53 protein-coding genes, 2 riboswitches and 1 other annotated feature are annotated in these 49,986 nt (G+C 40.6%); of the genes, 14 read left to right on the forward strand and 39 right to left on the reverse strand.

Annotated features, from left to right (window positions below):
- Positions 1-1,082: hypothetical protein (locus H9631_RS13020; RefSeq protein WP_191813463.1), on the reverse strand; the 1,082-nt coding region annotated here is incomplete at its 3' end.
- A gap of 128 nt (positions 1,083-1,210) precedes the next feature.
- Between H9631_RS13020 and H9631_RS13025 the strand changes: the two genes are divergently transcribed.
- Positions 1,211-1,789 (forward strand): YhcN/YlaJ family sporulation lipoprotein, encoded by a 579-nt coding sequence (locus H9631_RS13025; RefSeq protein WP_191813548.1) that lies wholly within the window; start codon positions 1,211-1,213, stop codon positions 1,787-1,789.
- 297 nt (positions 1,790-2,086) lie between these two features.
- Here H9631_RS13025 and H9631_RS13030 read toward each other — a convergent pair whose 3' ends face one another.
- Both H9631_RS13030 and H9631_RS13035 read right to left on the reverse strand, forming a co-directional pair.
- Entirely contained in the window at positions 2,087-2,353 is a 267-nt protein-coding gene (locus H9631_RS13030; RefSeq protein WP_160707950.1) for a YciI family protein, read from the reverse strand.
- Positions 2,354-2,428: 75 nt separating this feature from the next.
- A complete protein-coding gene (locus H9631_RS13035; protein WP_191813465.1) occupies positions 2,429-3,391 on the reverse strand; it encodes a 2-hydroxyacid dehydrogenase in 963 nt (320 codons plus the stop codon).
- Positions 3,392-3,515: 124 nt separating this feature from the next.
- Here H9631_RS13035 and H9631_RS22605 point away from each other — a divergent pair, with 124 nt between their 5' ends.
- Complete coding sequence (locus H9631_RS22605; protein WP_263600717.1) at positions 3,516-3,650, forward strand: hypothetical protein; 135 nt, start codon at positions 3,516-3,518, stop codon at positions 3,648-3,650.
- 236 nt (positions 3,651-3,886) lie between these two features.
- On the opposite strand, the gene H9631_RS13040 is transcribed toward H9631_RS22605, so the two are convergent.
- The 7 genes from H9631_RS13040 to fosM form a co-directional block, all read right to left on the reverse strand.
- Positions 3,887-4,663, reverse strand: coding sequence for an ABC transporter permease (locus H9631_RS13040; RefSeq protein WP_191813467.1), 777 nt, complete (start codon positions 4,661-4,663; stop codon positions 3,887-3,889).
- A complete protein-coding gene (locus H9631_RS13045; protein ID WP_191813469.1) occupies positions 4,660-5,550 on the reverse strand; it encodes an ABC transporter ATP-binding protein in 891 nt (296 codons plus the stop codon). Before H9631_RS13045 ends, H9631_RS13040 begins: the two co-directional genes overlap by 4 nt.
- A 16-nt stretch (positions 5,551-5,566) precedes the next feature.
- Positions 5,567-5,755, reverse strand: a complete 189-nt coding sequence (locus H9631_RS13050) for a PLDc N-terminal domain-containing protein (protein ID WP_191813471.1) — start codon at positions 5,753-5,755, stop codon at positions 5,567-5,569.
- Positions 5,756-5,772: 17 nt separating this feature from the next.
- Positions 5,773-5,976: a transcriptional regulator gene (locus tag H9631_RS13055; RefSeq protein WP_404801742.1), complete on the reverse strand. Its 204-nt coding sequence runs from the start codon at positions 5,974-5,976 to the stop codon at positions 5,773-5,775.
- Positions 5,963-6,298 (reverse strand): YxlC family protein, encoded by a 336-nt coding sequence (locus tag H9631_RS13060; RefSeq protein WP_191813473.1) that lies wholly within the window; start codon positions 6,296-6,298, stop codon positions 5,963-5,965. The genes H9631_RS13055 and H9631_RS13060 overlap by 14 nt, the downstream gene beginning before the upstream one ends.
- Positions 6,295-6,822, reverse strand: coding sequence for an RNA polymerase sigma factor SigY (sigY, locus tag H9631_RS13065; RefSeq protein ID WP_191813475.1), 528 nt, complete (start codon positions 6,820-6,822; stop codon positions 6,295-6,297). The genes H9631_RS13060 and sigY overlap by 4 nt, the downstream gene beginning before the upstream one ends.
- Before the next feature lie 247 nt (positions 6,823-7,069).
- Positions 7,070-7,492, reverse strand: coding sequence for a FosM family fosfomycin resistance protein (fosM, locus tag H9631_RS13070; RefSeq protein ID WP_191813477.1), 423 nt, complete (start codon positions 7,490-7,492; stop codon positions 7,070-7,072).
- A gap of 104 nt (positions 7,493-7,596) precedes the next feature.
- On the opposite strand from fosM, the gene H9631_RS13075 reads away from it, so the two are divergent.
- Positions 7,597-8,055: a DinB family protein gene (locus H9631_RS13075; protein ID WP_191813479.1), complete on the forward strand. Its 459-nt coding sequence runs from the start codon at positions 7,597-7,599 to the stop codon at positions 8,053-8,055.
- A gap of 35 nt (positions 8,056-8,090) precedes the next feature.
- On the opposite strand, the gene H9631_RS13080 is transcribed toward H9631_RS13075, so the two are convergent.
- The 9 genes from H9631_RS13080 to H9631_RS13120 form a co-directional block, all read right to left on the reverse strand.
- Positions 8,091-9,404, reverse strand: a complete 1,314-nt coding sequence (locus H9631_RS13080; RefSeq protein ID WP_191813480.1) for an arsenic transporter — start codon at positions 9,402-9,404, stop codon at positions 8,091-8,093.
- A 182-nt stretch (positions 9,405-9,586) separates the two neighbouring features.
- Positions 9,587-10,006, reverse strand: a complete 420-nt coding sequence (locus H9631_RS13085; RefSeq protein ID WP_191813482.1) for a universal stress protein — start codon at positions 10,004-10,006, stop codon at positions 9,587-9,589.
- 330 nt (positions 10,007-10,336) lie between these two features.
- Positions 10,337-10,945 (reverse strand): YtpR family tRNA-binding protein, encoded by a 609-nt coding sequence (gene ytpR, locus H9631_RS13090; protein ID WP_191813484.1) that lies wholly within the window; start codon positions 10,943-10,945, stop codon positions 10,337-10,339.
- A 5-nt stretch (positions 10,946-10,950) separates the two neighbouring features.
- Positions 10,951-11,766 (reverse strand): DUF1444 domain-containing protein, encoded by an 816-nt coding sequence (locus tag H9631_RS13095; protein ID WP_191813485.1) that lies wholly within the window; start codon positions 11,764-11,766, stop codon positions 10,951-10,953.
- Positions 11,767-12,159: 393 nt separating this feature from the next.
- Positions 12,160-12,477 (reverse strand): thioredoxin family protein, encoded by a 318-nt coding sequence (locus tag H9631_RS13100; protein ID WP_191813487.1) that lies wholly within the window; start codon positions 12,475-12,477, stop codon positions 12,160-12,162.
- Between the two features lies 1 nt (position 12,478).
- Positions 12,479-13,495, reverse strand: coding sequence for a PTS transporter subunit IIC (locus tag H9631_RS13105; RefSeq protein ID WP_191813489.1), 1,017 nt, complete (start codon positions 13,493-13,495; stop codon positions 12,479-12,481).
- A 286-nt stretch (positions 13,496-13,781) separates the two neighbouring features.
- Positions 13,782-14,792, reverse strand: a complete 1,011-nt coding sequence (locus H9631_RS13110; RefSeq protein WP_191813490.1) for an ABC transporter substrate-binding protein — start codon at positions 14,790-14,792, stop codon at positions 13,782-13,784.
- On the reverse strand, positions 14,789-15,541 hold the full coding sequence (locus H9631_RS13115) for an ABC transporter permease (protein WP_191813492.1): 753 nt from the start codon (positions 15,539-15,541) through the stop codon (positions 14,789-14,791). Before H9631_RS13115 ends, H9631_RS13110 begins: the two co-directional genes overlap by 4 nt.
- Positions 15,538-16,308: an ABC transporter ATP-binding protein gene (locus H9631_RS13120; protein WP_191813494.1), complete on the reverse strand. Its 771-nt coding sequence runs from the start codon at positions 16,306-16,308 to the stop codon at positions 15,538-15,540. Before H9631_RS13120 ends, H9631_RS13115 begins: the two co-directional genes overlap by 4 nt.
- 114 nt (positions 16,309-16,422) lie before the next feature.
- A riboswitch (TPP riboswitch) is annotated at positions 16,423-16,521 on the reverse strand.
- A gap of 161 nt (positions 16,522-16,682) precedes the next feature.
- Here H9631_RS13120 and H9631_RS13125 point away from each other — a divergent pair.
- Positions 16,683-17,123 (forward strand): YtoQ family protein, encoded by a 441-nt coding sequence (locus tag H9631_RS13125; RefSeq protein ID WP_191813496.1) that lies wholly within the window; start codon positions 16,683-16,685, stop codon positions 17,121-17,123.
- Between the two features lie 446 nt (positions 17,124-17,569).
- On the opposite strand, the gene H9631_RS13130 is transcribed toward H9631_RS13125, so the two are convergent.
- A complete protein-coding gene (locus H9631_RS13130; RefSeq protein WP_191813498.1) occupies positions 17,570-17,884 on the reverse strand; it encodes a CotD family spore coat protein in 315 nt (104 codons plus the stop codon).
- A gap of 379 nt (positions 17,885-18,263) precedes the next feature.
- Here H9631_RS13130 and H9631_RS13135 point away from each other — a divergent pair, with 379 nt between their 5' ends.
- The gene (locus H9631_RS13135) at positions 18,264-18,878 is read left to right on the forward strand and encodes a cupin domain-containing protein (RefSeq protein ID WP_191813551.1); all 615 of its coding nucleotides are present in this window, start codon (positions 18,264-18,266) and stop codon (positions 18,876-18,878) included.
- Positions 18,879-19,259: 381 nt separating this feature from the next.
- Here H9631_RS13135 and H9631_RS13140 read toward each other — a convergent pair whose 3' ends face one another.
- The gene (locus H9631_RS13140; RefSeq protein WP_191813501.1) at positions 19,260-20,324 is read right to left on the reverse strand and encodes a M42 family metallopeptidase; all 1,065 of its coding nucleotides are present in this window, start codon (positions 20,322-20,324) and stop codon (positions 19,260-19,262) included.
- A gap of 278 nt (positions 20,325-20,602) precedes the next feature.
- Here H9631_RS13140 and H9631_RS13145 point away from each other — a divergent pair, with 278 nt between their 5' ends.
- Positions 20,603-20,923 carry a PepSY domain-containing protein gene (locus H9631_RS13145; protein WP_191813503.1) on the forward strand — a complete coding sequence of 107 codons (321 nt, stop codon included), beginning with the start codon at positions 20,603-20,605 and terminating at the stop codon, positions 20,921-20,923.
- 83 nt (positions 20,924-21,006) lie between these two features.
- Here H9631_RS13145 and H9631_RS13150 read toward each other — a convergent pair whose 3' ends face one another.
- Positions 21,007-21,846 carry a YtnP family quorum-quenching lactonase gene (locus H9631_RS13150; RefSeq protein ID WP_191813505.1) on the reverse strand — a complete coding sequence of 280 codons (840 nt, stop codon included), beginning with the start codon at positions 21,844-21,846 and terminating at the stop codon, positions 21,007-21,009.
- Between the two features lie 114 nt (positions 21,847-21,960).
- Here H9631_RS13150 and H9631_RS13155 point away from each other — a divergent pair, with 114 nt between their 5' ends.
- Complete coding sequence (locus tag H9631_RS13155; protein ID WP_191813507.1) at positions 21,961-22,239, forward strand: YtzH-like family protein; 279 nt, start codon at positions 21,961-21,963, stop codon at positions 22,237-22,239.
- A gap of 145 nt (positions 22,240-22,384) precedes the next feature.
- Here the strand turns inward: H9631_RS13155 and H9631_RS13160 are convergent, their stop codons facing one another.
- The 7 genes from H9631_RS13160 to H9631_RS13190 form a co-directional block, all read right to left on the reverse strand.
- Positions 22,385-23,158 carry a phosphotransferase gene (locus H9631_RS13160; RefSeq protein ID WP_191813509.1) on the reverse strand — a complete coding sequence of 258 codons (774 nt, stop codon included), beginning with the start codon at positions 23,156-23,158 and terminating at the stop codon, positions 22,385-22,387.
- 222 nt (positions 23,159-23,380) lie between these two features.
- Positions 23,381-24,190, reverse strand: coding sequence for a hypothetical protein (locus tag H9631_RS13165; protein WP_191813511.1), 810 nt, complete (start codon positions 24,188-24,190; stop codon positions 23,381-23,383).
- Positions 24,191-24,281: 91 nt separating this feature from the next.
- Positions 24,282-24,845 carry an RNA 2',3'-cyclic phosphodiesterase gene (gene thpR / locus H9631_RS13170; RefSeq protein WP_191813513.1) on the reverse strand — a complete coding sequence of 188 codons (564 nt, stop codon included), beginning with the start codon at positions 24,843-24,845 and terminating at the stop codon, positions 24,282-24,284.
- A 177-nt stretch (positions 24,846-25,022) separates the two neighbouring features.
- Positions 25,023-25,886, reverse strand: a complete 864-nt coding sequence (gene dat / locus H9631_RS13175) for a D-amino-acid transaminase (protein ID WP_191813515.1) — start codon at positions 25,884-25,886, stop codon at positions 25,023-25,025.
- Positions 25,887-25,907: 21 nt separating this feature from the next.
- A complete protein-coding gene (pepV, locus tag H9631_RS13180) occupies positions 25,908-27,326 on the reverse strand; it encodes a dipeptidase PepV (RefSeq protein ID WP_191813517.1) in 1,419 nt (472 codons plus the stop codon).
- 56 nt (positions 27,327-27,382) lie between these two features.
- Positions 27,383-28,561: an ABC transporter permease gene (locus tag H9631_RS13185; protein WP_191813519.1), complete on the reverse strand. Its 1,179-nt coding sequence runs from the start codon at positions 28,559-28,561 to the stop codon at positions 27,383-27,385.
- Complete coding sequence (locus H9631_RS13190; RefSeq protein WP_191813521.1) at positions 28,554-29,258, reverse strand: ATP-binding cassette domain-containing protein; 705 nt, start codon at positions 29,256-29,258, stop codon at positions 28,554-28,556. Before H9631_RS13190 ends, H9631_RS13185 begins: the two co-directional genes overlap by 8 nt.
- A gap of 339 nt (positions 29,259-29,597) precedes the next feature.
- Between H9631_RS13190 and H9631_RS13195 the strand changes: the two genes are divergently transcribed.
- Complete coding sequence (locus H9631_RS13195) at positions 29,598-29,819, forward strand: DeoR family transcriptional regulator (RefSeq protein ID WP_120119179.1); 222 nt, start codon at positions 29,598-29,600, stop codon at positions 29,817-29,819.
- Positions 29,820-30,173: 354 nt separating this feature from the next.
- Here H9631_RS13195 and H9631_RS13200 read toward each other — a convergent pair whose 3' ends face one another.
- Positions 30,174-30,899 (reverse strand): pseudouridine synthase, encoded by a 726-nt coding sequence (locus H9631_RS13200; protein ID WP_191813523.1) that lies wholly within the window; start codon positions 30,897-30,899, stop codon positions 30,174-30,176.
- Between the two features lie 118 nt (positions 30,900-31,017).
- Between H9631_RS13200 and H9631_RS13205 the strand changes: the two genes are divergently transcribed.
- Positions 31,018-31,344, forward strand: coding sequence for a hypothetical protein (locus H9631_RS13205; protein ID WP_225221028.1), 327 nt, complete (start codon positions 31,018-31,020; stop codon positions 31,342-31,344).
- Positions 31,345-31,835: 491 nt separating this feature from the next.
- Here the strand turns inward: H9631_RS13205 and H9631_RS13210 are convergent, their stop codons facing one another.
- Positions 31,836-33,458 (reverse strand): putative polysaccharide biosynthesis protein, encoded by a 1,623-nt coding sequence (locus H9631_RS13210; RefSeq protein WP_191813525.1) that lies wholly within the window; start codon positions 33,456-33,458, stop codon positions 31,836-31,838.
- A 371-nt stretch (positions 33,459-33,829) separates the two neighbouring features.
- On the opposite strand from H9631_RS13210, the gene H9631_RS13215 reads away from it, so the two are divergent.
- Positions 33,830-35,110 carry a BaiN/RdsA family NAD(P)/FAD-dependent oxidoreductase gene (locus tag H9631_RS13215; RefSeq protein WP_191813526.1) on the forward strand — a complete coding sequence of 427 codons (1,281 nt, stop codon included), beginning with the start codon at positions 33,830-33,832 and terminating at the stop codon, positions 35,108-35,110.
- A 130-nt stretch (positions 35,111-35,240) separates the two neighbouring features.
- On the opposite strand, the gene H9631_RS13220 is transcribed toward H9631_RS13215, so the two are convergent.
- From H9631_RS13220 to H9631_RS13235, 4 genes are all read right to left on the reverse strand, one after another.
- Positions 35,241-35,423 carry a sporulation protein Cse60 gene (locus H9631_RS13220; RefSeq protein ID WP_160707495.1) on the reverse strand — a complete coding sequence of 61 codons (183 nt, stop codon included), beginning with the start codon at positions 35,421-35,423 and terminating at the stop codon, positions 35,241-35,243.
- Between the two features lie 78 nt (positions 35,424-35,501).
- Positions 35,502-35,822: a rhodanese-like domain-containing protein gene (locus tag H9631_RS13225; RefSeq protein WP_191813555.1), complete on the reverse strand. Its 321-nt coding sequence runs from the start codon at positions 35,820-35,822 to the stop codon at positions 35,502-35,504.
- 311 nt (positions 35,823-36,133) lie between these two features.
- Positions 36,134-38,548 carry a leucine--tRNA ligase gene (gene leuS / locus H9631_RS13230; protein WP_191813528.1) on the reverse strand — a complete coding sequence of 805 codons (2,415 nt, stop codon included), beginning with the start codon at positions 38,546-38,548 and terminating at the stop codon, positions 36,134-36,136.
- Positions 38,549-38,599: 51 nt separating this feature from the next.
- Positions 38,600-38,840: a binding site (T-box leader), on the reverse strand.
- Between the two features lie 136 nt (positions 38,841-38,976).
- Entirely contained in the window at positions 38,977-39,267 is a 291-nt protein-coding gene (locus tag H9631_RS13235) for a YtzC family protein (protein ID WP_191813530.1), read from the reverse strand.
- A gap of 114 nt (positions 39,268-39,381) precedes the next feature.
- Here H9631_RS13235 and H9631_RS13240 point away from each other — a divergent pair, with 114 nt between their 5' ends.
- Entirely contained in the window at positions 39,382-39,954 is a 573-nt protein-coding gene (locus tag H9631_RS13240) for a class I SAM-dependent methyltransferase (protein ID WP_191813532.1), read from the forward strand.
- 319 nt (positions 39,955-40,273) lie between these two features.
- On the opposite strand, the gene H9631_RS13245 is transcribed toward H9631_RS13240, so the two are convergent.
- Both H9631_RS13245 and H9631_RS13250 read right to left on the reverse strand, forming a co-directional pair.
- Entirely contained in the window at positions 40,274-41,374 is a 1,101-nt protein-coding gene (locus tag H9631_RS13245; protein ID WP_191813534.1) for a tetraprenyl-beta-curcumene synthase family protein, read from the reverse strand.
- 20 nt (positions 41,375-41,394) lie between these two features.
- A complete protein-coding gene (locus H9631_RS13250; protein WP_191813536.1) occupies positions 41,395-42,198 on the reverse strand; it encodes an alpha/beta hydrolase in 804 nt (267 codons plus the stop codon).
- Between the two features lie 129 nt (positions 42,199-42,327).
- Between H9631_RS13250 and H9631_RS13255 the strand changes: the two genes are divergently transcribed.
- On the forward strand, positions 42,328-42,849 hold the full coding sequence (locus H9631_RS13255) for a gamma carbonic anhydrase (protein WP_191813557.1): 522 nt from the start codon (positions 42,328-42,330) through the stop codon (positions 42,847-42,849).
- Between the two features lie 257 nt (positions 42,850-43,106).
- Positions 43,107-43,931 (forward strand): C39 family peptidase, encoded by an 825-nt coding sequence (locus H9631_RS13260; RefSeq protein WP_191813538.1) that lies wholly within the window; start codon positions 43,107-43,109, stop codon positions 43,929-43,931.
- Here H9631_RS13260 and asnB read toward each other — a convergent pair.
- Both asnB and metK read right to left on the reverse strand, forming a co-directional pair.
- Positions 43,916-45,808: an asparagine synthase (glutamine-hydrolyzing) gene (gene asnB / locus H9631_RS13265; RefSeq protein WP_191813540.1), complete on the reverse strand. Its 1,893-nt coding sequence runs from the start codon at positions 45,806-45,808 to the stop codon at positions 43,916-43,918. The genes H9631_RS13260 and asnB overlap by 16 nt on opposite strands.
- A 183-nt stretch (positions 45,809-45,991) precedes the next feature.
- Entirely contained in the window at positions 45,992-47,191 is a 1,200-nt protein-coding gene (metK, locus tag H9631_RS13270; protein ID WP_191813542.1) for a methionine adenosyltransferase, read from the reverse strand.
- Between the two features lie 317 nt (positions 47,192-47,508).
- Positions 47,509-47,640, reverse strand: a riboswitch (SAM riboswitch).
- A 287-nt stretch (positions 47,641-47,927) separates the two neighbouring features.
- Here metK and pckA point away from each other — a divergent pair.
- Positions 47,928-49,517, forward strand: coding sequence for a phosphoenolpyruvate carboxykinase (ATP) (gene pckA, locus H9631_RS13275; protein ID WP_191813544.1), 1,590 nt, complete (start codon positions 47,928-47,930; stop codon positions 49,515-49,517).
- The last annotated feature ends 469 nt before the right edge of the window (positions 49,518-49,986 follow it).

The following is a 49,986-nucleotide window of genomic DNA, read 5'->3' on the forward strand; positions in this document are numbered from 1 at the left end:
GGAGCTTCGATAAGAACCGGGGCATCTGTTTTCTCACTGTCTTCAGAGGAAAGCGAGTTTTCCGGCTCAACGATTTCCTCAGTCGAAGCCAAGTTTGCCGATACTGCTGGTTCTTCGGTATAGACCGATTCTAATGTTTTTTCACTTTCTTTAGATAAGAGCTGATTTTCTGGTTCACTGATTGCCTCTGCCGAAGCTGAGTTTGCTTGTTCGGTTGGAGCTTCGATAAGAACCGGGGCATCTGTTTTCTCACTGTCTTCAGAGGAAAGCGAGTTTTCCGGCTCAACGATTTCTCTGGTTAAACCCGGAGTTGCCGTCTCATCAATTTCTTCGATTGAAGCTGGGGTTGTATCCAGTTCTGTCCGCGTTTGAACAATCAAATTGTCCTCATCATGTGCCCCATCTTGTTCTTGAGAACCCTTTTGCAATATCTCTGATGTTTTTTCTTCAAATTCCTCGCTTGTCTCGCGATGTTGCCCCCATGTTTTTATTACTAAGTCATTATGTTGTGATCCAAGTTTGTTTTTTTCAATTTCATCTGTTTCGGTCTTCCAAGGTTGGTCTTTCAAAATAGCTTTTTCAGTAACGTTCTCAATTTTTTCTATTTCTTGTTCAGCCTTACCACCCCGTAATTTCGATTGGATATCGTTTAATTCAAATTCAGGAATATGTGGTTTTGGACTTACTTTTCTTTCGATTGGCCGATTAAATCCATAAATGGGAGAAGGAATGTGTGTCGGCTCAAATGGCTGACTATTTTTGGGCTCGACCTTCCTTCTTGTTTGTTCCGTAGGTCTTCTGTCAGCTTGCCTGTTCTGTTTCTTTTCGACGGTTCTTCTTTCTTCTTTTGGCTGCCTTTTAATCGTCTGCTTCTGTTTGCCTGAAATTGAATTGTCAGGCTGATCCTTAATTAAAGGAAAGCGAAACTCTCCTTTGGGATATTGGTAAATCATCCGTGTTTTCATCTCATGCTGTTCATTTTTATGATTATTTTTTTGGTTATTTTCTATATTCCATTCAGTTTGTTCATCAATTGTTTTATCTGAAAAAAAATTTGAAAGAAATTTTTTCCACCAGTGCATTATTTAATCACTCTTTCTTTCATTAAAGGTAATAACTGTCATCCATTTATTATAACAAAAAACGAATAATAAATAATCCGTTTGGAACATTAAAAAAGATTTTAGAAAAAAAGGAGGTTACTTAATTGATGAAATTTATAAAACCGTTTATTTATGCAGGTTTGGTATCTGTGGTATTGGCAGGCTGCGGCACTTCGAATAATAATGACCGCTTTACAAACGATGATAATCGTCCTCTTGGAGTCCGTTATAACCCTACGGATAACCGCGATGGGACTAATAACGTGAACAATGACCGCACTGTCAACGACAACAGAATGGATGGTTTTGGAACAAATGTCAACAATGATACAGCCAACAACAATAATGATCGCAATATTGATCTTGCAGATGATGTTGCAGATGATGTTGTCAGCCTGAAAGAAGTTGATGATGCGAGCGTACTTGTAACGAATCGAAACGCATACGTTGCAGTAAAGCTCAGCGGACAAGGTAATAAAGAGATGTCCAAAGATGTGCAGAAAAAGATTGCAGATAAAGTACGGGACACTAATCATAACTTTGACAATGTTTACATTTCAGAGAACCCGGACTTCTACGATCGAATGAGAGGATATGGCAACGATATTCGCAATGGCCGTCCGGTCGGCGGTTTCTTTGATGAATTCACAGATACCGTACAGCGCGTATTTCCTAATGCCAGGTAAATAAGAAAAGCACAAGACGATCCGATGAGGAAGTTTTTTAGTGCAGGGAAGCGGCTTAATCCTTGCTGGGCTAGTGGGACCGGCTGGATCAGGGCCGCTTCGCCTACACTAGCACGTCTATGCGTCGTAAGCTGGACAAAGATACATTTGATATATAAGGAAAAATGCATTGACGTCAAAGGTGCCGATACCTTGTAGCACTTTTGACACTCTAGGAGACTTCATTCCCTTTGGCTGAAAAACAAACCTTAAAAAGCCGAAATTCCAATGAGAAATTTCGGCTTTTCTTTTGTTGTATTATGAGTCAGATACCATGTCCCACTCATGGAGTTCATAAGTTCTTGCATCGTTTACTACATAAGGATCTTGCTTAACCCAAGATTCAACTTGTTCCAGATTCTCGCCCTGATAAATGACAAGACCACCTGCTCCATCCGTGAAACGGCCAAACATAGCCACTTTCTTTTCTTTTTTCATCCTTGCCAAAAATTCTAAGTGAGCCGGGCGGTGCTGCTGGCTTTTTTCTTCATCTTTCATTGGCAAAAAAACAGCAAAGTATTTCATTTTGTTCCCTCCATCTTTCCTTTTCTTGACGTATTATATCACGCTCACCAGTTGTAACAACAGCCGATGAATTTTTTAGTTTACTCTTTTTATACTGCCCACACCAAGAAGTGCATTATATAGATTATCTACAGCCAATTCGGCCATTTTCATTCTTGTTGCTATACTAGCACTCCCAATATGTGGCAAAGTAACAACATTCGGCAATGTTAATAATGGATGCTGTGGATGGATAGGCTCTTTCTCAAATACATCCAGTCCTGCCGCCCATATCACTTCATTTTTCAGTGCATCATACAGTGCGGCTTCATCTATGATTCCTCCACGCGCTGTATTGATCAGAATAGCAGTATTTTTCATAAGGCGGAGTTCTTTCTCTGAAATCAGGTGGTGAATCTCCTCACTATATGGCAGCAAAATGCTGATAAAATCTGATTTTCTTAAAACATCGTCAAGCGCTGTGTATTGCGCAGCCGTTTCCTTTTCAGCCTCAGGCTTCTGTGAGCGATTGTAATAGAGAATATTCATTCCGAACCCTGCCGCTCGTTTAGCCAACGCCTGTCCAATTCGTCCAAAACCAATGATCCCCAGAGTTGCCCCATGAATATCCATTCCCGTCAATTGCATAGGTGACCAGGTTTCCCATTTTCCAGTGCGAAGATAATCAGAAGCTTCGACTAATCTCCTTGCCGTAGCCATCATCAAGGCAAACGTCAAATCTGCTGTCGTTTCCGTTAAAACCCCTGGCGTATTCGTAACAATAATTTCTCTCTTAGTTGCGGCTTCCACATCAATATTGTTGTAACCAACAGCCATGTTGCTGATTATTTTTAAGTCAGGAGCGGCATCCAGTACCTCTTCATCAATCGTTTCAGTCAACATGCAAAGCACCGCTCGTGCATCTTTTACTTTTTCAAGCAACACTTCCCTTGGAACAGCTTCCTCTTCTTGATCCCACATTTCAATATGAAATTCACCCTCCAGCTTCTTTACAACACTAGCGGGAAGTTTACGAGTTATGTAGATCTTTTCTTTCAACATTCTTTCCCCTTTCTCCAAGCCTTTATATCCTCTTACAGTATTATTTCGACCACTTGCCGCAAATCTCCTTTTCAGCAGTATTCTGTAATAGCTATACTCAAATTTGAAAGGAGTTGAGGTAGTGAGGATCAATCTGAATATCAATCCTGCCACAAAAGAAGACGAAATCACTATAGCAATCAAAGAAATGAACGAAAAAGTGGAAAGGATATTATCCATCATAAATGAAAATGGTGCAAGTGGCGTTATCCCTTAGCAACAAGAAGATCGGATATTTCAGAAGATGATAAATGCTTTGCTTTTAGGAACAAGCAGAAATATCCTCGTGATAAATAATCATTTGGTTCTCAATCTTTTTTTACAAAAAGATTGGCTGACGAGCTGAATAAAAGGGATTAGATAGAGAGTTGGAGCGGTTATATGAGAGTTGGAGCGGTTATATGAGAGTTGGAGCGCACCATCGCCCAAAAAGGCTCGGCGCGCTACAACCGCTCAATAGCTTTCATATTTTTTAAAGGCAAATGAGGATAATATGACCAATCCTACTATTACAGCTATGCTTACGAATATCATTAAAGCAAAGGAGTCTTCCCACTTACCCGTCATGAGTATACTGACTGCCTGATTTTGAGCATTGGATGGGCTCCACTCCATAAATTTTGGAAAAAACGAGCCAATAACGGAAAATGCAGCCACAGTTATAATGCTCATACCAGCAATCCCGCCATTTTTCTTCATTATTGTCCCTAGAAGCAAAGTGATGGATAGTATAAATAAAATCCAAATACTGTAAATCCCCAAGCTTGAGATGAATCGATGAAATTCCACCTGATTGAACAAGAGGTTAGTATAATAATAGGAGAGTCCATAGCTGAGTGCAAACGAAATCAGAAAAATCAATGCCTGCGCTGTCCATTTGCTAGAAATATATTCAAAAGAGGAAACTGGTCGCGCCATTAGCAGCGATAGTGAACCACTGTTCCGTTCATTTGATACGACTCCCATTGCACTCAGTACAAAAATGACAGTGCCTACCATGCCAATTTGTGACAGCGTTCCCGCCAGGACTTCCTCGCCGGATGGAACCGGAAGCTCAATGACAGCCCCTTCTGGAAGATTACCTGCCATTTCCAAAATCTCTGGCATAAAATATGTACTGATTGGCTGGGAAATAGCTAATAAGCACAAAACGACAGGAAGCCAAATCAGTTTTTTATCACGCCATGCCTCTAGCCATTCTTTTCTAAAAAGAGTGAAAAATGTACTCATTGTTCCATCAACTCCAGATAAGCTTCTTCCAACGAACGTCCTTTTTCAGAAAAATGGGTAATCGTCAAGTCTTTTTCCATACAATCACTTAGCAATTGATTCCGGCTTTCCGCATTCTGCAATCTGAGTTCAACTGCTCTGGATGATGAAAAAGAACATTCGGCCACATAGCTTTTTTCTCCTAACCATTTTCCAATTTCTTCTTTCACCTCTAATATCACACGGTTTTCTCCTTGTCTCTTTCTCAAGTCCTTTAGATTCCCGAACCATTTCACTTTTCCGCTTCTTAGCATGACAATTTCATCACAGACTTGCTCAGCGTCATGTAGCACATGTGTTGAAAATAATATGGTCATCTTCTTTTTCAACTCATTCATCATTTTCAGTACATCCCTTCTTCCGGAAGGATCCAAAGCAGAAACTGGTTCATCAAGAATCAATAATTTCGGCTCATGAATCATTGCCTGTGCCAACCCAAGCCTTTGTTTCATCCCTCCCGAAAAACCGCCAATCCTTTTGTTTTTTGCATCTTCCAGTCCTGCAAAAGAAAGCATGTCTTCAATTTTTTCCTGCAATTCTTTTTTGGTGACTCCAGAAACCCTCCCTGAAAACTGCAAATACTCTTTTGCACTCATCCAAGGGAAAAAAGCAGGATATTGCGGTAAATATCCGATAAATCGCCGATCGATATTGTCTTTCCCCAAAAAACTAATTTTGCCCGAAGTTGGAGTTAATAACCCTGCCAGCATTTGCAGCGTCGTTGTTTTTCCCGCTCCATTCGGTCCCAACAAAGCAATACATTCATTATCTTTTATAGTTAAATCGAGCTGGTTGACTGCTGTATACATACCGAACTTTTTAGTTAAATTTTCTGCTGTTAATAACATGTAGCGTCTTCTCCCATCACTGTTTTTGCCGGCCGATGACAAAATATAGAACTGGTCCAATTAGATTAAGGAAAAGGATAATAAGAATCCACATCCATTTGGGTCCGTTTGTATTTTCTTCTTTTATGCAGCTGACAAGCGCCGCAATCACCAATATGAAATCTAAAATGACGATAGGGGCAATTAATCCCCAAGGAATATCCATTATCATCCCTCCAACACCTAAAGTTTCATTTTTTTCCTGTACGATCTAATAATGATGAAGTAGTAAAATATGGATGGACACGGAAGCTGTATCAATCCCCATAATCCCCAAAACCAAGCATATGCCCCTTTCTTCTTGGCATCTATAAAAAGCAGGATACTTTGTGTCAACAGAATCGGCGATAATAAAACAAGCGCAAGCAGGGTTTCAGAATCCATCATCCGACACCTCATTCAAGCCCTTGCGGCGCTTCCTTTCAGCAACATAAATAAATGGAGTCGTAATAATAGCCAATATTTGTACCCACAAGAAGACTGCCGGCATTTTTAGTGAGACAACGAAATATGTGGCCAAGATGGTCAGTGCTGTCAAAATAAAGATTGTCAACTCGCGTTTCCATGCTTTTTTACGCTGGTTTTTAAATTCAGTCAAAACATTCATCAGCTCGTGTTGATGGGGGACTTTGGTTTGATGAGCATTTTCTAGCTTTTTCATATCATTCAATAACCGCTTAACCCATTCCTTTTCATTGCCTTCCTTCAATCTGACCACTCCTTTCGTATTTTGTTCAGCCCGTTATGCACGCGTGACTTTACAGTCCCCTCCTTAATACGGAGCATTTTGGCAATCTCCGGATAAGAATACCCATAATAATGCCTAAGCAGGATTGGAGCTTTCAATTCCGGATCAAGACCTGCGAACAGTTCCAAGTCTTCTGTCCAATCCTCCCCCTTCCATGAGAGCTGCCACTTCATTTTTCGAACCGTTTCATTTCTTGCCTTTTCAAAAATCCGCCTATGTCTGATTTCTTTTCGTTGTTGATCTATATACAGCCTTGAAGCGATCGAAATCAGCCAAGTCGAAAACTTTGATTCCCCTTTGAAACTGCGCAAATGAGTGTATGCTTTGATCATCGTCTCTTGAATGAGATCTTCGGTAACATCCGGGTGAAGGCTCAGCTTAATTAAATATTTATATAAAAACGCATAATTATCTTGGAAAAGCCTTGTAAATGCTTCGTCTTTTCCCTTTATTGCTTCCTTGATAAGATCTCTTTCACTTTCCAACCAACGCCAGGCCCCCTTTCTTTTACCTTCAATGATAAGACGTAAGTTTTATAGTAACCGTTCATTTAATTTCAACATTTTTTATTCTTTTTGTTTATATTGGTGGGAACTCAAAAAAGCATGATGGAAAAAATTAAGTTTAATGATCCAAAAAAGATATTCCCCGGGCAATGAAGTATATACCTTGTTCCCAATAAATCATCTATCCTGCACACGCAAAAATAATCTCAAAATTCCAATAACAATTTCATTCAAAGAACTCCATGTGTGTTTTTTCCTTTTTGTAATAATTCATCCTGTCCTGTAGAAAACCTGTATGGAATTCGAACTTATGTCCATCTGGATCCGTAAAATATATAGACTTCTTATCCCTGACATTTCGGGAACGTCCCGGTAATATATGAACACCCACATTTTTTAACTTATCGAGTACTTTTTCATAATCCTCCTCATCAATTGAAAAAGCAATATGGGTATATGAATGGCTGATCTCGTTACGCGGAATATTTTTTTCCTCATTTAGCGCAAGCCACATTCCATTCAAATCAAAGTAGGCAGAACTCCTCCCCTTAACAAGTAATTTGGCATTAAATACCTTTTGATAAAACCGAATGGATTCTTCTAAATTTGAAACTGAAAAAAGAAAATGATTCAAACCCTTAATTGTCAAAGTGGATCACCTCATAGAGTAATATAATCAAGATGGAACAGTTCTTACCTATAGCGCTTTCTGATAGAATAGCAATATTAAAGACAATTTGAGGAGTGATTGATTTGAGTTCATTGAAACAATTTCAGCTTTTCCGCAGTTTAACCTTACACACTCTTGCTGAAGTAAACGATGAGAACTTGGATATTCAACCCAAAGGGCATCCTAATACAATTCGCTGGAATGCTGGTCATTTATACATAACTGCAGAATTCCTCCTAAAAAAAGCTGACAGCGACTATGAAATCAAACGACCGGAATGGGCAGCTTTTTTTGCACCGGGAACAAGACCTTCCGAATGGAAAACGGATCCTCCTGCTATCCAAGACATCCGTTCGGCATTGGAGGAACAAATTGACCGTATTCCTCAACATTTTTCTGAGAAACTCTCGAATCCAGCACCCGAAACCTTTGTCATCCAATCTTACGAAATGGACACGGTGGACTCTCTTTTGAATCTTGTCCTGTACCATGAAGGGGTCCATTCTGGCACTATAAAAACATTGAATAATATCATTAAATAAGAAACAGCAGGCTGAATTTATCACAGCCTGCTATCTTAATAAATCAAAAGGAGCCATATATAAAGGCCTGTCAAAGTAACGAGAAGCGTTGGAACCGTCAAGATAATGCCAACTTTAAAATAAAATCCCCATGAAATATGAACCCCTTTTCCTTTCAACACATGCAGCCATAGCAATGTAGCCAATGAACCAATCGGTGTAATCTTTGGCCCTAGATCTGTTCCAATAACATTGGCATAGATAAGCGCCTCCCTCACAACTCCTGTTGTATTCGTATCGGCAATCGCCAGAGCATCAATCATAACAGTTGGTAAATTATTCATGACGGAAGATAAAATCGCCGCAATAATGCCGGTTCCTATCGTCGCTGAAAAAAGCCCTTGATCAGCCGTTGTCTGAATCAAGCCGGCCAATACTTTAGTCAATCCCACATTTTTCAATCCATACACGACTACATACATGCCAATGGAAAAAAACACAATAGCCCATGGGGCACTTTTAACAACTGATTGAATATGAATCGCCGGGCTTCCTTTCGCAGCTATTAAAAATAGAATAGCTACTCCCCCCGCAATGAAAGATACAGGAATTTGAATTATTTCGCTTCCAAAATACCCAAGGAGCAATACTACTAAAACTCCCCATGAAATACGAAACAACTGTTTATCCCTAATCGCTTCCGAAGGCTTCTTTAGCTGATTCAAATGATAAGCGGCGGGAATGCTCTTCCGAAAATATATGTAAAGGACCACGATGCTTGCCGTAAGGCTAAACAGATTGGGAATAATCATGCGAATGGCATATTCGGCAAAACCAATGCCAAAAAAGTCAGCAGTAATAATATTCGTGAGATTACTTATGATGAAAGGGAGAGAAGTGGTATCCGCTATGAACCCCGAGGCCATGATAAATGGAAGGATCATCTTTTCTTGAAAGTCCAGAGCCCTGACCATAGCTAAAACAATAGGAGTCAAAATCAATGCAGCTCCATCGTTTGCAAACAAAGCAGATACAACTGCGCCCAATAAAGTAACGAGCAAAAACATTTTAACCCCATTTCCATTGGCAAAACGGGCCATGTGCAAAGCAGCCCATTCAAAAAATCCGAGCTCATCCAAAATCAAACTAATAATGATCAATGCAACAAATGTGAGTGTCGCATTCCAAACAATGGCAGTCACGTCTGCAACATCATGCCATGAAACAACTCCTGCAACAAGTGCCAGCAGTGCACCGGTACAGGCTGACCATCCGATAGACAATCCTTTTGGCTGCCAGATCACAAAAAACAAAGTAATAACGAAAATCGATACAGCTAAAAATACAGACACGGACTCGTCACGCTCCATTCTATGTATCTCCCCATAATTATAACGACTATTCTTCTTAAAGAGCGCATAACAAAAAAGATTCCCCGGCGATTGGGAAACCTTTTTTTGTTATGCATGTTCAAAAAGGTCTAGGCAACTTGTTATCTGCTACCAATGAAGAGACTTAAATTTGGCAATTATTTTGAACATCTTTTTATACACTATTTAACAATTAAAACCGGGCTGTCAACCCTTTTAGCCACTTTATGACTCACGCTTCCAAGCACCATTTCCTGAAGGGTATTTAATCCCCTGCTTCCAATAAGCAGCATATCACAAGAGCTCTTATTCACGTATTCCACAATAGCAGGACCAGGATCTCCATACAGTATCGTTACTTTGTAAGGAACCTCACTTTTAACGAAGACATCCTCAACAGGAACCAATTTTTTCCTACGCTCAGCTTCCAGCATTTCGCCGTCACGGCTTTGTAAAACCTCACCTTTGGATTTTGAATAATCCATAACATAAATGACTTCGACAACCGCACCTTCTGCCAACCGGGCAAGCTTTGCTGCCTCTTCTGCTGCTCGGACCGAGTTTTTTGAACCGTCAGCAGCAACTAACAATCGCTTGTACATTTCTTATCCCTGCCTTTTTGTTAAAATCCTAATCTTGCTTTCCCTAACCTTATATATTTTCTTGACGTTACACATAATAACATAATCTGTAAAAATTTACAGCAAGAAACAAGCATAAGCGACTGCTGCTTACAGGTATAGATTTGCTTATAGTAATTTTTCTAATTGCTTTAGTTATGAAAACAGAGGCACTCTATATAGAATTAAATTAGCTTACTTCTAACCTCTACAATTTTTCTGAGTACTTCTGCTCATATTTACTTCGGAATGATTGCTTGAAAACTAGTTCAAAATAAAAAACCCACCCTTTCAGATGAGTTTTCTACATAATCATAAAGGAAAAGCTTGTCCTGTTTCGTATTTTTCATCTTCCAACACAAGGATTCCTTTTTTCTCTGGAGTATTCGGCAATCCAAGTTCTTTTGCAGAACAGATCATTCCACTTGATGCTACCCCTCTTAATTCCGCATTCTTAATTACCATGCCGCTCGGCATAACGGCTCCCACTTTTGCCACAACCACTTTTTGCCCGGCGTCTACATTTGGTGCACCACAGACGATTTGCAACTCTTCAGTACCTACATCTACCTTGCATATGCTGAGTTTATCAGCATTCGGGTGCTTTTCCTTTTCTTTTACATATCCCACAACAAACTTCGGTGACAGATCTGCTTCAATTCCCTCATCGAAGCCATTTTTGGCAAGTGCCTCATTTATTTTTCCAACCAATGCTTCACTTAGTTCAACCTGTCCCTTCGCTGTAACATTAATGTAGTTCGAAGCATTAAAAAGATTAAAGCCGCCAGTCACATTCGACTTTTTATCAAAAATGCGAACCGCGTCACCTTTTCTTTCAAACGTGCGGTTGTTTTCATCAAATTCATCCAGAGAAATGATTAATACATCCCCAATACCATTAAGATTATAAAAAACATTCATTACCATTACTCCTTCCCCTCATCCACTCGTTGATTTTTTCCTAATATAAAGATAGGCTCCAACTTACCGTCTTCATAAATGAATGAAAGAGCCGTAATTGGAACAAGGCCTTTTGTAAAAAAGCTCATGGTCATCTGCGCCAATATATCATAACCTGTTTTATTGCGGATATCCGCAATAATTAATACATCCTGATGTGGTACTGCGACAGCCATGTCTCCCTTGATTACCTCTGCTTTATCCTCAAGAAACTTTTCATTTAAAATCCGGCTTGCATCGTAGCCATCATTCGTATTTAAAAAGTAAAAGTCATTATCCGCAACCGTATCCTTTTTCATGGCAGTAGAAAGAGAGCGGACATTAAATCGCGCAATTTCACGGATTTCCTTCGGATCCAGCCCTTCCTTTTCGATGAAGCGCTCGTCAATCAGGCGATACGTTTTTCCAAGATCAAGTGCGTAAAAGATCCTTGTTTCCGCCGTATGATCATCCGTTAAAAATTTATTCCCATCCTCGGATTCCACAGGAAAGGAAGTCGAGCGAATTACAGGATAAATTTTCTTCTCGCTTCCTGCAATAGTTTGCTCTTTGCCCATAACACCCAATGCTTCTTCCACATAATAAATGACTTCATCAATAGCCTTTTCCTTATGCTCATGCCACTTGGAAACAATACCAGATAAAGCAACGTCAATGCCTTTTCCTGTATTTTCGTTTTCAATACGCAGGCTTTCTTTTTCTCGGTCATATGTAAAAATCCGGCCTTCTTTTTGAAGACGGTTTTCCAGCTCTTTGCTCATCTTCCGCTCATTCATTTTCATGTTTAACCCTCCTTCGCAACATGGGCTATATCTCATATTACACGAAAACTCCAAATGCCAAAAGGAAGAGGCTTATTCTATCAAATGCGCCTTGGAGTATTTGCTCCCCTGAAAATCTGTGGCCATTCGTCAAAGGCTTTAACTTTACTTAGCCGGGGATTGCCCCCCATAGAATGGAATACCAATATGCTTCATCTCACCATATACAGAAGTAGGGGACTTTTGCAGAATAAAGCTAACAAGAATGTCCTGAGCACAAAGACCAAAAGACTGGGACAATCCTAACTCCTACATCAAGATAGATTTTGTGCAAAATCAGACATTTGACGCGACAATAAAATTTTTGCTTAAAAAAGAGCTGTTACAGGAAATCATTCCTGACAGCTCCATTCATTAGTTTGACAAACCATTAATGAAATCCTCAATTTCTTCAAGTGTTTTACGGTCTTTGCTGACAAACCTTCCGGCTTCTACACCGTCATGATAAACGATAAAGCTTGGAATGCCGAAAATATCAAGCTCCTGGCATAACTCTAAAAATTCATCACGGTCTACATGAATGAAATTATATTCTGGATAATCCGCTTCTAATCGTGGCAATACTGGTTCAAGCACTGTACAATCCGGGCACCAGTCCGCTGAAAACATAAAGATTGTCCGCTCTTCTTGTTTTAATTGTTCAAATTGTTCTTTTGACTGTAACTTTTCCATATCATTTACCTCCAGTGTTGATGAGCATTTGACCCGGCTTAATCCAGCCGCGCTTCCTCATATATTCTGATATGATTAAGCTTATCACAGCAGGACCAATAAAATGGAGTACAATGACTTGGATTAAGACACTTGCTGAGAAACCCATCGTCGTGAACGTCATAATTTGTCCAACAAATCCACTTGTTCCCATGCCCGCTCCAGCAGCATTACTCGTCATCCTCCAAACAGTTGCCCCAAATGGGGCTAATATTATTCCTGCAACAGTCGGGGGAATTAATATGAGCGGGTAGCGAATAATATTCGGGACCTGTAACATGGAAGTTCCGAGTCCGATAGCCAGCAAACCGCCAACTTTGTTTTCCCTGTAGCTTGCGACGGCAAAACCGATCATCTGCGCACTGCAGCCAATCGTAGCAACACCTGCAGCAAGACCATTTAAATCAAGCATCATAGCAATAGCTGCACTCGAAATAGGCGCCGTCAATGCCAGTCCCATTAATGTCGCCACTACAATTCCCATGACGATAGGCCGCTGATCGGTTGCCCACATGATCCAGCTTCCAAATACTGACATAAACTTTGAAATAGGTGCTCCAACAAACTTCCCAACAGCAAATCCAATCAAAATAGTGACAAATGGAGTCACAATAATGTCCACTTTCGTTTCTTTACTGACCATTTTCCCTATTTCCGTAGATATCAAAGCAGCCACATAGCTTCCAGCAGGACCACCGAAAGCTGCACCTGCCGCCCCAGTTGCGACTGCCGCAAAAATGACAAGTGGAGGAGCTCCAAGGCCAAATGCAATTGCGGCTCCGATAGCAGGCCCCATTAGCCCCATTGCCAGATCGCCCATCTCTACGAAGAATGACCAGCTTAGCTGCTGCCCGAGCGTTTTTATAATCAATCCGATAATTAATGATGAAAATAGTCCAAGCGCCATATAACTTAAAGCATCTATAAGATAGGCTTTAGCCGTAATATGGACCCCTTTGCGGTCTAAAAACTGTTTCATTCAAAATCCCCCAATAAATTTTCATATCCTTAACTAGTGTAAAGACATCTGTAATTTTTGTCCATCTCTTTTTTTATTATTTGAAATTCAAATAATTCAATGCAGACGAATAGGCTGTAGTGTCAGAAAATAAAGCATCCGTTCTTTATTGCTTCAATCAAATATGCCTTAGCATATTTGCGCCCATCCATGAAAGTAGCTGCTCAAAATGCAAAATCAGCTGAAGGAAAAAACGAACAAATCGTTTTTCCTTCAACTGATTTATTTTGGGGTTTCGCTACCCTATTCACTCAACAATATTAACAAATAGCTCTTTCTTATCAGGATCATTTTGGATATATTTAGTTTCTGCCAGCCACTGGATTACTTCTTCCCATAAAGTCTCAGACTGGCTACCAAACGCCTCATCCTCTGCTTCCATTCTCGGAAGTAGCTCAGCCAAGCTTTCCTTTTCCACTTCTTCATTTAATGGAAAATTCTCTTCATCCTGATTTTTCAATAGTATATTAAGTGCCTCATCCGGATTCTCCTTCATGAATTCATAGCCCTTTGAAGCAGCACGCCAAAATGCGCGAATCTCATCTTCCTTACTAGTCCATGTTTCATCATTGGTGACGAAAAGTAGTTCATAATAACTGGGAACTCCATAGTCGACTGGATTAAAATGATTTGTCTCAATGCCCTCGGAGGCAAGAACAGGCACTTCATGATTGATAAAAGCTCCACTTACTGCATCTACACGCTTACTGGCAATCGCTGTGTTGAGTTCAAAACCAATATCGGTCATTTTGACTTTACTCATGTCTCCACCGTCAGATTCCACTATCGTCTTAACAAGTGGTTCATTTACTGGAATTCCCGGCCAGCCTACAGTTTTTCCTTCAAGGTCTTTTGGACGTTTAATATCACTGTCTTTTAAGAAAACAATATGATTTAACGGATTTCTGACAATAGCGGCTACCGATTTGACTGGGACGCCTTCTGCTCTAGCGGAAATAACATCAGGTTGATAACTGATGCCTAAATCTATATCTCCGGTTGCAGCCAGGTTGATCGGATCAGTCGTATTAGCTGGAAAGCGGATATTTACCTTCAACCCTTCTTCTTCAAAATATCCTTTTTCAATAGCGGTGTACAAATAGCTATGTACGGCATTAGGATACCAATCAAGCATAATATCAAATGTCTGAAGATCATTGTCTGGTTTATTCGAATTAACTTCTTCTTTGTTTTTCCCACATGCCGCTAAGATCAAGCAAGTTAAAACAACGGCAATAAATACTATCTTTTTCTTCAATTCTCATTTCTCCATTTCATTGTAATTTTTTCTAGCAATCCTACCAGTAAGAATAGAGCAATTCCTAACAATGATAGAAGAACAATTGGTGCAAAAACACCTGCTCCGTCAAATTGTGTCATCATTCTCCTACTGAAATATCCAAGACCCGAATCAGCCCCGAGCCATTCGCCGATTGCTGCACCAATAACACTTAAAGTAACAGCGACCTTTAACCCCGAATAAAAGTGCGGCAATGCAGACGGCAATTCAACTTTGAGGAATATTTGTCGTTTGGTCGCTCCCATTGTCTGTAGCACTTCTTTTAAATGGGGATCAGTCGCTCGTAATCCATCAAACGTATTAACTGTAATCGGAAAAAATGTAATCAAAACAGTAACAACCACTTTACTCCAAATAGAATACCCGAACCAAAGGACGAAAATTGGAGCGAGTGCAATCACCGGAATAGTCTGTGAGGCGATAAGCAATGGAAAAAATGCCTTCCTTACAATTTCACTTTCATGCATCCATATTGAAAGTCCAATTCCCAATACAAGTGACATCAACAGGCCGATTAAAATTACAGCCAATGTTGCTGGCAAATGATTAATGAATAATACAGATCTCAATTCCCATAGTCTGGCAAAAATATTTATTGGCGATGGTAAAATAAACGGTTTTCCATACAGACGGGCTCCAATTTCCCACACAATCAATAAAAGGAGAACTAGCCCAATAGACAATCCGTATCTTCTAAAAATCTTCATATACTCACCATTTTTTTCAAATCCATTAGCAGCCTTTCTTTTAACTCTGTAAATGCTGGAGCTTTTAAATCCGCGACAGTCCGCGGACGAGTCAGCGGGACTACTATTTCTTCTAGATGGTTCACTGGACTTTCGCTGAAAACAAGAATGCGATCTGATAAAAACAGTGCTTCTTCCACATCATGAGTAATAAAAAGAATTGTTTTTTTCATTGCTGCCCATTGCTCCAAAAGCCATTCCTGCATGACCATTCTAGTTACTGCATCCAAAGCGCTGAACGGCTCATCCAGCAGCAGCAGCTCCGACCCACTTAACAGCGCCCTTAAAAAAGACACCCGCTGGCGCATCCCTCCCGAAAGCTCATGAGGGTAGCTCCTTTCAAAACCTTTTAATCCAAACCTTTCCAGTTGTTCTAAAACGCCCTTTTGTGCTTTTTTTCCATACAAACGTTTTAATGTAAGCGGCAATGCAGCATTTTCCAAGACTGTGAGCCAAGGAAGTAAACCATCCTTTTGGGACATGTAGCCAATATGTCCCAGCCTGTTCTGAACAACCTCGCCATTCATAAAAATTTTTCCTTCATCTTGCGTTTCCAGTCCTGAAATAAGCCGAAATAATGTACTCTTTCCAGATCCGCTCGGACCGATCACGCTGACAAATTCACCGTCCTTAATCGCAAAACTTAATTGACTTAATATCTCTGCTTTTTTTCCTCCACTTCCCCTGTATGCAAAAGTAACATCTTTAAATACAAGATTGTCTGTCATCTTCCATCCCCTTTCCCTGCGAGAGTACCAGGTGCCTTTGTCCTCAATAAAAAAGAGCCGCTTCATACTAGAAGTGGCCCTGAATCATAGACATACGTATACAATTTTCTGTTCAATTGCATACAACCACTTCCCTGCGCTGGCATTATCCAGATCAGGTTCAAGGGTTGAGGATCAATCCTCTCTCAGCTTTTGGCACCCCTAGTGTTTCTCAAATATTTAATTTTTGCTTACATTTAACTTATAACCTATTAATCAAGTAAAATCAAATGAATGATATGTACTAATTCTTTCATTTAACAGATCCTTACGAGATTATTCTGACTATTAATGTTAAAATAGATGAAGTTGAATCATTTTTAGGAGGAATTTTGATGAGATTAACTGTCTATCTTGCCGGAGAAATTCACAGCAGTTGGCGGGAGGAAATCAAAGAGAAAGCCCAAGCGCTTCAGCTTCCGGTTGATTTTGTTGGTCCAATGGAAAACCATGACCGCTCCGATGCCATAGGAGAAGAAATTTTAGGAGAGCAGCCCGATGCAATTTTCAGAGATGAAGCCGCTTCAAGCTTCAACAATTTGAGAACTCAAGTTTTGATGCAAAAAGCTGATTTGGTCATCGCTTTGTTTGGCGAAAAATACCGACAATGGAATACAGCCATGGATGCCAGCGCTGCTCTTTCATTAGGTAAGCCGCTCATTTTGATTCGCCCCAAAGAACTTCATCATCCATTGAAAGAACTCTCCAGTAAAGCAAATGCCACCGTGGAAACGGTCAACCAGGCAATAAAGGCTTTGGCGTACATTTTTGAATAGGAAGTACTAAGGCTGAAACTGCAGCACCTCGTTCCAGAATTTCCTTTGCGCGGACGCCGCAAAAGGGGCAGAATCCTAGTTGGATTCGCCCCTCATATTCACCTACTGCTCCATGACTGTCAAACTTTTTATCAAATGTGCCTTGACGTATTTACGCCCAGATTTTACCGAACTCCGCTCGATAACTTTCTTTTAAAAACCTGTGGCATCTGCTAATGACTTTAAGTCGGGGGTTGAACCTAAAATACGTGTTCAAAAAGGTGCCAACTCAAAAACAACAGGAGCAAGGGCGGAGAAGTGACGAGCAGCTTTTTGACACTTGAGCATTCAGGGGCAAGCCTACAAAGAGATTGACCACTTATTGATTTACTGAGTTTTTAAGCTCACCTCGAAAAGAAACGCGCCATCCCCAGCAATAGATGACGCAAAAGTATATCAACTTTTAACTACCAGCAGTCTGAGCCAGAGCCTGAAATTGGTTTACAATTTGGTTTGTTAACATATGCTCCGCAATTGTAATTTTCTTCAACTGTTTCATTAACGTTTTTTTGAGATACTGGAAAATAGTATTCGTTTCTTATAACGGTTCTATTGACATTAGTAACTTCAGTAGGTTGAATGTGTTTTCTAACTCGTCTTGTAGTGTTTGTATTTACAACCCTTCTCGTTGGACTAGTGATGACTTCAGGACTGGTATATATTTGGCCTTGGCTTAAGTTTTGATTAATGTATATATCTTCTTGTCTTCCCTTTGATCCCATTAAGCTCACCTCCTTTTCTCTTTGTTAATACAATCTATGAAAAAAGGAGAGTCTTGTACAGGACGACAATACTAAAATTCTACATTATTCTATAAATAGACATGCTGATCATGTCAATTGACATAGTCTTCATCTATTACGCTCCTCAGACGCAAAAACCATTTCAAGTAGATGATTCGATGCTATAATATTGTCTTTCTAATAACTCCCTCAATGAGTTCAATACTTGTTTTCGCTTTTAACTAGTTCCTTTTTCTCTTACAGCTTGTCTTTCGTCATTCACCTAAAAGTTATTCAGTCCTTTTGTTCAATAGGAAGCTACGTCCATAAACACAGATTGATTTCTATCGCATAACATGCCCATGAGGTGAAGTATATGATGGCTTCGTACATGGACTACACGTCACCATCAACGCAATACACTTTTGACGTAAATAAAAGTCCCTTGTTCAAAAAAGATAACCAAAACCTTATTAACGTGTTGGGTGTTCAACAATTAAATACACTTGAAAATGTATCTCTCTTAGATATTTTTCTAAGTGCTAATAATGTCATTGAGCCCCATTATCATCAAAATGCTGCCCAACTAGTTTATTGTATTTCCGGTGCTGCTACTGTTTCGATATTTAACCCGTTTACAAAACAGCTACTCGATTTCTCCATCACACCCGGGCAAGTTGCAAATGTTCCACAAGGATGGTGGCATTACGAAGTAGCAACGGTTGATCATACTCATCTTTTAGCCATATTCGATGCTCCAACACCTGAAGTAATTTTGGGATCTGATCTATTAACATTCACTCCTGCGAATATCATGGCTCATACTTATTGCCTTAATGAAAACCAATGGAAAAAGGTAACAGCTCCTGTTAAACCCTCAACCTATATTGGTCCCTATAAGGACTGCAACAGACAAAAAATAACAAATCATTATAATCAGTTAAATCCATTACCCCAATACCATTCGTCCCCTTATACTTCCTGGTATCGATAATATTTGTTTTGCCATGGAGCGTTTCACATTTTGAAGCAGCTCTACATTTAAAATAGAGATTCCTTATTTTTCAAGAAAAACAAGATTCTTTCACCGATAAATAAATAATTATTAAGATCAAATGTACCCTTCACATATTTGTGCTCAGATTTTATCGAGTTCCGCTCGTAAATTTCCTCTAAAAATCTGCAGCATCCCCGAAGCTTTAACTTTATTCAGCCTGGATTTGAACCATCGCTGAATGAAGTTAAATTTTCACATAAAAAGGCACGAGAAATCAGCATTTCTAAAATTGCTTTCTCGCGCTTTTTAAGGTTATAACCAATTTTATCCCAGTCTCACAATCCCTTTACAGCTTAGTAACTAGTGTCATAGCTCCTATTATTGGTTTCGAATCGAATCCACTGTCGTCTGATCCGTCGCTTTCACTAGCTTCACAAGTAGTTCTTTAGCTGCAGCATAATCATCTACATGTACAATAGACGCATGTGTATGAATATATCGGGAGCAAATTCCGATTACTGCACTCGGAACCCCTTCGTTAGATATATGTACCCGTCCGGCATCAGTTCCGCCCATTGATACAAAATATTGATAAGGAATATCATTGGATTCAGCTGTATCAAGGACAAATTCCTTCATTCCTTTTAGCGTCACCATGGAACGATCGAGGATCCTTAAAAGAACGCCTTTTCCAAGCTGGCCAAATTCTTTTTTATCACCGGTCATATCATTCGCTGGGCTGGCATCCAGTGCATAGAAGATATCAGGCTTAATCATATTCGCAGCAGACGCAGCTCCTCTTAAACCAACCTCCTCCTGTACTGTTGCTCCTGAATAAAGAATATTAGGCAACTTTTCTCCCTGCAGCTCCTTCATCAATTCAATGGCAAGACCACACCCGTAACGATTATCCCATGCTTTTGCCATGATTTTTTTCGGATTTGCAAGCGGAGTGAATGGACAAATTGGAACAATTTGCTGGCCAGGCTTAATTCCTATTTTCTCAGCATCCTCCCGATCATCAGCTCCAATGTCTATCAGCATATTTTTTTCTTCCATCGGCTTCTTCCTCTGCTCCGGACTAAGCAGATGAGGAGGTATTGAACCAATTACTCCTATAACTGGTCCGTTATCTGTAATGATCTGCACCCGTTGAGCCAGTAGCACCTGATTCCACCATCCACCCAACGTTTGAAATCGCAGCATCCCATTTTCCGTAATTTGCGTCACCATGAATCCTACTTCGTCCATATGACCGGCTGCTAAGACTTTCGGCCCCTGTCCATGCTTCACACCAAAAACACTGCCTAGGCGGTCTTGTACGATTTCATCTGAGTACTTTTCCAGCTCACTTTTCATAAACCTGCGTACTTGATGTTCAAACCCTGGTGCTCCAGGAAGTTCCGTTAAATTTTGAAACAAGTCCTTTGTTTCTTTTTCCATTGAAATTGCCCCTTTTCATGATTTATTTGAATAACTTATTACTAATTATATTGGCCAGATTCCACGGACAGAAAGTGCTAGTGTAGCCTGACCAGAGATATGTCAATTGAGCATTCTTCGCCGCTGGGCTTGCCCTTTTGATGTATGTTTCCATTTTATTTTTCTTTTATATATTTTACCAACTTTAATCTTTCATAATTTGGTAGCATTTAATATTCGAACTGCCCCTGAAATTACGATATACTAGAAGAGATGATTTGACTATGGAGGTGTTCATTGTGAATTGGAAAAATTTTATACTTGGCGCTGGCGCTGGTGTGATTGCCGGCTATTTTGCAAATGAAGCATTAAAGAAAAACTCTTTGGCATCTGGTGAAAAGGTTCTTCAAACTGTAAAAGAAGCATTTAAAGATTCCGGTAGCATTGAAGGATCCTGGATTAAATTCAGACCTGAAGAATATGAAAAATATGCGGTGAAAACAAAAGTGTACCGAGGCGGCATTACTACTAAGGAAGATGGCGAAACAAAACAATATGAGTTTCTCGCCGATGCCAACACTGGTACTGTCATTGACGTATACCCAGTCACTTACGCGTAAATCTTATAATTCGGCTGCTCCTGAACTACTCATGCGGCTACATACGAAAAAACAGGTGGAATTTGAATTTCACCTGTTTTTTGCTATTTTCTTATAACTGCATCAGTAATATTTCCTTCTGCTCCCCACTTTAACGCTCTATAAATAGCATCATGATAAAAGATAAACCAACTTCCCGCCTCAATTTCCGCAGAAATCCATCTTTGTTTGGCATGGATTGAGTCCATCGGATAATCATCATACGCCAATACCCATAAAACATTGGAGTGGGCATGTGTCGGCATTATATCTGCCATGTGAACAGCCTTTTGCCCATCGCTTTCAATCGTAATGATACTATGCCCGGCACTATGTCCGCCAGTATGGAACATTTTAATACCGTCTTCAACAATCAACTCTCCTGTAAACGTTTCCACTTGATGAGCAATTGATTCCCAATTTTCCTTCCAATATGTATTTCTTGAGCGAATATTTGGATGTCTCATTTCATCCCACTCAATTTGAGAAGTATAAATGACAGCATTTGGAAAAACAGAGGAATATCTATCTCCATCACGCTTGGTAAGTCCTCCAGCATGATCAAAATGCATATGGGTCATACAAATTACATCGATATCGGCAGGCGATAATCCTAATTCAGCCAGTGATGCTTCAATTTTGGATTCTTCCGTTACACCGAAGTTACGGATTTGTTTATCTGATAATTTTCCGCTTCCAAGCCCGGCTTCTATTAAAATATTCTTTCCGTTTTTTCGCAGGAAAATGGGATCTGATCGCAGCTCAACAAGGTTCTTCTCATTAACAGGGTATCTCTTTGACCAAAGTGCTTTTGGTACAACACCAAACATCGCCCCTCCGTCAAGATGAGTGACTCCCCCATTCAACCAAGTCAACTGCAAATTTCCTATCTGCATCGTCTCCAATATTCTCATCTCCCAGCTTTTCGAATCATTGTACCATACAATTTTAGATTATAAAGGATAGGAAAAGTATTTTTCCATACAATAAAATACTACTTAGCGAAAGGGTGATTCCTATTGTCTCTATCTTATCAGCATCAAATTGGACTTTTAAAAGATATCATGGTGAACCATTTGGAAGATTCACGAGGTTCCATTTCAGAGTGCGGTCAAATCGGAAGACTTGTCAAATCATTGCTTGACAATCCCCAAATCGATCATCAATTAACTCCTGTGCTTGAGGAAATATATTTATACTGCCAGAAAGGCTTCCAAACGAATGACTTGGAAAGTCATATTGGTGATCATCAGGAGCATCTCTCACAATGGATTGGCAATATCAATCAATATTCGTAAATATGTTGCGAATGAGAAATACGAAGATCCTAGCAGCAATGTTGCTTTCACTTGAGATGAAACCTTCCGTTTTCCCTACAATATTTAGACAAACGGAAGTTTTCTCCTAAGAAATTCAGCGCTTATGATTGGTTATTGGCAGTCTTTAATAGATTGTTTCCAGATAGTTTTCCCAAAAATTCATCTCCTGATAGCGTTGTTGACTCTTGTGCCATCCAATGGAGAGCATCGTTTGTGCAATAACATACCATTTCATTCGCAGCTGAAGATGTTCTGTATATTCCAAGCCATACAAGCCAAGCCAATGCTTCCAGTCATCTCTTGGAATATACCAATATAAAAGCGGCCCGATATCCAAAGCAGGATCTGCAATGGTAGCACCGTCCCAGTCAATCAGAAAAATTTCATTGTTATCTGAAAGAAGCCAGTTATTATGATTTATATCTCCATGGCAGACTGTAAATTTATCACTGCTTACATGAGTCAGCTCAGTTTGCAGGAACTGAAGCGATTTATGGACCGAAGGATCCAACAACAGTTCTTCATCCAGCGCTGAAATCACTTCTTCCAGCATCATCTCCGGTTTATAAGGTGTCTTTCCGAGACGTCCAAGCATGGATAAAAGCGGGCTGGACTCATGTATTTTCTTTAAAAGCTTTGCCACGCCATCCTGGGCCATTTCTTCCGGCTTGAATTCCCGGCCATTCAAACATTCCTGTGCTGTGATTACATCACCATTTTCCATCCTTTTTGTCCATATTAGCTTAGGAACGATGCCCTCCGCCGATAATACAGCCAAAAAAGGTGAGGAATTACGTTTCAAAAAAAGCTTTTCGTTATTTTTAGACGCAAAAAAAGCCTTTCCTGTCGCACCGCCGGCAGGAATGATTTCCCAGTCATGCTCTAATAAGTGTTTCACCGTCATTCACCTTCAATTAAAATACCGGAGGCGACACTCCGTTCATCTCATCAGAAAGAAAAAAGACGGCTATTGGATTTATGAAAATACAACAATAGCCATCCCTTCCTTAAAGTTTAACGCGAACCGACTTTTTTCGTCAAGACCCAATCAATGGGATTCATTATTTTCACAAAGTTTTTTTACTGTTTAATCCTAACATACTATCTAATTTGGTACTGTTTAATGAAATTGCCCTTCAGTCTCCGAAAGAGCTCCCCCGTTAGCCCGCCTCACTTTTATTTTTGCACACCTGTCAAGTAGTGCTTTGGTCGCGCGAAACTGCATCATTTTCATAGGTGAGATAAAGGTTTTCAGCTCATTTAACCAAGTCTCATAGTCCTGCTTATCGATGAACAGAACATCATCAGGAGGATTTGAATGAGTAATATATCCCTTTTCAGCAACAACCACTTTTTCAATCGGCAGGTTTGTATCAGTTGTCTGAAATATTTGTCTCGCCACATGATTCATCCGTCGGACAGATAGAACCGGGCTCAAAACTTTCATTTCCTTGTCTTTATTTTTTTTCTGCCAAAAATGTCCATTCGAGCCGATATACAGTGCGTCTTCTTCTCCATCCAAAAAGGACATGCACATTAATTTAGATGGAGTGACCATTAACACCTCCATCTGCACCTTCGCCTTTTTCAACTGAAATACTGGATTGTACATCAAAAAAAAGGTATCAGGAAAACGCTGAACAAGACAGCGCAGCCGAGAATCAGTAAATAATGATGCAAGGGGGTTTGACTTTTCCTTGATTGTGGAACTGGCCCATTTGATCTGTGAAGAAAAAAGCTGATCAAGATATGCCTGCTTTAGTTCCTCTACTTTTTCACTCTCCAAGTGTGTAACACCAAGTCTATTGCTTTCCTCCTCAAGGATTGCCTTCCACCTTCTCATTTTCAACCGAACAAACAGAGAATTATACCTGGATAAATCAGATTCATAACGAGATATATAATCATGTAATTTTATAAGCTGAGCCATTTAACTTCATGCTTCCCCTCTTCTACATCAAACGTGTTCAATTGGATGCCCATAGTCATTTGGAACGCTATCTCCTTGCTTTTGGATCATCCTATCTAAACTTAAAAGACTCGACTATTTCGTATTTCGGTATTTGATCAAGATGGGTACGGTACAATACTGCTTCTTCCATTGAAAAAACAGGACCAGGAAGCGAGGTTCCCAAGCTTTTTTCAGCTGCTGCCATTTGAAACTCCCCCTGCCCCATCCACTTTCTAGCAAGGGTGATATGGGGCTTGAAGGGCCTTGTCTCAAGCTCGAAGCCGGCTTCTATACATGATGTATAGACATTGTTCCTAACCTCTGCTAACGAAGGGCTTTCAGTCGTATTAACCCATAATATTCTTGGAAGATTCGGACGCCCAAACGTCCCCACCTGATTCAACCCCACCTGAAAGGAATGAACATTTGTCAAAGCTTCCTTCACATTTAGGACACTTTCAGCAAGCCGGCGTTGATCAGCATTTCCCAGAAAAGCCAAAGTAATATGGTAATCCTCAGGATGTACCCAGCTTTTAAAAGGAAAGCTCATCTTCAACTGTTCGCTGATTTTAGATAAATGAACTTTCACTTTATCTGGTAATGTCAATGCAAAGAAATAGTGGGTTGAATGCATGTTTTTGCTCCTCTTAATTAAATGTACCTTGGCCTATTCGCGCCCAGAATGTATCGAATTCCGCTCGACAAATCCCTCTGAAATCTGTGGTTTAACTTTTTGCCACGCATTGAAATGAATACACATATGCTTTCATCTCACCACTTACAGAAGTGGGAGTCTTCTGCTGAAATGATGTTAAATTTCCACCTTTGTATCTTGGTTGATTCTAGCTTCAAACAGCGCCTGCAATTTACGTGTGATTTTTCCAGGTGTACCGTCACCAACTGTTTCCACGTCCAGCTTGATCACCGGCATAACCTCCGACGTCGTACTTGAAATAAATACCTCATCCGCATCCTTCAAGTCTCTCAAATCAAATTCCTTTTCAACGAACGGAATGCCATTTGCTTTACATAATTCTACAAGCACCTGTCTCGTAATACCATTGAGTATCAAACGATCTGCTGGATGAGTAATCACTTCTCCATTTTTTACAATATAGGCATTTGAGGATGACCCTTCAGTCACGATACCGTTTCGGTGCAAAATCGCTTCAAAACAATCGTAATCCGTTGCTTCCTGTTTCGCAAGGACATTCGGAAGAAGATTTAGGCTTTTAATATCACAACGGAGCCACCGGATATCCTCCGTCGTAATGGCTGCCACTCCTTTTTCAAACAAGCTGACAGGTCTTGGTACTTCATTCGTATAAGCCGTAAAAACAGCTTTTGTATTGCTTTCTGGTTTAGGAAACATATGGGTTCTCGGTGCTGCTCCCCTCGTTATCTGCATATAAATGGAGCCAAAGTCCACTCTATTTTCTTTCACAAGCTCCTCGGTCAGCTCTTGAATTTTTTCAGGACTCATGGAAATATCCAACTTGATTTTTTGGGCGCTTTGAAAAAGCCGCTCGATATGCTCCTTCATGGTGAAAAGTTTTCCACTATATACTCGAATAACTTCATACACTCCATCGCCAAACTGGTAACCCCGGTCCTCCAAATCAATATGTACATCAGACCGTTCAAGAATTTGATCGCCAAAAATAATTTTCCCCATTATTACTTCCTCCCATCTTCCTTAACCTTGTGCAAGTTCATAAAATGCCTGAGCATATAAGGCTGTCGCTCTTAAAAGATCTTCAATTTCCATATATTCATCCTTCTGGTGTGCAACATCAGGTCTTCCCGGAAACAAAGCACCAAAGGCTACCCCATTTTTCAATGAACGTGCATACGTCCCACCACTAATGGAAAGCATTTCTGCCTTCTCATTTGTTTGCTCCTCATACACTTTTATGAGCTTTTGAATCAAAATATCATCTGATGGAACATAATGCGGCTCTAGATTGGATATATTAACAACTTCAAAATTGGATTTTTCCGCTTCTTTCATGATTTTCTGCATTCCTTCTTCCATTGAGAAAGAAGCAGGATACCGCATATTTAGGCCAAAGCGTCCGCCATCCTCATCATTGAAGGTCATTTTTCCGACATTAATCGTTAAATCTCCCATCATTTCATCGGTATGCTGCACGCCAAACGCCCTGCCGCGAGAATCCTCAAAGAAGAAATGAACAGCTGCATTGACAAAATCCATCCCTTTCCTATCGAGCTTGACGGTAGAAAGAAAATGAGCTAAATGCAGCCCCGCATTTTTCCCGTTATCAGGCTCCATTCCGTGAGCTGAAATGCCTTTCAGCTCCAGGACAAGATATCCACTCTCTACATAATAGCTGCCATTCAAACCTTGTCTGTACTTAAAATCATTAAATAATTGGAGAAACTCAGTTTGATCCCACTGTATATCAAGAACAGCTCGTGCATGATCCGGAACCATATTGTATCGTCTTCCCGAAAAAAATGAAATGAGCGTGATTTTGGCTCCATGTTCTTTTGGAGAGTTCCGTTTTTGTTTCAAATCAAAATCGGCAATCCCTTTTTCAGCATTGATAATTGGAAAATCGGCATCTGGCGCAAATCCCATTTCCGGCATTTCTTCATACTTAAAGTAGTGATCAACACAGCGCCACCTACTTTCTTCATCTGTCCCAATAATGAGGCGAATCCTTTTATTAATGGACAGGCCCAGCTCATTTACAATCTTCATTCCATAATATGCTGCCATTGTCGGTCCTTTGTCATCAATAGCACCTCTGGCAAAAATTTTTCCATCTTGCACTTCACCGCCAAACGGATCTACAGACCAGCCATCCCCTTCTGGAACAACATCTACATGGCATAAAGCTGCAATAAGCCCATCTCCTGCTCCCATTTCCAAGTGACCGGCAAGGTTTCCTACATTCTTTGATGTAAAACCATCTCTTTTTCCCATCTCGAGCATATACTCTAATGCTTGCTTAACTTCCATGCCAAGGGGAGCGTCTACGGTGCTTTTAGATTCATTCAACACGCTTTTTATCCGAAGCAGCCCTTGCAAATCCCGGATCAGCTCATCCTTTCGTTTTTCCACTTCGTCCTTCCAGTCAATGTTTGCCATGTACATAACTCCTTTGGTCTATTGTCTCTTCTTCCATTGTACAACTTTTTGTCCGATCAGAAAAAGGGTAAGAAGCTGTGAATCCATGGGAGAATCCATACATTTAATAAACATATGATGACAAAAGGAATCAGAAGCACTGCTGTAACAATCTGTTTTCCTTTTATATATCCCTCGTCTCCAGAATATTTCTTAGTGAACGGATGACTGCCAATCAATTTATGCCAAACGCTGCCAATCCAAACAGTCAGGAAAAGAACACCAACTGCTGCAAGCGTGATTTTTAACCATAAGGGAGGTAAAAAAATAATTGCTGCAACAGTAATTCCAAGGACCTGAAAATATCCCCGGACATATTCCATATCGCGCGTTGTGGCTTTAATAAACAACTCTAGGAAGCCGTTTCTTGGAGATCGGGTTTTAAATATCCTGTTTGACTTCGAATAAAGCCTTGGACTTTTACGGACTGGTTTTGGCTTCGGCAATTTTTCTATATCCATGGACAACCCGAAAATCATTTCTGTATATTTGCTTTTATCTTTCTCATCAATTGACAGATCTTGCTCAAAAGTATGTATGGTGGTGAAACGCTTTTTCAAAAGGAGCATAGATGCAATTCCATTTAATATAATAATCATGAAAACCAAAAGCAGACCGCCCGATTGAAGAGCCTTATAACTAAGCCACCATATACTCCCTGCACCAACTACAACAGGAATGCTTCTGATAAGGTTTCTCCACCCCTTTAAATGCACATTCAACTGGCCGTTCACGGCCATAACGAGCCATCTTAAGGAAACCCATATTCCGAAAAATAAAACAAGCTCTTTCAAACTCAGCTCATAATGAATGATCCAAAGTGGAGAAATAAGCACGGCAAGGAAAACAGCCGAAAGAACCTCGGTCAAATACGAAATAATAATGCCGCCACGCTTCATTCCAAGCATCAGCTTTTCATTTTTTCTTAAAAATATAATGTCTGCCTCTCTGATATACGTTTTAAAATTTCCTCCCCATAACAAGAAGAAAAAAACGGCGAATAAAAGCGAGAAAGGCACAGAAGCAATCCAGAAGGGAGGAGCGATCCACCAAGAACGATATACAAAAATGGTAATGACAGCAGCTGGAACAACAATGTAGATGAGAATCGTCCAATCAATAATGGTTTTAATAATCTTATATTTATACTTCCAATTTTCCCTAATTCTATGAAAAAGAAGCTGGTTGCTATTCATCTTCAGCATCCGCCATGTCTATACAGGAATACAAGCTTCCGTCATCAGCTCCACACATAGCAAGCACCTCATTGAGCGTACCACAAGCCTTTACAGTCCCTTGTTCAATGACAATAAACGAATCACACATCCGCTGAGCTGTATCAAGAATATGAGTACACATCAGTATCCCGCTTCCTTTCTTTTTCTCTTCATCAAGCATTTCAAGCAACATTTTAGTTGAACCTGGATCAAGTCCCATAAATGGTTCATCAATAATCAAAAGATCAGGCTTTGTAAATAAAGCTAGTGAAATCATCCCTTTTTGTTGCATCCCTTTTGAAAAAGTCGATGGAAACTCGTGAATTCTATCTGCTAGGCGGAATTTTTTCAATAAAGATCTAGCATATGAGAAATGTTCTTCACCCAACTGTTCAACTGCAGCAACAAATTCGAAATGCTCCCAAAGCGTCAGTTCATCGTAGAAGACAGGTCTTTCGGGTATATATGAATAAGAGGTTCCATCCTTTCTAGAGACATTTCCTTCTACGTAAGGCAGCTCCTGAAGAATCGCTTTAATAGTCGTGCTTTTTCCAGCTCCATTCGCCCCAATCATTCCTATAAGAGACGAAAGCTCCAATTTAAACCGCACTTTAGAAATCACTGGCTCCTGCACTTTATAACCAGCTTTCTCAATATCCACTGTCAATATTGGCAAAACAGCTTCATTCCTTTCTATCTCACTATTTCTGCATACGATTTAACTGCCCAGAAGTTTCAAACTTGCTTCGAAAGGGAATAATATAAAGACATTTGAACTTATACATTCGACATGGTTTAACCTTTTTCTTCCAAGTTAGATATTATGCTTTAAAAACATAAACTAATGAGTTAAAATAAAAGTGTCTGACATTTCAGTCTCGAAATGCAGAAAATTTAAAACTAGTTTTGAAAAGGAGTTGTCCTCTGGAATTGCGCTATCAACAGCCTAATATCATAAAGGCATAAAGCAGTCCGCATCCTCTGCCAAGGAATTTTAAGATGAGGGAGTGGTTTTTTGAAGCCGTCAACGAACAGAATGCTCACCAGAATCAAAGATGTATACTTATACATCAAAGAGAACGGTACAGTTTCAACAAAGGAACTCGCAGATGCATTCGGAAGTACACCTCGCACCATTCAAAGGGATTTGAATGTGTTAGAATACAATGACCTGATCAGTAGCCCGCGTCGCGGGAAGTGGACAACAACAGAGAAAAAAGTCAAAATAACATCTTGAATAGAAAAGCGGAGGGTGACGTTTAGCGACGTATAGACTGGACGAATCCTGACGAGATAAAGGAAACACGGCGAGCCATGGGCAAGCCGAATGTTGACTTATCGTAGGAAGGAGGAGGAAGTCTACTAGTCGATGGAGCCCGGAGCTGGACAATAGAAAAGCGGAGGGCGACGTTTAGCGATGTATAGACTGGACGAATCCTGACGAGATAAAGGCTAGCGCCGAAGCTATTGAAGCTGTTTTGAGGAGACAGGCCGAAAGTGCCCTCTTCGACAATAGACAAGTCTATAACAAGATTTTTTAAAGCCGCCTGTTTTCCTATTTAGGAAAACAAGCGGCTTTTTCTACATCTCATTATTTCTGTTCTTCCAGATAATTCCTTATCATGCTGACTTCATCATCCGTCAATTCTCGATATTCTCCAAGCTCCAAATGTTCGTCTAATTTAAGCGGCCCCATAGACAAGCGTTTTAAATAAATCACTTTTTTCCCGACCGCTTCAAACATCCTTTTTACTTGATGAAATTTCCCTTCCGTAATCGTCAGCTCAATATCTGAATACGTTCCGGATTTGATAATTTTCAGCTTTCCTGGCTTCGTCTTATAACCGTCATCTAAGGTAACCCCTTTTATGAAAGCTTCCACATCTTCAGGAGTTACAGCTGAATTAATGACAGCAAAATACGTTTTGGGCACATCCTTTTTAGGCGATAATAACTGATGAGCCAATTGGCCGTTATTTGTCAGAAGTAGAAGCCCCTCTGTATCCTTATCCAATCGCCCTACTGGAAAAGGATCAAAAATAGTATCTTCCTCATTCAGCAAATCAATCACAGTCTGATCTCGTAGATCTTCCGTGGCAGAAATGGTTCCTGGAGGTTTGTTCATCATAAGATAGATAAATTCCTTGTAATGTATTTCTTCACCGAGGACTTCAATTGTATCTTCTTCAGGACTTACATGAAGTTTTCCATCTTTTATAGACTCACCATTCACAGTGACTTTACCGCTTTTGAGAAATTTCTTGACATCCTTACGGCTTCCATAGCCCATATTGGCCAGTAATTTATCAATTCTCATTTCTTTACCTCCACTTGGATTCAAATTTTAAGGAAATATTCAATAGGCGTTTGTCTACACGCTTTTGCCACAATGACATAGGCTATTGTGCAGGAATGAAAAGATTGGAGTGAAAAAGATGTTTATTGATTATCGGCAGCAGCCTCCGATGGGAATGCGGCAAATGCCTATGCCAATGGGGACCTTGCAGCAGCCAATGGAGTTTCATCCCCAGCTTGCCGAACAACAAGGTGGAATACCTCAACAATTTGCTCCCGGATATCAAGGTTTTCCCGGAGGTGGAGGTGGCATAGACCGAAGAATTAGCCAACTTGAAAGACAAATGGATCAGCTCAACAAACAAATGGAAAGATTAGACCGGCGTGTCTCAAGAATTGAAAGACAATTAGGATACAACCGGCCGGATTACTATGATCTTCCCGATCACTCCGAGTACAATGCTTAAATAAGTAAAGCGAAAGACGCCGTTTAGCGATGTACACCAACAGGATGTTGGTGCGTTGACGTTGCCACAGGAAGTGGCGAACTTAGTCGACGATCCTTTCTACAGGAAAACGAAATGCGAGAGTCCCTGCCCATCAGTGACCAACCATAAGCCAATCCACACAGAGCGAAGGCAACCTCAAGCTGCCACATCCTGTCGCTTCGCTTGCATTAGTACTCCCTGTACATCAGAGCGATATTGACTTACGTAGGAAAGCAGCTTACTGGAGTACTCGTGAGAGACATCTTGAGTGAACTTCATACAGCTTTGCGACGAGGTGAGATATACGTCCTCGAATACTCTGGTATATTGGGCTCGAAGTTTGCTAATCGCTGGGCGCCTGAAGCTAGATATAGAAAAGCCTAATTCAAATTAAATATTTCATCTGATTCTATATTTTCTTACTCTAATATAAAAAAGAGGCGCTCCCCGCAGCCTCTTTCTTTTATTTGTTAAGAGATTCGCAGCTTTTGCTTGATCTTTTGAAGCCTCGTTCCAAACAGTCTGTCCGCCAGCCCTGATTTTAAGCCTAGAAAAGCATAAATGATTCCACCAGCCCCGGCACAAACAAGAATAATAACTATAGATTGGAAAGTAGATTCTGGCGTCAAGAACAACAATAAACCTTTATAAATAGCATATACCAGAATTGCCATCATTACATTAAAAATAACGATGAGCAACGTTCTTCTATAAACGAGCTTGAATGGATAGTAAGCGAATTTTTTAATGACAATAATATTAATTACAATGGCTACACCGTACCCAAGTGCAGTTGCATAAATAGCTCCCTCTGTAGCAAAAAGCTTGATTAATGGGATATTAAATGTCAATTTGACAAGGATTCCGGTCAACAAGCTCAAAACTGTAAACCGCTGTTCATTAATCCCCTGCAAGATCGCCGCAGTTACGGAGTACAACGCAAATAGGATAGCCACCGGCGCATATATACGAAGTACCTGGGCTCCAAATTCATCGAATTCATAAAACATGGTGTACATCGGTTCCGCTAAAAGGGCAAGTCCGATTGCTGCCGGCATTGTAATGAACAACAATACTTGGAACGTCTGATCCAATTGGCGAAACATCAATGCTTTATCATTTTTTACATAAGACTCTGTTACAAGTGGTACGATTGTCAATGCAAAGGCGGTTGCCAATGAAACTGGGATGATGACAAGCTTATGTGTCGTCATATTCAATATGCCTAATGCATCTAAAGCTCCTGCAGCCTTTCCTGCTTCCGCCATCGCCCTTGTAAAAGTGATTTGGTCAATAAATTGAAAAAGCGGATTGGCGATACCAACCATTACGAAAGGAAATGCATATACAATAATTTCCTTATACATGTCGGGCAAGGAGACATCCATTGTACCCTTATCTTTTTTTAGAAGTTCGTCAAGTCCCGGCTTCCGCTTATACCAATACCATAATAGAACAAGCAGGCTCGCCAGACCTCCGATAAATGCCGCAAAAGTCGCTACACTGATGGCGGTGACAATATTACCTTTTAATACATACAGAACAATAAATGCACCCGCTAAAAGAAAGACAATCCTAGCCAACTGCTCCAAAACGGTTGACACAGCTGATGGCCCCATAGATTGATGGCCTTGAAAAAAACCTCTGATCAAACTCATAACAGGGATAATTAATAGAGCAAAGCTGACAGCTCTGATGACAGTTGCAACATCAGCAGCAGTGTAGCTGTGTTTTGTGTCTACACCTTTTAACACAAGTTCTGCTAGCCATGGAGCAAGCCCGTACATGGCTAGAAAAGACACAACCCCTGTAGCAAGCATGACATAGATGCCAGAACGAAAAAGCTTTCGTCCCACCGCATATTCTTCAAGCGTATTATATTTTGAGATATATTTCGAAACGGCAAGCGGGATTCCTGCTGTCGCAATACTGATAAAAATTGTATACGGTACATATCCGAACTGATACAAAGCAGCTTGTTCTGCCCCGCCAATGATTCTATAAAATGGGATAACATATAAAAGCCCCAAAACTTTGGATAAGATAGTGCCAAGCGTTAATATAAAGGTTCCTCGAATTAATTTAGATGACATTCAATCTCTGACTCTCCGTTGTTTATTTTTAAAGGAATATCCGATTTAGTATGTATTCGGAAATACACTCGATAAAACTCCCCTGTACTAGTTTACAGTTAACGACTGCTTTTGACAATGCACCGGTTTGTTCTACAATTCTCAATCAACCCAATTCCCATGTACGGTTATGCTCTATTTTCGTACAAATTGTCCAATTGTGATCATTCTATGATTATTCTCAAGTGAGAAAAATGGCTCTCTCTATTTTAAAAAAACAGTAATAATGGACACTTTTTTCAGATAATCCATCCCTCGATTTCAGTTCGCATTTGCTTTTACATAAACAGCATTTTAAAATGAAGTGATTAAAAACTAAGGTGTTGATTGAAATGATTTATGATGTCATTGTCATCGGCGGAGGCCCCTCCGGGTTGATGGCTGCAATTGCCGCGGCTGAGAAAAAAGCAAATGTCCTGCTAATTGATAAGGGAAATAAATTAGGGAGAAAACTTGCAATCTCTGGGGGTGGGAGATGCAATGTAACGAACCGGCTCCCGATAGATGAAATCATCCGTCATATCCCAGGAAATGGACGTTTTTTATATGGTGCATTTTCTGTCTTTAACAATGAGGATATTATCCGTTTCTTTGAAAATCTTGGAATTGAGCTCAAGGAAGAAGATCACGGGCGGATGTTTCCAGTTTCAAACCAGGCGCAATCTGTTGTTGATGCCCTTTTGTCATATATGAATGACCTTGGGGTCAAAGTCTGGACAAGCTGTCCTGTTCAAGACGTTCTTTTTGATCAAGACAGAACAAGAGGTGTCTTGCTTAAAAATGGCGAAACAATAGAAGGCCGCACCGTCGTCATCGCTGTTGGAGGAAAATCCGTTCCACAGACTGGCTCTACAGGTGACGGCTTTCCATGGGCACAAAAGGCTGGACATACAATTACAGAGCTGTTTCCAACCGAAGTTCCGCTTACTTCCAAAGAATCTTTTATCAAGGAAAAAACCCTTCAGGGGCTCTCTTTAAGAGATAGCGCACTCAGTGTCCTGAATCCAAAAGGGAAACCGATCATCACACATCAAATGGATATGATTTTTACACATTTGGGCATTTCTGGCCCTGCAGTATTGCGCTGCAGCCAATTTGTTGTAAAAGCAATGAAAAAGTGGAATTTAAAAGAAGTTTTAATGAATCTTGATGCCTTGCCGAAAATAGGACAGGAGGAGCTTTTTCAAAAAATACAGGGAGACATGAAAAAGGAGCCAAAGAAAGCAATCAAAAATTCGCTGAAAGGGCTACTGCCTGAACGCTATTTGCTTTTTCTGCTTGAACGAAGTGATATAGACCCTTCCTCTCCTTGTTCAACTGTCTCAACTGAAAAACTAAGGAGTTTTTCAATATTATGCAAGCAATTCCGCTTCACTGTTAATGGGACACTGCCACTGGATAAAGCATTTGTGACCGGAGGGGGCGTCTCCGTTAAGGAAATCGAGCCTAAAACGTTGGCATCCAAAAAGATGCCTGGACTTTATTTCTGCGGGGAAGTACTAGATATTTATGGCTACACTGGCGGATATAATATCACCTCGGCCCTCGTCACCGGACGACTGGCTGGAAGTAATAGTGCGGAATACTGTAAAACAATAAGAGGATATGCCTAACTTCGGACAGTATTTTTATATGCTGTATCATTTTGACAGAAAAACTTTATAGCAAAAGACTTATCTGGATAAAATTTTCCATTACTTGCTTTACTCTAAATAAAGAGGGGCTTCCAAAATCGGAAGTCCCTTATCTAATATACAAAACCATGGCACTAAAACAGTATATTTGTTCATCTTCCGCTTCCCTCAGGACGGCAATGTTATATTTAATGTCAACCACCTGTTTATGTTCTAAGTCGCTTAAAAACTGGTTGATTTCCTCCTCCAAGTCCTGTTCATGCTCGCAATCGAACAACTTGACCTGCACCATGGGCCACACCTCTCCGTTTTTACCATTAGTATGGCCCGTTCGCCTCATTGTTATACAATTTAAAACTTTCAACAAACTTCATGAGTGTTTAGGCTTGGTTTCCCCTGTCCAGGCAAGCATGCCACCGGTCATGTTCACAACATTGTTATAACCGTTAGCCATTAGATATTTGCATACTTTATAGCTGCGGCCACCAGCTTTGCATATAATAATATATTCATTTTCTTTGTCAAAGAAATCCAGGTACTCCGGAATTTCGCCCATTCTAATATGTACCGCTTCTGGAATCTTCCCTTCGGCTACTTCTTCATCTTCACGTACGTCTACCAAATATAAAGTTTCGTCATTTTCCAGCTTTGATTTGACCTCATCAGGTGTTATTGTTTTAATTTCCATGATTATCACCTTTCGTTGAAATTACCATTTTCATTATAACAAAGCATCTCCTATCTCTATAGGAAAAACTTTCAAAAGTTGGCTTTGGGAAAGCCGTGTAAATAAACTGCAATTTTATGACAGCAAAATAGCAAACCAGAGCATTACTCTTATATACGACATTAACAGTATGCGCAGCTTACTGCTTTCTTAAAGCTCTCGCCACTTCATAACCATACGTTCTGGTCTGACTGAAGCGGGAGTCTCCTATAGGGAAATAAAACATAGCAAATCAGCCGCCAAATCAATGATAGGCGACTGATTTCACTCTCTTATTAATTTGCCACAACATTCACAAGTTTGCTTGGAACTGCAATGACTTTTCGGATTGTTTTTCCTTCGATAGCTGATTTGATTTTATCATCATTTAAAGCAATTTCTTCCAGCTCTTCTTTGCTTGCTTCACGAGAAACCAGAAGTTTGGTACGAACTTTGCCGTTAACCTGAACTACAATCTCTACTTCATCCGATACGAGCTTGGTTTTGTCATATTGAGGCCAAGCTTCATACGTCACTGATCCCTCATAACCAAGTTTAGCCCACAGCTCTTCGGCAATGTGTGGAGCAATAGGAGAAAGCATTTTGACAAAGCCTTCAATATATTGCTTTGGAAGAACTTCCGCTTTATACGCTTCATTGATAAAGACCATGAGTTGTGAAATAGCTGTATTAAAATGCATTGCCTCAGAGTCTTCTGTTACTTTCTTAACTGTTTGATGATACACTCTTTCAAGCTCTCCGCCTGTGACCTCTTGTACTTTATCACTCAAGCTGTCATTATCGGTGACTAACAAACGCCAAATTCGATCCAAGAAGCGACGTGCTCCGTCCAATCCAGTCGTTGACCAGGCTGCTGAAGCTTCTGGCGGCCCCATGAACATTTCATAGAGACGCAATGTATCCGCACCATGACTTTCAATGATATCATCCGGGTTAACTACATTCCCCTTGGATTTACTCATTTTTTCATGATTTTCACCAAGGATCATCCCTTGGTTAAAGAGCTTTTGGAATGGTTCTTTTGTCGGTACAACCCCAATATCATATAGAAACTTATGCCAGAAACGAGCGTAAAGTAAATGAAGAACCGCATGCTCTGCCCCACCGATATAAATATCAACTGGAAGCCATTCCTTCAATAATTCTTTATCTGCAAGTTCCTTAGAATTATGAGGGTCGATAAATCTTAAGAAATACCAGCAACTTCCAGCCCATTGCGGCATCGTGTTTGTTTCCCGACGGCCTTTTTTGCCTGTTTCGGGGTCCTCTACATGCAGCCAGTCTGTAATATTGGCAAGTGGTGATTCACCAGTGCCTGAAGGCTTCACTTCGTCTGTTTCAGGCAAAATCAGCGGCAGTTGGTCTTCCGGCACTGCTGTCATTGTACCGTCTTCCCAATGAATAATCGGAATCGGCTCTCCCCAATAACGTTGACGACTGAACAACCAGTCTCTCAAGCGGTATGTAACCTTTTTCGTGCCGCAGCCTTCTTTTTCAAGCCAGTCGATCATCTTTGTAATAGCTTCGTCCTTATCCATTCCATCCAAAAATTCTGAGTTCACATGCGGACCATCGCCAACATACGCTTCTTCCTCGATATTTCCTCCAGCCACAACTTCTTTAATCTCTAAGCCAAACTTTTTCGCAAATTCATAATCCCGCTCATCATGTGCAGGTACAGCCATAATGGCTCCAGTTCCATAGCTCATTAATACGTAATCGGCAATCCAGATCGGGATTTTATCACCGTTAACCGGGTTAATGGCATATGCGCCTGTAAATACACCTGTTTTATCTTTCGCAAGATCTGTTCTTTCTAAATCGCTTTTTGACTTAACTAGGTCAATATAAGCATTCACATTAGTCTGTTGCTCAGACGTTGTGATTTTCGCCACAAATGGATGCTCAGGAGCAAGGACAGCATAGGTTGCTCCAAACAGCGTATCAGGCCTTGTCGTAAATACAGTAAAAGTTTCAGGATGCCCGTCAATGGCAAAAGTGACTTCCGCGCCTTCGGAACGGCCAATCCAGTTTCTTTGCATGTCTTTTATGCTTTCAGGCCAATCCAAATCTTCCAAGTCCTCAAGAAGCCGGTCTGCATATTTCGTAATCCTTAAAATCCATTGCTTCATTGGACGGCGTTCAACAGGATGCCCACCGCGTTCACTTTTTCCATCAATAACTTCTTCATTGGCAAGAACAGTTCCTAAAGCTGGGCACCAGTTAACCGGCACTTCGTCCACATAAGCGAGACCATGCTCAAACAACTTGACAAAAATCCATTGTGTCCATTTGTAATAGTCCGGATCTGTAGTATTGACCTCCCTGTCCCAGTCATAAGAAAATCCGAGAGATTTAATCTGGCGGCGGAATGTATCGATATTATGCTGAGTGAACTCTGCCGGATCATTTCCTGTATCGATAGCATACTGCTCTGCCGGAAGACCGAAAGCATCCCATCCCATAGGGTGAAGTACGTTGTAACCCTGCATTCGTTTCATTCTCGCAAGAATATCAGATGCTGTATATCCTTTTGGATGCCCAACATGAAGTCCGGATCCCGAAGGATACGGAAACATATCAAGTGCATAAAATTTTTCTTTAGCTTCATCCATATTTGTTTTGAATGTTTTATTTTCTTCCCAAAATTGTTGCCATTTTTGTTCCAATTCCTTATGGCTATAACCCATGAAGAAACCTCCTGACTTTTTCAATTAAAAAACCTTCCATCCCGAGAAAACTCCTGGGACGGAAGGTTGCTTTCTCCCGCGGTACCACCCAATTTAGTGCATAGGCCACTCACTTCATTATTCCTTAACGCAGAATACGGCAAGTATTACAAGATTGATCGTTGCTTTCAGATCTATTCCTTCACACCTGCAGAATGAAAGGGGAGTTCATGATGGTCCTGGCCGGCTTCCACCTCCCGCCGACTCTCTGAAACAGGATGGCACCATTACTGGTCCTTTTTAACCGTTTTATATATTAAGTCCTTTATTCCCCATTGTAGACAATTTTAGACATATTTTCAAGTCTATATTGAAGCCCTGACCCGCGAACCATCAGTATCTAGAGGTCACTGATCATAAAATAAGAGACAGGGAAAACCTGTCTCTTATCAATGCCATGTGCTATATAGCGGCCTATCGTGATTCAAGAGAATCATTTTATTTTGGAGCTGCTGTATCTTTAGACGTACCCGGTGGAGCTGCTCGCGCTGCTGTGCATTCGCACTTGCGGTCATTTTATGGAGCTGCTGAAGCACCATTTCCAGATCATTCATCGCTTCGCTATAATCCATATCATGATAATGCTCCTGCCTGTTGCCTTCCTCGTACTGTTCCTCTGCAAAAAGAATCACTGATTCACAGCGATTAATGAAATTGTCAATGGATTGCCGAGTAGTCACGTCATCCTCCCCTTCTCCAATGGCTCAGCTTTGTAGCCTGGCAATCATAGTTTGTACTCATTTCAGGACAGTTATGATACAATTTTTCGTATGATTATGAGGAGGTATTTTGGGATGAATATTGAGGGCATTCTTTCATATTCCCGTTCCCTTATGCAAAGAGTAGTCAGACCCGGCGGTATGGCAATTGACGGGACTATCGGCAACGGGCATGACACTTTATATCTAGCCGATCTTGTCGGTGAAAAAGGACATGTTTTTGGTTTCGACATCCAGCACCAGGCCATTATACAGACAGAAGAGCTTTTAATAAAAAATAATGTGGCAGAAAGGGTAACGCTATTCCAAAAGGGACATGAGGAGCTTAAGGAATCGATACCTGCCAAATATCATGGGAACATCCAGGGAGCCATGTTCAACCTCGGATATTTGCCAGGTGGGGATAAATCGATTGTAACGAAGCCGAATACGACGATTGCTGCTATCGACCAAATGATCGAAATCCTCGCTAAAGGAGGCATTCTGGGACTTGTCATTTACCCTGGGCATGACGAAGGAGCCTATGAACGTGATCAGCTTATGGAGTATGCCGAAAATTTGGATCAATCAAAGGTGAACGTACTTCAATACGGTTTTATCAATCAGAAAAACAACCCGCCTTTTCTGCTGGCGTTTGAGAAAAAATGACGGATACTAAATACCTTAGTAGGCTAATCGTGCCCACAAAATTTTCACACGGCTTTCAATTCAAAAACAGCCCGAGTTTTCCTCGGCTGTTTTTGTATATTGGCAACTATCTATCGCCCAGCGTGACAGTTTTCATTTAAAATCTTTATAAGGGAATCTTTCTGAAAACTGCTTAAGATGGGCTCCTCATTTCCAATATCATCCTGGTAAGATAGTTTCTCTCACTTTTCTCCGATTGTCTAAAATTTCAACACAAAACGCCCCTCCACTAGGAAGAGCGTTTTAGAATAGCCTACTGTAGGGCCCTTTTATTTCATTACTATGGCTTTACTGCAGTCGAGGTAAATTTACTTGTTCCAGTAAACTTCTTCTGGAATGCCCTGTACACTCTGCCATTCCAATAGAAAAAATGGCTAATCAGACCACCGCGCTTCATAATTTTTTTTGCAAGTGCCCTGACATCAGCCTGCTCATTCACTTTGCGGTCAGAAAGATAGACCCCTAATAGACCTCGATTGATCAGCTTATGGAATTTCCGGTCCGGTAATTGTTTGGTATGCTTGTCAGCCTCATCGAGGAAATGAATAAAACGTTCCAGCATCTCCTCTTCATTCTTGTAATAAAAGCAGAAGTTCAAGTCTCCGCCTTTCCTGTCCTCATCTTGATCAATAAAATAATCAAGTAAAATATGGAGCCCTTGAATATACGGAAAATATCCTTCCCGAATCATTTCCGCATGTTCTTCTTCGAATTCCTCTCTCAAAGCATAAGAAACGAGGCAAAAAATGCCAAGTGTTGAACCAGAGCAAGCTGAGAATTCATGCCAACTCATTTTTGGCAAGAGGCGCTCATGTTCAGCAAACCATTTTTTTAGGCGTTCTTCCCTCTCTTCTTTGCAAACATGTTTATGTATTTGCAAATCACAATAATACTTACAAAGCTCAAGCAGGTAAGGCTTAATCATCTCATAATGAGGCTCGCTTTTAAGGACGGATTGACACGTCTTCATCAAGTCAGCCAAATACCCGCCATCATCTTGATCCTCACGAAAACGATAATACTCCCGCTCCGATGCGCCTACCGTCAACGCATCTTCCATGGACTCATGCAAGGCAGCAAAATCCTTTGGATCCAGTGAAGTGCTCCTATCACACAAATTATCCAAATAATCACTGATTGTTTGATAAGCCACGATAAATTTGATTGCGTCTTTTTTATGTTCTAAAGCAGCAAGGGCCATAATTGACCCGCCTTCGCAGTGAAAAGTTTTATACTGTATACTTGCCAGAGCTTGCCGTCTCAGCTCTTCGTTTGGAATCGCGCCTGCCCGGTCTTTCCAGTAGGATAACTCCATATGAACTGTCGGCATTATCTCTCGGTAAACTTTGTTCATGAGGGTAATTGGATGGGTTGGCAACATAAATGATATCACCTAGCTTACTAAATTTGATATTGCAGAAGTCGTAGCCGAAGCTCGGCAAAGCTTTTTGCATAGTCAAAAATCAATTCCCTTTCAGGCTCGTTGAATATTTCATGATAACACTTTGGCCATTCTTTATAAAGCTTTTCGGTTATACCCAACTCATTAAACCAATTTTGCACATCGACTTTATTCACAATTTTATCATCTCCGCCCTGCATCACCAAAAGAGGGACATCAGGAAAATCCGAAATATTTGCGAAGGCTTCTTTCATCGCTTTTAATAACTCCCTATACCAGCGGACCGAAACCTTTGTCACAAACAGACTATCATTCAGTGCACGATCTTTTGCATCCAAACTCCGTGTAGCAAGATCGACATCTAAATGACTGTCCATTTTTAACTCTGGGGCAATCCAGTTCAAGCCAACTGAAAGGGCGTTCAGTGACATCGGTGGATAATGAGCCAAGCCGAGACATGGCGATGAAAGAATAGCTCCTGCCACTTCTTGCTTCCCTTCTTGAAGCAGCCTAATCACAGTCAATCCACCCATGCTGTGACCAAGAAGAAAAATAGGCAGGCGGTATTTTGCCGCTTCCTGCATCCATTTCTTCACTTCAGCCACGTATTCATCAAATGAATCAATGTGACCTCTATATGCTCTTGTCGTCAGCCCTTGGCCCGGAAGATCCCCCATTACAACATGAAAACCATTCAGCACCCACATATTTCGCAGCCAGCTATACCGTCCGTGATGCTCCATAGCTCCGTGAACAATGACCATAACTCCCTTGGCTTTTCCTTCCGCTTCCCATTTCCGCATTTTCCTGACTCCTCCCAATAGTATCTAAAAGTATTCTACCCCTTTTTCACTCGAGAATCTCTTTTACTATAGAGCACAGGGCAGTTTTTCGTTATGATAGTGTTAAAAAGTATTGAAAGGATGTTAGCTATGGCTGTTTACCCATACAAAGAGAAGTCTCCTCAAATCCCTTCGTCAGTACTTATCGCCGATTATACCACCATCACAGGAGATGTCGTCATTGGAGAAGATTCAAGTATTTGGTTCAACTGCTCAATCAGAGGGGATGTGGCTCCAACCATCATAGGGGAGAAAGTCAATATCCAAGATAATTCGGTCCTCCATCAAAGTCCAGGAAACCCACTCATTATCGAAGATGAGGTCACAATTGGACATCAGGTGATTTTGCATAGCTGTGTCATACGAAAAAATGCTTTAATTGGCATGGGCTCCATCATTTTGGATAATGCGGAAATCGGAGAGGGAGCTTTTATTGGAGCGGGAAGTCTTGTGCCGCAAGGAAAGGTTATCCCACCAAATACCGTCGCTTTCGGACGGCCTGCCAAAGTAATCCGAGAAGTGAACGAAAAAGACCGTGCAGAAATGATCCGCATCTCAAGAGAGTATGTTGAAAAAGGCCACTATTATCAAGCTATGCAAAAAGATAAATAAGAGTTCAAATACTTTTCACATGAAGCAGTGGAACTTTGCAAAATTATGCCGATGTAATTCATAACGGAGTATTTTTTAAGAATCGCGAGGAGTTAGTTCCTCTGCCCATTAACTTTTGACCCGTGCGTCAGTGCCTCAGATGGCCGCTTCCTATGGCTTTAGAGACACCCTGCTAATGTTTCCTACACGCCGGAGATAGACTTGAAAATATTTCGTCTAATTTTACACTTTCTTACTCTTTAAAAAGGAGATCCAATATGAATGCATGGCCTATTTTCTTAGTCCTTATTATCGGTTTTATGCTCATTCTTCTTTCAGGAAATCGCAGCTCGTACAAAGCTTTTTTTTCCTTTTTTATCGCAGCGTGCACATTCACTATTGTCCTTTTTAACACAATGGATAATTCTGAACAGCAAAAAGCTACGGCATCCCAAGAAATGCAACAAAACGATGATATTCAGTTAATTAAAATAAAAGACAAGGTTTTATTAGACTTTCCTGTTATTGAGCAATTGCCGGAACTTCCACGCGGTTGCGAAGTTACCTCGCTTGCCATGCTTCTTGAAAGCGCAGGAACAAGTACAGATAAAATGACACTTGCTAAAGAAATAAAAAGGGATCCCTCTCCTTATGTAATCAAAAACGGAAAAGTCTATTTCGGAAATCCCCATAAAGGATTTGTAGGAAATATGTATGACTTCAATAAACCTGGGCTTGGGGTTTACCACGAGCCCATTATGGAACTGGGAGAAAAATATCTGCCTGGAAGAATAGTGAATTTGACAGGAGAAGCTTTCGAGGAATTAAAAATCCCATTGTCTGACGGAAGACCTGTTTGGGTCATCATCAATGCAGAATATCGTGAACTGCCAGATTCTTACTTTGAAACATGGGAGACAGATTCCGGACCTGTAAAAATCACGAAGAAAGAACATTCTGTTCTGATCACAGGATACGACCAAAAATACATATATTTCAATGATCCTCTTACTGGAAAGAAAAATAAAAAAGCACCCATTGGCGATTTCGAGAAATCGTGGGTGCAAATGGGCAGCCAAGCGCTCACCTATAAGGTCGAGTGAGCGGCTGCCATTTCTTTATCAAAATTATAACGTTCTTCAACAAAGACCGCATGCCAAACCATGAATACAAGCACTGTCCAAATTTTACGGCTGTAATCCATTTTCCCCTGACAATGATCTTCCATCAGCTTCAACACATACTGCTTATTGATCAAATGATCTGTTTGGCTGTTTTTTATAACATCTTTAGCCCAATCATGCATTTCATCTTTCAGCCAATGACGGATTGGCACCGGAAAGCCTAGCTTTTTACGGTTTAATACATGGTCCGGAACGATTCCTTCAGCTGCTTTTCTCAAAACATATTTTGTAGTTCCATTTGCTGTTTTGAGGCTTGTCGGAATCGTGGAAGCCAGATCAAATACCTTCGTATCAAGGAACGGCACCCTGAGTTCAAGCGAGTGGGCCATCGTCATCCGATCCGCTTTCAGTAAAATATCGCCCCTCATCCAAGTATGAATGTCAATGAACTGCATTTGCTCTACAGGAGCGTACCCTGCCGATTCTGCATAAAGCGGATTTGTAATATCAAGATAATTGATATCCGGATGATAATGATTTAACAGTTCTTTTTTCTCATTCTCTAAAAACATTTTTGCGTTCCCAATATAACGCTCTTCCATCGGTGTTACACCGCGTTCAATAAAGCTTTTGCCTTTAACTCCTTCAGGCAAAGTTTTAGCAAGTGCCCGTAAAAGGGATTTTCCCACTTCCGGAATCTTATCGAACATTTCGAGAGACTGAGGCTCCCTGTAGATATTGTACCCGCCAAAAAGCTCATCTGCCCCTTCGCCTGAAAGAACAACCGTTACATGCTTTCTTGCTTCCCTTGCAACAAAATAAAGCGGTACACAAGCAGGATCAGCTAACGGATCATCCGCATGCCACATAATTTTAGGCAACTCTTTCATATATTCTTCAGGGCTGATCACGTAGCTGATATTTTCAACTCCAAGTCTGTCAGCTGTCTCTTTTGCCACATCAATTTCACTGAAGCCATCCCGTTCAAACCCAACTGAGAAGGTTTTAATATTCGGATGGAACTGCTTCGCGATTGAAACGATGATAGAAGAATCGATTCCTCCAGAAAGGAATGAACCAACCGGTACATCACTGCGCATATGAATATTGACTGAGTCGAATAAAACGTCCCTGATTTCCTTAATGAAGTCTTCTTCAGACTTATTCTGGACTGGCTTAAAGTTTGCTCTCCAGTAACGTTTGACGTTCAAGGATTCGCCAGGTTTTTTTGTAAAATAATGTCCGGGCTCAAGCTTCTTAATGTGACGCGTCATCGTTTCCGGCTCTGGAACGAACTGATATGTCATATATTGCTGAAGGGCTTCAGTATTCAGTTCTTTTTGATCCATAGCGAGCAAAATACTTTTCTTCTCTGACGCGAAGTATGAACGATCTCCTTCCTCTATATAAAAGAAAGGCTTAATTCCAAACGGATCTCTTGCTCCAAATAGTTCCTGCTTTTCTTTATCCCATATCAAAAAGGCAAACATTCCTCGAAGCTTCTCAACTGCTTTTTCTTTTAAATCACTGAACAAAGCAATGATTACTTCCGTATCGGAATCAGTTTCAAATGTGAAGCCTTTTTCTGTCAATTCTTCACGAAGTTCGACAAAATTGTATACTTCTCCATTAAAAATAATCCAATAATGCTCATTCTCATAAGAAAGCGGCTGACTTCCACTTTCAATATCAATGATGCTTAGTCTGCGGAAGCCAAATTGGATAAACTCATCCTGAAAATATCCTTCATCATCAGGCCCGCGGTGAGTAATTATATTGTTCATTTGCTTAAACTTTTGGTCAGTCGTTGCTTCTTCTATTGCATGATTATGCATACACCCGATAAAACCGCACATTTAAGTGTCACCTACTCTAATAAGATTCAAGTGCTCTTAGTGAATTCTGCACACCTTTTTTATATTATCATTATTTCACATTGTTTTGCAGGTTTATTACCTAAGTTTCTACATAAAAGTACAATCCTCAAAAAGGGCAGTGATGCTTTCCGCACCCCCGCCCTTTTATATTTCATAATAAAATTAAAGTGAAGTAGAACGAATAAGCGCCTCCGCTTTGTCTGTTCTTTCCCAAGGCAAGTCGATATCTGTCCGTCCAAAATGTCCGTATGCCGCTGTCTGACGATAAATTGGTCTACGCAGATCAAGCATGAGGATGATACCTGCCGGACGAAGGTCAAAGTTTTCCCTGATGGCCTTCACAAGCTTTTCTTCCGAAACTTTTCCGGTTCCAAATGTGTCGACAGAGATGGATACTGGCTGAGCCACACCAATTGCATAAGCCAGCTGCACTTCACATTTATCAGCAAGTCCTGATGCTACAATATTTTTGGCAACGTATCTGGCAGCATAAGCTGCTGAACGGTCAACTTTAGTAGCGTCCTTTCCAGAGAAAGCTCCTCCGCCGTGGCGTGCATATCCGCCATAAGTGTCAACAATGATTTTTCTTCCTGTTAATCCTGCATCACTTTGAGGACCTCCGATCACAAAGCGTCCGGTTGGATTAATGAAATATTTCGTTTCATCATCCAGTAATTCAGCAGGAACTACAGGTTTGATCACATGTTCCCTAATATCTGCTTTGATCTGTTCAAGTTCGATTTCAGGATGATGCTGAGTAGATAAAACAATGGTATCGATTCTAACAGGCTGATTATTTTCGTCGTATTCCACTGTTACCTGAGTTTTACCATCTGGCCTCAAATAAGGAAGAATAGAATCCTTGCGAACTTGCGCCAGCCTTCTGGACAGCTTGTGAGAAAGTGAGATTGGAAGCGGCATGAGTTCTTCTGTCTCATTGCACGCAAAACCAAACATAAGTCCCTGATCCCCTGCGCCAATCGCTTCGAGCTCCTCTTCGCTCATATTACCCTCTCTAGCTTCTAATGCTGTATTTACCCCTGCTGCAATATCAGGTGACTGCTCATCAATGGATGTGAGAACCGCACACGTTTCAGCATCAAATCCGTATTTCGCACGAGTATACCCGATTTCTTTAATTGTGTTACGGACAATTTTGGGAATATCCACGTACGTAGTTGTTGTAATTTCTCCGGCAACGAGCACAAGCCCTGTAGTCACAGAAGTTTCGCAAGCAACACGTGCATTGGGATCTTCTGCAAGAATCGCATCTAATATCGCATCTGATATTTGATCACAAATTTTGTCGGGATGTCCTTCCGTAACAGACTCCGATGTAAATAAATGCCGATTGTGGGACATCAAAGCTCCTCCTTTTGTTAAAATGCGTGTTCGTAAAGTTACCAAATTAGAAGCAATAAGGTCGAGGCGGCGAAGTTACGAGCAGCCGAATGTATGCTTTTAGATACATGAGCAGCACGGAAACAAGCCAACAAAGAGATTTGCCGCTTATTATTTGGTGACTTTTTGAACTTCCTCTTAAAATGAAATATTTATACAAACAACGGTACTCTGTCCTTTTATTGTAGAAGCACACCTTGGAAATCGGACTAATTAAAATAAAAAACCTTTCCTTGATATTCGAGGAAAGGTTTAGTCGATGTGTTCCGAGCCTTTCACTCTTATCGCCCAAGACTTATAGCCTTGCTACAGGTAAGCACCTTTCTGTCTGTAAAGCTTGCAGCTTTCATGCAGACAGCAGGTTGCCGGGCTTCAAAGGACCTGTTTCCTCCACCATCTCAGGATAAGAGTATCCGTTCAACTCAAAATCATAACTCAAATAATAAATCAATGTCAACCGGGAAAAGTAATATTAATGAAGCCATCCACATTTTTCTTTACTCTTTAATGAAGTAAAAAAAGTCATCTTGACTTAACTTTTACCATTTTAATTGCTTACCTCCTAAACAAATTTCATTTCGTCAAATCCTGTTCAAGAAATAATTCAAAATTAGTATAGACTAATGAATTAAATGTGTTATACTATTTCTCAAGTAAACTTTATAGCTTAAATATATAACAAAGGAAGGGTAAACATATGAGTTCAGTAGGCATCAAAAGCGAATTAGTGCAATTATTAAATGGACAGAATGTCCATACGCAATTATCAGTACCACAACTTGTCGAGAAGGTCCTAAGCCGTGAAGAAGGAGTTCTGACAACTTCTGGTGCTGTTCGTGCCGAAACTGGGAAATATACAGGCCGCTCTCCTGAAGACAAATTCATTGTTGATGAACCGTCTGTCACAGACAAGATCGATTGGGGTTCTGTGAACCAGCCGATTTCATCTGAATCATTTGAAAAATTGTATTCAAAAGTTGTTTCTTACCTACAGGAAAAAGAAGAAATTTTTGTATTTAAAGGATTTGCAGGTGCCGATGAAAAGTATCGCCTGCCTATTCAGGTAATCAACGAATATGCATGGCATAACTTGTTTGCCCACCAACTATTCATCCGCCCAACTGACGAGGAACTAACTAAACATGATGGGAAATTCACTGTTATTTCTGCACCTGGCTTCAAAGCAGATCCAAAAGTTGACGGTACAAAATCTGAAACATTCATCATTATCTCATTCGAACGCCGCATCGTGCTAATCGGCGGTACAGAATATGCAGGAGAAATGAAAAAATCTATTTTCTCTGTCATGAACTATGAACTTCCAGAAGCAGATATCTTATCTATGCACTGCTCCGCAAACGTAGGAACTGAAGGTGACGTTGCCCTCTTCTTCGGATTATCCGGAACAGGTAAAACAACCCTTTCAGCTGACCCGAACCGCCGCCTGATTGGTGATGACGAGCACGGCTGGTCTCCAAACGGTGTCTTTAACGTTGAAGGTGGATGCTACGCGAAAACAGCAGGATTGTCATATGAAAAAGAACCACAAATTTATAATGCCATTACTTTTGGCTCTGTTTTGGAGAATGTGATTGTAGACCCAGCATCACGTGAACCTCTCTATGATGACACATCTTTAACAGAAAATACAAGAGCAGCATATCCAATTCAAGCCATTGATAATATTGTTGAACCAAGCATTGCAGGACATCCATCTGTGATCGTATTCTTAACAGCTGATGCATTTGGAGTATTGCCTCCAATCAGCAAGTTGACAAAAGAGCAGGCTATGTATCACTTCCTAAGTGGTTTTACATCTAAACTTGCTGGAACAGAACGCGGAGTCACTTCACCTGAAGCAACATTCTCTACATGCTTCGGTGCGCCATTCCTACCTCTTCCTGCAGCACGCTATGCAGAGATGCTCGGTAAGAAAATTGATGAGCATGGCGTTCAAGTCTTCCTTGTAAACACTGGATGGACTGGCGGCTCATATGGCGTAGGTAAAAGAATGAACCTAGCTTATACTCGTGCCATGGTGCAAGCAGCACTTAACGGTGAGCTTGATAATGCGGAAACAACAAAAGATGAAGTGTTCGGCCTTTCTATCCCACTTCACGTTCCAGGTGTACCTGACGAAGTTTTACAACCAATCAAAACTTGGGACAACGAAGAAGCTTATAAAGCTAAAGCTAAAGAACTTGCTGATAAGTTTAATAACAACTTCAAAAAATTTGATCATGTCGATAAATCCATTGCTGAATTAGGTGGACCGACTGTTAAATAAACCAACCGGGCGATTTGCCCGGTTTTTTTTGTCTCTATAGCTCCACAAGATCTTCGAACTGACGAAAGTAAAGTAAAAAGACTGATGTATTTTAAATCCCAGCTAATAATTACAGAAGTTAAGCTGTAGAATTTTTCAGTTTCCAATCTGCGGTCAGAATGTTAAAAATTAAGCCCGCTCGTGATTAATCAACCAAAATTTGGCCCTTATTAATGTGCAACATCAAGTCACTTTTTAAAGATCATGCTCGAGCCGCTTAATAATTGTCGTGCAGCCCCAACCACCGCGCCTCCTCCCCTCTGATCAATCTTTTCACTTTTTAATATAAAAGCATTTCCACTCACGATATAATGATTGAAAATTCAGAGAGTAATGGCATCCATGGATAAATTTTTGTATGAAAATTATTTCCGTTAGAAAGCAATACTTAAGTAAGCCCTCTATTCCTATTTTTTAAAAAGGGCTTTAT

The organism is Bacillus norwichensis (genome assembly GCF_014836955.1).
Classification (GTDB): domain Bacteria; phylum Bacillota; class Bacilli; order Bacillales; family Bacillaceae_C; genus Siminovitchia; species Siminovitchia norwichensis.

What these genes read in the sequence shown, in the direction of transcription:
- H9631_RS13025 (WP_191813548.1), top strand. Translation starts at nt 1,211, where the DNA reads ATGAAATTTATAAAACCGTTTATTTATGCAGGTTTGGTATCTGTGGTA.
- H9631_RS13030 (WP_160707950.1), bottom strand. Translation starts at nt 2,353, where the DNA reads ATGAAATACTTTGCTGTTTTTTTGCCAATGAAAGATGAAGAAAAAAGC.
- H9631_RS13040 (WP_191813467.1), bottom strand. Translation starts at nt 4,663, where the DNA reads ATGAGTACATTTTTCACTCTTTTTAGAAAAGAATGGCTAGAGGCATGG.
- H9631_RS13045 (WP_191813469.1), bottom strand. Translation starts at nt 5,550, where the DNA reads ATGTTATTAACAGCAGAAAATTTAACTAAAAAGTTCGGTATGTATACA.
- H9631_RS13050 (WP_191813471.1), bottom strand. Translation starts at nt 5,755, where the DNA reads ATGGATATTCCTTGGGGATTAATTGCCCCTATCGTCATTTTAGATTTC.
- H9631_RS13055 (WP_404801742.1), bottom strand. Translation starts at nt 5,976, where the DNA reads ATGATGGATTCTGAAACCCTGCTTGCGCTTGTTTTATTATCGCCGATT.
- H9631_RS13080 (WP_191813480.1), bottom strand. Translation starts at nt 9,404, where the DNA reads ATGGAGCGTGACGAGTCCGTGTCTGTATTTTTAGCTGTATCGATTTTC.
- H9631_RS13085 (WP_191813482.1), bottom strand. Translation starts at nt 10,006, where the DNA reads ATGTACAAGCGATTGTTAGTTGCTGCTGACGGTTCAAAAAACTCGGTC.
- ytpR (WP_191813484.1), bottom strand. Translation starts at nt 10,945, where the DNA reads ATGAATGTTTTTTATAATCTTAATGGTATTGGGGATGTATTAATCATT.
- H9631_RS13095 (WP_191813485.1), bottom strand. Translation starts at nt 11,766, where the DNA reads ATGAAAATGAATGAGCGGAAGATGAGCAAAGAGCTGGAAAACCGTCTT.
- H9631_RS13100 (WP_191813487.1), bottom strand. Translation starts at nt 12,477, where the DNA reads ATGGAAAAGTTACAGTCAAAAGAACAATTTGAACAATTAAAACAAGAA.
- H9631_RS13105 (WP_191813489.1), bottom strand. Translation starts at nt 13,495, where the DNA reads ATGAAACAGTTTTTAGACCGCAAAGGGGTCCATATTACGGCTAAAGCC.
- H9631_RS13115 (WP_191813492.1), bottom strand. Translation starts at nt 15,541, where the DNA reads ATGAAGATTTTTAGAAGATACGGATTGTCTATTGGGCTAGTTCTCCTT.
- H9631_RS13120 (WP_191813494.1), bottom strand. Translation starts at nt 16,308, where the DNA reads ATGACAGACAATCTTGTATTTAAAGATGTTACTTTTGCATACAGGGGA.
- H9631_RS13125 (WP_191813496.1), top strand. Translation starts at nt 16,683, where the DNA reads ATGAGATTAACTGTCTATCTTGCCGGAGAAATTCACAGCAGTTGGCGG.
- H9631_RS13130 (WP_191813498.1), bottom strand. Translation starts at nt 17,884, where the DNA reads ATGGGATCAAAGGGAAGACAAGAAGATATATACATTAATCAAAACTTA.
- H9631_RS13135 (WP_191813551.1), top strand. Translation starts at nt 18,264, where the DNA reads ATGGCTTCGTACATGGACTACACGTCACCATCAACGCAATACACTTTT.
- H9631_RS13140 (WP_191813501.1), bottom strand. Translation starts at nt 20,324, where the DNA reads ATGGAAAAAGAAACAAAGGACTTGTTTCAAAATTTAACGGAACTTCCT.
- H9631_RS13165 (WP_191813511.1), bottom strand. Translation starts at nt 24,190, where the DNA reads ATGGCTCAGCTTATAAAATTACATGATTATATATCTCGTTATGAATCT.
- thpR (WP_191813513.1), bottom strand. Translation starts at nt 24,845, where the DNA reads ATGCATTCAACCCACTATTTCTTTGCATTGACATTACCAGATAAAGTG.
- dat (WP_191813515.1), bottom strand. Translation starts at nt 25,886, where the DNA reads ATGGGGAAAATTATTTTTGGCGATCAAATTCTTGAACGGTCTGATGTA.
- pepV (WP_191813517.1), bottom strand. Translation starts at nt 27,326, where the DNA reads ATGGCAAACATTGACTGGAAGGACGAAGTGGAAAAACGAAAGGATGAG.
- H9631_RS13185 (WP_191813519.1), bottom strand. Translation starts at nt 28,561, where the DNA reads ATGAATAGCAACCAGCTTCTTTTTCATAGAATTAGGGAAAATTGGAAG.
- H9631_RS13200 (WP_191813523.1), bottom strand. Translation starts at nt 30,899, where the DNA reads ATGAGAATTGATAAATTACTGGCCAATATGGGCTATGGAAGCCGTAAG.
- H9631_RS13205 (WP_225221028.1), top strand. Translation starts at nt 31,018, where the DNA reads ATGTTTATTGATTATCGGCAGCAGCCTCCGATGGGAATGCGGCAAATG.
- H9631_RS13210 (WP_191813525.1), bottom strand. Translation starts at nt 33,458, where the DNA reads ATGTCATCTAAATTAATTCGAGGAACCTTTATATTAACGCTTGGCACT.
- H9631_RS13215 (WP_191813526.1), top strand. Translation starts at nt 33,830, where the DNA reads ATGATTTATGATGTCATTGTCATCGGCGGAGGCCCCTCCGGGTTGATG.
- H9631_RS13220 (WP_160707495.1), bottom strand. Translation starts at nt 35,423, where the DNA reads ATGGTGCAGGTCAAGTTGTTCGATTGCGAGCATGAACAGGACTTGGAG.
- leuS (WP_191813528.1), bottom strand. Translation starts at nt 38,548, where the DNA reads ATGGGTTATAGCCATAAGGAATTGGAACAAAAATGGCAACAATTTTGG.
- H9631_RS13240 (WP_191813532.1), top strand. Translation starts at nt 39,382, where the DNA reads ATGAATATTGAGGGCATTCTTTCATATTCCCGTTCCCTTATGCAAAGA.
- H9631_RS13245 (WP_191813534.1), bottom strand. Translation starts at nt 41,374, where the DNA reads ATGTTGCCAACCCATCCAATTACCCTCATGAACAAAGTTTACCGAGAG.
- H9631_RS13250 (WP_191813536.1), bottom strand. Translation starts at nt 42,198, where the DNA reads ATGCGGAAATGGGAAGCGGAAGGAAAAGCCAAGGGAGTTATGGTCATT.
- H9631_RS13255 (WP_191813557.1), top strand. Translation starts at nt 42,328, where the DNA reads ATGGCTGTTTACCCATACAAAGAGAAGTCTCCTCAAATCCCTTCGTCA.
- H9631_RS13260 (WP_191813538.1), top strand. Translation starts at nt 43,107, where the DNA reads ATGAATGCATGGCCTATTTTCTTAGTCCTTATTATCGGTTTTATGCTC.
- asnB (WP_191813540.1), bottom strand. Translation starts at nt 45,808, where the DNA reads ATGTGCGGTTTTATCGGGTGTATGCATAATCATGCAATAGAAGAAGCA.
- metK (WP_191813542.1), bottom strand. Translation starts at nt 47,191, where the DNA reads ATGTCCCACAATCGGCATTTATTTACATCGGAGTCTGTTACGGAAGGA.
- pckA (WP_191813544.1), top strand. Translation starts at nt 47,928, where the DNA reads ATGAGTTCAGTAGGCATCAAAAGCGAATTAGTGCAATTATTAAATGGA.